Genomic DNA, 57,671 nt, shown 5'->3' on the forward strand with positions numbered 1-57,671 from the left:
AACGATTTGCCGTTACAGATAAATTGGAATGAGATAAATGACTTTTTGTCAGATTCCGGATATGGTGTAAATATGCCAATGGAGAATTGGTTTATGATGGATTGGGCGAGACAGCCCTGTGTGGAGAATGGTATAAAAGAAGGAAAGTTTTCTATGAAAGGGTTTCGAGTGTTACAAGCTTTAAGTAACGATATGAAACACATTTTTTATGATGTGAGGTTTAATTATGACCGTGGACCGGATATAGAAGATAAAAATAGGAAGTACGAAGCCGTAAAAAAGGTGTTGGATACAAAATACGCCGGTTTGTCAGAAAAAGTACGGAAGAATATATATGACCAATTTGTTAAGATATATGAAAGAAAAATCTAATTACAATACAAAGGAGGAAGCCGTTAAGTTTTTAATGAATGAAACTAATCTTACATATGAAGAATGTTCTAAAGCCAACGATTTCCATATTAGACTAAATAAGAAAAATTAATATACAATTCAAGTTTATAAAATTAAAAAATGGAATTTAAGGAGCTTCCTGTATAATAAAAAACGTGGATGTTGAAAATTGAAAATACCTCAGAGTACAATAAGACTACTGACTGGCAGGTTAGTAAAAATCTTATTGAACAGAGAGGTATCTACAATGAAGTCTAACATACAGAACGCAAAAATTGAAGCTATTACAGAAAAAACTTTGGTACTCGGAATTGATGTCGGAAGTGAGACGCACTACGCCAGAGCTTTTGATTACAGAGGAATTGAGTATTCAAAGAAACCTTTTAAATTTAGTAACACAGAGGCTGGATTTGTGACATTTAAGGAATGGATCTTGGATCTCAAAGAAAGACATGAGAAGGATAAGGTGGTTCCAGGTATGGAACCGACCGGGCATTACTGGTTCAACCTTGGAAAGTTTCTACAGGATAATGAAATGAAACCGGTTCTTGTAAATCCTCACCATGTGAAAAAATCAAAAGAACTCGACGACAATAATCCAACTAAAAATGACCGTAAGGATCCGAAAGTTATAGCAGGATTAGTTAGAGAGGGACGTTACATGATCCCATACCTGCCGGATGGTGTTTACGCTGATCTTAGAACAGCATCAAACATAAGATTCCAGTTACAGGCGGAACTTACAAGAATTCAAAACAGGATCAGTCGTTGGTTCAATATATATTTTCCTGAATATAAGACGGTATACGGAAATCCAGATGCCAAGAGCGGAATGCTAATCCTTAAATCAGCACCACTCCCTGAAGATATCCTGACGTTAGGTATCGATGGAGTGAATCAAATCTGGCGTGAAGCGTAGTTAAGAGCAGTTGGAAAAGCGAGGGCGAAGACCTGATAGAAGCTGCAGAGCACAGCGTCGGAAGTAAAGAAGGAGCAGTATCTGCAAGAATGGAAATCCGAATGCTTCTGGAGGATTATGAATCCAGAAACATACGTCTTCAGGAAGTTATGACTCTGATTGAAGGGTTGGTAAAGCAGATTCCGATGGCTGAGAAGCTGTTGAAAATCAAAGGTGTGGGAATCAAGACAGTGTCAGGATTCCTTGCTGAAGTAGGTGATATCAGCCGTTTTAACACGCCGAAAGAACTGCAGAAGCTTGCAGGGTTGGCATTGGTTGAAAGTAGCTCGGGAAAGCACAAGGGCGAGACAACAATAAGCAGACGAGGTCGAAAGAGACTCAGATACCTGCTCTTTGAGGTTGCAATGTCGCTTGTGGCGAAGAACCCGGAGTTCAGAGAACTCCATAATTATTATACAACAAGAAGGCTGAATCCGTTGAAGAAAATGCAGTCACTTATGGCGATTGCAGCCAAGCTGATACGAGTCTTTTATGCCATGCTGACAAAAGGTGTGGATTATGATCCGAAAAAGATGGTCAGTGACATCAAGAGACCGGCAGTTTATCTACAGGCTGCGTAAGAAAGACAAGTAACTATAATGGAGGCTGTCATGTGGACAGCCACTGGAACAAGCAGAATGTAACAGATAACGTCCGCTGATCACAGTGCTGGAACAGGAAGCGAGTCAGTAATCAATAATACAAAGAATGAGCCAGTAGTCGGCAGGAATATTTTCCATGGGGCGAGACCCCGTTAGGGAGCATAGCTGACACCCTGGTTATGGGCAGGCAGGACGAAGGAAGTTAGGACCTCTGGAGACAGAGATGATCCTGGTGGATATAGGAGGTTAGCTGCCATAGAGGGATGGGTATACACAAGGCCAGTAAAGCGGAAATCAATGACGTTTTATTTCGTATACCCTCAAACCACTATTTCAGTACCTGATACATCGAAATGCTCATAACTGCGGCTTATTCACTGAGATATGAAAGGTTGAAAACCTTGAATTTTCAATAAAAAACACTTGATTATATGAGGAGGAGTATGTAAATGAAATTAGCAGATTTAGCAACAGGCTCTGATTGGATAGTGTGGATTGTCTTTGCGATATTTGCTGTACTTTCTATTATTTTACTTTCTGGACATGGAAGCTGGTTCATTTCTGGATATAATACAGCTTCAAATGAAGAAAAGGAAAAATATGATGAAAAGAAGTTATGCAGAACAATGGGAATTGGAATGTCTATTATAGCAATTCTTGCATTAACTATGGGCTTGTTTGAAAATATTTTGCCTGCATTTTTTGTATATATTGCATTGGGGATTATTTTGGTTGATGTCGTGGTAATTATCATTTTAGGAAACACACTATGCAGAAAGTAATAACTTCAAGTTGGAGAATTGAGAAAATCGGAATTTAGAGGAGTAAAATACTATGAATCCTGAAATAGATATAAGTAATGTTATCCTAAAAACAGAGCGTTTGTTGATTCGCCCGTGGCGGCAATCCGACCTTGATGACTTTTATTCCTACGCTTCAGTAGATGGAGTCGGACAAATGGCGGGTTGGAAGCCTCATAAAAGCAAGGAAGAATCTAAGATTATTCTTGATATGTTCATTAGCCATAAGAAAACATTTGCACTCGAATATCAGGGCAAAGTAATAGGTTCTGTTGGGATCGAAAAATACAATGAAACTCACTTCCCGGAATTTGAAAATAAGAAATGCCGTGAGATAGGCTATGTTCTGAGCAAAGAATATTGGGGACAAGGTTTAATGCCGGAAGCGTTGAAAGAAGTAATTCGTTTTCTCTTTGAGAACGCTAATCTTGATGTAATTTTCTGTGGTCACTTCTTGTGGAATGAGCAATCTCATAGAGTTCAGGAAAAAAGTGGTTTCAAACACTATGCATTTGATACCTATGAGACAGCATTCGGTACAACGGAAGAAAATGAGGTAAACATTCTAAAAAGAGAAGATTGGGTATTGCAGTAAATTCCAGTTTGTAACGAAGGTATTTGCGATGAAAGAAATTAAGATTGAGTTATTGGGGATTGCAATAATACCTTTAGGAATTGCTGTGACAACAAATAATTTTTGGGGATATGTCCTAGGTGTTCTTGGATTTGGCGTCGCTGTAGTTGGCTGTTTTCTAAAAGATAATCACTGATAACTTCTTGTTTGAAAAATTGAGAAAACGTAATATTGAACAAAAAGAAATGCACAGTTCTTAGCTTATCGTGAACTGTGCATTTTTGTAAATAAATACTTTTAATTAGCCGATTACGGCATCCTCTGCTGTAAAATGTTCCAGAGAATTTTCTTTTACCTGAATGCAGATATAAGTAATTCCAGAAATATCGGATGCAAAAAACTGACGCTCTGCAGTAGGCACGATTTTTAGCCAGTCTCCAGTTGAAAGGCTAATTTCTTCTCCATCAATTATTGCTTTGCCGTTACCTGAAAGAATTCCATAGATTTCTTCATTTTCTTTATGAGAATGAACAAATGGGACATTTGCTCCTGCAGGTAGTTCGTTTAAACTGATTTCTGCACCTGTTAAAGACAACTTTTCATGCAGCTCAATTCGGTTTTCCTTTCCAATAGTTGTTTTTGTGTAATTTGCCATAATAACCTCCATAGTTAATTTGTAGTTTCTGGTTGCTTGGTATTAGTATAGTGTGAGACACATACAAAAACAAGTACGCACCTTTTTGTAACTGTACACTCAAAAATGAATGTGTTACAATAGACTCGGAGGTGAGAATTATGCGAGCAAAAGAAGAATTACCGGAATGCCCAGTTGCAACAGCAGTATCTCTTATCGGAGGGAAATGGAAACTGCTGATTTTGCGTAACTTGAAAGAGCGTCCATGGAGATTCAATGAGCTACAACGAAGTATAGATGGTATTTCACAAAAGGTTTTGACAGATAGTTTAAGACAAATGATGAGTGATGGGCTGGCATATCGCCACGATTACCATGAGCAGCCACCGAGAGTTGAATACGGCTTAACGGAACTCGGAACAAAAATGCTTCCAATTGTTAATTCACTTGCTGACTTTGGTAACTACTATAAATCAATTATTGAACAGAATTAAGGACGTTAGTATTTGAAAAGCTTGAACAATTCCAGTTTTGATTTGACTTAATTCATAACATTTATTAACTGTTATATCTTATCCTCGTGAAGTCCGCAACCCCTTGAAAATGCTAAATTTGTAGCGAGTGAGTTTGCCCTTATGCTTTCCCTTGTGTTATATCCTTTTCCCTCATGTTACGAATGCTCACAAGGGCAAAATTAAGGGAAAGAAAATCCAGTAACAAATTATAACATGAAATGAAAATGGCAGGAAGAACGGATTGAAATGCTTTCAAAACTTTTAGAAAATTAAGGAAAGGACAGATAAGATATGAGATTGATTTATGCAAGATATAATCCGCAATGTAATAGCATAGATGTAACCACGTTTGAAAATGTAGTGCTTAGAATTGATTGCAATAAGGCAGAGGAAGGATTGAGAACTACTCCCGGCTCCCAGTGTTCGTTGAATGCTTTGGCTATTGATAATCCATTAGAATATGCAAGATTATACTTGGATGGAGAAATGCAAGTATGGGTTGATGCAGAGGATCGTTTAGATACGTGGTGATTTTGCTAATATAATATCATGATAGAGGTCTAGTACTAAAAATTCCAGAAAAATATATAGAACGTACGGTTATTCCATAATAAGAGGCAGGAATCTTAAGTTTCTAGATGTTTGAATTTTGCCTTAAGGTAAATAGAGAGGACACATTGATTTTTCAGTGTATCCCCTCTATTTAAAATTATTTTTAAATAGTTCTTGCACAAAAACAAATAGCATGCTAAAATCTATTTAAAGAAAGTTTTAAATAGGTAAAAGATATGGGAGAAACTAACATTTTTAAAGTATTGGCAGATAGCCAGCGAAGAGACATTCTTATTATGTTGAGAAATGAACGATTAAATGCCGGAGAGATTGCTGAAAAATTACAGATTACACCGGCTGCTCTTTCTTATCATTTAAAATTACTTAAAAACGCAGACTTGATATCTGAATATAAAGAGAAAAACTTTGTTTATTATGAAATCAACACTACGGTTTTCGATGAATTAATTATATGGGTTAACCAGTTTGGAGGAAAAAAAGTATGAAAAAAATAATGTGGATAGTAGCAATGATACCAGTTGTAGTTACAAGTGTTGTACTACAGTTTATGCCTGATATTATACCTATGCATCATGACTTGGAGGGAAACACTGACAGATGGGGAAGTAAAACAGAAAGCTTTATTTTTCCGGTAATTATTTTGTTTATTACACTGTTTTGGCACTTGCTAATCTATGTGTTTGAGAAAAAATCAAAAAATGCAAATACAGAAAAGGAACAGATGGAAACAAAATCTTCTGCAAAGGTATTATGTGTTGTAGGAATTTCGCAAGCAATCATGTTCGGGATTATGCATTATTTTATTCTTTATTCTTCTTGGATACAGGCAAATGCAGGTGGTGAACATGCGGTTATTGACATTGCAAAAGTTTCATGTATTTTGTGTGGTATTATATTTATTGTATTAGGAAATTTTATGACAAAGGCAAAACGAAATGCAGTAGTGGGAGTTCGAACCGTTTGGAGTATGCACAATGATAATACATGGAGAAAGAGTAACCGCTTTGGTGCAATATGTATTATTATTACGGGGTTATTGACTATCATTACAACCGTATTTACAAGTGGGATGACTGGCACAATCTTTATGTTGATTTATTTATTATTAGCAACAATTGTAACTGTGGTATACTCAAAAAAGATATATGATAAGGAAATAAAAAAATAATTTGTATCTTTATGCGAGAGGGTGAAATTCCAGTCTTTTACGGAGAGATAACAAACGAAGGGAGGCAATTGCCTCCCTTCGTTTGTTATCTACTCCTTCCACGGTTTGGTGGAGAATATGGTCTTGTTAACTCTCGCTCCTTTATGTCCTGTTTCTTAGATATAAGCCTATCGTGTAGAGACTGCGGCTTTTCTCCATACCGTTGTTTCCAATTCTTAAGGCTGTCCTGATAATCCCCATAAGCTGTCTCTGACTTATGAAATGCTTTGTAGAAGGCTTCCGCATTCTGATACCCGTATTCCTTTACGATATGGGATAATCGGGCTTTCATTCGGGAAATACGTTCCTCCAATCCGGCTATCTCTGTTGAAAGTTCGGAACGCCTTTTTGCTTTGAAGATACCTTTGCTGTCGGACAGTTCAATTTCAAGGTCACTTCGCTGTTTCTCGAGTGCAAAAATTGCTTTATTCTGTTCTTGCAGCTTTTGATAAATTTCGCATAAGTGCTTGTAAGAAACTGCTTCCGGTGATGGCTGTGGTCTTGGCAGTATGGCAGGCTTTGGTGTATCTGTCTGCTTTCTGCTTTCTTCTGGTACAGCTTTCTGCTCTTTGAAATCTGTGTTCTCCGGTCTTGCTTCAAGCTCTTTGGAAATTACTTTATCTGCAAGCTCCAGAGTTTTGAGAAATACTTTGGAGATTAACAGTTCTAATACTGCAATGGCAGTACCGATAATGGAAGATAACAGATTCGGTCTGTTTCCGTAAAGCCATACGGATTCCACAATCTTGTCCGTTATCCGTTCCTTTTTTATCTGCATGATTTCTGACTTGGAAACACCCGTTACAATCGCTCTGTCAACAGTCTGATTCCACAAGGTGCGTTTACTGTTGTCTGCCTCAATCTCGGTGGCTTTCGGATTGTTCTTACCAATCTTTTTGGTGGCAAGATACATACCGCCACGCTCAAAAACTTCTAACCGCTGGCTTTTATCCCACACATACTGATTGATAAGATTGGTATAATCCTGCTTGACGGTATCAAGGAAATTTTCAGCCTTGAAGTGTTTATCCTTAATGGAGAAAATCTGTCTTTCGTATACCTCACCTTTGTGAATCACCTTACATCTTTTACGGATATTTCCTTCTTCATCAAGTATCTCTTTCTTGGTGCGTACATGATTTCCCTTTTCGTCATAGAACATATTGCGGGTGGCAACCTTTTCTATGGGCTGTTCCAAGAGTGTACGCTCCGAAAAAATGAGATGGATGTGATAGTTGGTTTTCCGCTTATTGTGATGCAGGGCTGCGATACAGTCCGTTCCGTAAGTCTGTCTGAAATGGTCTGTAAATATCTGCAACAGTCTGTCTGGAGGATACTCCGTAAAAGATTCCGGCAGGGCTATGATCAATTCCCTTGCCTCAATACATTTCCCCTCCGTACCGCTTTTTTTAAATTCTGCCTGATTATATTTTGCAAGGTCAGTCCAAAAATTACGGTCTGTGGTTTCATATACCGCATACAGATTTTCCTGCTTCTTTGGGCTTGAAATATAATAAATTCTTCCCCGGACATTGTGGAGCTTCGTCATCTGAATAAATGAATTTCTTGGCATGTGCTTCCTCCTTTCCGTATCTGCCAAGTACGAAGCTGCAAGAAATGAGGATGGGAAACTTTCTAATGTGAAAGTGAGTAGGCTACATAGGTAGCCTGTCTACGAACATATCCGCCTGTCGGCGAAAGCTCCCAGCAGGGCGAAATACACAGAGTACAAATCGTAAGATTTGTGCGAGGGGTGTATTTCGCTCTCAAACGCCGAGGGCTTGTATAAAAAAGTTTCTTCCCCACTTCTTAAATTTCCGGTTGTATCTTAGAGGAAGCACATGGTATAATCTATTTGCGTGTAGGTATATCATGGCTTCGGTCAGATACATACCTTAGGGATGGTCTTAGGACTGTCCCTATTTAATTTGTCACATTTCTTGTGACAGCTCTGACATTTCCTTTGTCCCTTAAGTCCCTGCCTTCATTGGCGGTCATGAACTTTTCAAGCATATCCGTTTTGATAAGGACTTTCCGTCCTACCTTCAATACCGGAAGCTTTTTCCATTCTACCAGTTTCCGCAGGGTATTTCTGCCGATACCCGTATAGTCGGCAGCTTCCTCAATGGACAGTGCAATCTTCACTTCTGTCATTAAAACACCTCCTCTTGAATTGCATAATGCAATTTTGTGACTATGCCTACTATATAACTTTTATATCTTCTTGTCAAGCGTTACGAAATTTTAAAAGCAATTATTAACTTGCATATTGCAATGCTACTTTTACTGTGTTATACTTTAGCCATACCGAAAAAGGAGGCGTATCAGAATGAAAGATAAAGAATTACGCAAGTTAATCGGTAGCAGGGCAAAACAACGCAGACTGGAATTAGGTGTCAACCAGCCTTATATAGCAGAAAAGATGGGAGTTACCGCTTCCACCATACAGCGGTATGAGGCAGGAACGATTGACAACACCAAGAAGCTTGTTCTGGATGGTCTGTCGGAAGCACTTCATGTATCAGTGGAGTGGCTGAAGGGCGAGACGGAAGAAATGACAAGTGATGTTACGGATAAAAGGGAATTACAGATTCGTGATACCATGACTTCCATTCTCTCCAAACTGCCTTATGATATGAAGGCAGACGAAGCGGATTTTTCCAAAGATTTACTGCTGCTGATGTTGAAGGAATACGAATTATTCGTTGATTCCTTTCAATATGCCTGTAAGAATTTTAAAGGGAATACGGAAGATGCCACAATTGCAAAAGTAATGGGGTTTGAATCCAATCAGGAATATAATGAGATTATGTTCCTTAGGGAAATCACCCATACGGTAAACGCACTGAACGACATGGGCGACATTGTAAGGCTCTATTCCAAGAATCCCGAAACGGCAGCCGTAAGGCTTGCAAATCTTCTTTCAGAGAAAGACTCCGAACCGGTATAGATTAGACAACCGGAGTTATGATATACTTACACGCAGAAAGCATTTCATCAGTTCCGATTGTCGATATCGAAAGGAGTAACGATTATGGCAAAAGGTTCTGTAAGAAAGAAAGGCAAGAAATGGTACTACCGCTTCTATGTGGAAGATGCAAGCGGTAATCTGGTGCAGAAGGAATTTGCAGGTACGGAAAACAAAAGCGAAACGGAAAAGCTGTTGAGGCAGGCAATGGAGGATTATGAAGCCAAGCGGTTTGTTGCAAAGGCTGAAAACATCACACTCGGAGAGTTGCTTGACCTGTGGGCTGAGGAAGAATTAAAGACAGGCACATTGAGTAATGGAACGGTTGGCAATTATCTTCAGACAATTGGGAGAATCAAACAACACCCTATCAGCAAAAGGAAACTGAAAACGGTGACTTCGGTACACCTGCAGGAGTTTATGGATTTGCTCTCATTTGGAGGCACTGTGGGAGATTTTATATCAAAAGGATATTCCATTGATTATGTAAGGTCATTTTCAGCAGTATTGCAACAGTCATTCCGGTTTGCGGTATTTCCGAAACAGTTTATTACCTTCAATCCAATGCAGTATGTGGTGATGAGGCATAAAAAGGAAGAAACGGATTTGTTTGCGGATGAAACAGCCACAGACAGAGACAAGGTTAAACCGCTTTCCTTTGAAATGTACCGGAAACTGATTGAACAGCTTGGAAAACGAAGTGGGGATGCGATTCTTCCGGTTCAGATAGCATACTTTACAGGTCTCAGACTTGGAGAGGTAGCAGGTCTGACATGGCAGGATATCAACCTTGAAGAACAGTATCTCACTGTACGCAGGAGCATCCGCTACAATGGTGCTACCCATAAGCACGAAATCGGTCCGACAAAGTGGAAAAAGATCAGGGTTGTTGACTTTGGCGATACCCTCGCAGATATTTTGAGGAATGCAAAAAAGGAACAGCACAAAAACCGTTTTCAGTATGGGGAACTCTACCAGCGGAATTTTTACAGAGAAGTAATGGAAAAGAATCGGGTGCATTACGAGTATTATCATTTGAGAATGACAGAGAATGTGCCGGAAGATTACACCGAAATCTTCTTTGTATGCTTAAGGGAGGATGGTTGTCTGGAACTTCCGGCAACCATAGAAACAGCCTGCCGGACAGCAGGAAGAAAAGTACCGGAGCTTGAAGGTTTCCATTTCCACACACTGAGGCATACCTACACGACAAACCTCTTATCCAACGGGGCTCAGCCTAAGGATGTGCAGGAACTGTTAGGACACTCAGACGTGAGTACCACCATGAATGTCTACGCCCATGCTACAAGGGAAGCAAAGCGGACTTCCGCAAGACTTCTTGATAAAGTGGCAGGCAACGATTAAACAACTGAATAATGAATTTTCCCTTGTAATTATCCCATAAGGGCAAAAACAAGGGAAAAGGATACATATATAGAATTTTCAATGGCGGGAAGCCTTGAAAATAGGGGAAAGTTAAGAGAGTTAATAGATAAATCCTAGTTTGGAGAATTGAAAAAACGGAATTTACCTATTAGGACATATAAACTGTTGACAATAAAGCTCCTATATAGTATGTTTTTGGTAAACTACTATATAGGAGCTTTTGTATGGAAATGAATGGAGGATTTCTTGTCACCAAAATAAAACAGCTTGGAGACCGGATTTTCGAGAAGATTCTCAGTGAAAAGAATATTGATGCGTTTAATGGAGCCCAGGGGCGTATTCTTTATGTACTGTGGCAGGAGGATGGTATCTCAATCAGGTCACTCTCGACTAAATGCGGATTAGCGATAACATCTCTTACTACGATGCTGGAAAGAATGGAAAATCAAGGGCTGATAAGCCGTGTTCAGTCTGAAACGGACAAAAGGAAAACACTCCTGTTTCTGACTGAGAAAGCACATGCCTTAAAGGGTGAGTACGATTCTGTATCTGATGAGATGGGCAGTATTTACTACAAAGATTTTTCAGGGGAAGAAATTACCTGGTTTGAGGAATGCCTCGACCGCATCAGAAAGAATCTTGAGGAGTGGCAGAAGTCATGAGTATTTGTATCAAAGATCAGATTCAGAACATGAATATCGTCATTGGCTGCACAGTGGGGTGTGCATATTGCTATGCCCGCAACAACGTGAAACGCTGGCATATGATTGATGACTTCGCTGACCCTGAATTCTTTCCGGGTAAGCTTAAGATGATGGAAAAGAAACGTCCGCAGAACTTTCTTCTTACCGGTATGAGCGATCTCTCCGGATGGAAGCCGGAATGGAGAGACGAGGTATTTGTAAAGATCCGTGAAAATCCGCAGCATCAGTTTCTGTTCCTTACCAAGCGACCTGATTCGCTGGATTTTGATACCGATCTGGAAAACGCATGGTTTGGCGTTACGGTGACGAGGAAAGCAGAACTGTGGCGTATCGACGCCCTTCGGAAAAACGTCAGAGCAAAACATTACCATGTTACCTTTGAGCCGTTATTCGATGATCCCGGCACAGTTGACCTTTCCGGAATCAATTGGATCGTTGTCGGCACCATGACCGGAGCTCAGAGCAGGAAGATTCATACGGAGCCGGAATGGGCATGGTCTCTGACGGACCAGGCACATAAGCTCGGCATTCCGGTGTTTATGAAGGAAGACCTTGTCCCTATCATAGGGGATGAAAATATGATTCAGGAAATGCCGGAAGAATTTAATAAAGTGTTAGAGGTACAGAAATCATGGAAGAAGTAATGAATGGAATCCTCATTCGTGAGGTGGAAACAAAGAACATCATGACTAAGTCTAGTCTGCCGGTAGGCGGTTACTCGGTCAATCCCTATGTGGGCTGTACACATGCCTGCAAGTATTGCTATGCTTCTTTTATGAAGCGCTTTACCGGGCACAAGGAGGAATGGGGCACTTTCCTTGATGTGAAGCATTGGCCGGAAATTAAAAATCCGAAGAAATATGCCGGACAGCGGGTGGTTATCGGTTCTGTGACAGATGGCTACAATCCACAGGAGGAGCAATTCGGGAATACCAGAAAACTTCTGGAGCAGCTGATCGGCAGTGACGCAGATATTCTGATCTGCACAAAGTCGGATCTTGTGGTACGGGATATTGATCTGTTGAAGAAGCTTGGACGTGTAACCGTTTCATGGTCGATCAACACACTAGATGAAAATTTCAAGAACGATATGGATTCTGCTTCGAGCATTGAGCACCGTATCGCTGCTATGAAGCAGGTATATGAGGCAGGTATCCGTACAGTCTGTTTCGTATCCCCGGTATTCCCCGGTATCACGGATTTTGAAGCAATCTTTGAGCGGGTAAAGAATCAGTGCGATCTGTTCTGGCTCGAAAATCTCAATCTTCGAGGCGGTTTCAAAAAGACAATTATGGATTATATCGCCGGAAAATATCCTGATCTTGTACCACTTTACGACGAGATCTATAACAAGCATAACCGCAGCTACTTTGAAGCACTTGAAGTGAAAGCTGAGAAAATGGCTAAGAAGTATGATTGTGCCTTTGTGGATAATGAAATGCCTTATGGCAGAGTCCCGCAGGGGCACCCGGTGATCGTAGATTATTTCTATCATGAGGAAATCCGTGGGACAGAGAATACCGGAAAAAGAAATCGCTAAATTCCAGTTTGATGGAGTGACAAATTCCAGTAAGCTGGTGTGTTTAACCGAGAGACGAATTTGATTTTTACTAATTGTTTATGTAAAGGAATGCCTTGTGATTATATCTGCGATAGTTGTGTAATTGGACAAAAGAGAGCAAAATATGTCGGGACAAAAATATGCTTTGGAGATAAGATGTGTTTTGTAGGAAGGAGTAAATAAGCATGAGCTGGTTGGAAGATATCACTTCATCAATCAAATATATTGAAGGACATCTTACAGATGAACTTACTCTGGAAAAAATTGCTGCAAAGATTAATCTTTCGCCATTTTATTTTCAAAAAGGGTTTTCGATTCTTTGTGGAATTACGGTATCCGAATATATAAGAAATAGAAGATTATCACTTGCCGGCAGAGATTTGCAAACAGATGGTGTTAAGGTTATAGATGTAGCAATGAAATATGGCTATGATTCTCCAGACAGCTTTACGAAAGCCTTCACCAGATTTCACGGTATTACGCCTGCACAGGCGAAGTCCGGAGACGGTGAACTCAAAAACTACCTTCCTCTAAAAATACATGTATCTATGAAAGGTGGATTTGAAATGGAATGTAAAATTGTTAAAAAACCGGCATTTACTGTTGTCGGAAGTGCCAAAATTATTAAAAATGAAGAAGGGTATAAAGAATGCCCACAATTTTGGACAGAGCATTATGAAAAGGGAAACGGTAAGTATATTTGTGGTATGTATGGAATCTGTTTAGATGATGGAGCACCGGAAGGATTCTTCAAGTACATGATTGCTGATGATTATATTCCTTCAAAAGACATACCGGAAGAATTTGAAACGGTAGTTATTCCTGAAAATACATGGGCAGTATTTCCATGTAAAGGATCTATGCCGGAAGCGTTACAAAAAGTGAATACAGAGATTTTTAAGGAATGGCTTCCTGGGAATAGTGATTATGAAATTGCAGGAATGTATAATATAGAATACTACACCGCACCTTGTGATTATCCGAAAGGAAATCAGGATGAGAATTATTATTGCGAAATTTGGATGCCGGTGAAATCAAAAGAACAGTAGATTTTAGAATAATTAGTTAAATTCTTGCGAGGATATGATATGAATAAGGCCAAAAGAATAGTAGATAATATGGATTCTGAAAATGCATTTGCGGTTTGTTCGGAGATTGGAATTATTGATGAAAATGCAACACCGCTTAAGCAGGCAAGATATATTAATGAGCTTTTAAATACTACTGAGAGTATGAAGATATATATGACTGATACTATGCGAAAATGTGGTGGGTGCTGCTTGTCAACCAATGCTATAAAAATAGCAAAAAAATTATACGCTAAATCTAACGATATAGCAGAATTTTTGAATCTTCTGAATGAAGCAGATATTGGCGGAAGGAACTTACATATTTTTGAAGGAAAGATTATTGCTGTATACAAAAAATGTTATTGTAATATACCTAAAAAAGTTGAGAATATGAATAAAAAGTATTGTGAATGTTCTGCTGGTTGGTATATGCGATTGTTCTCTGAGGTTTTTGAAAAGAGTGTAACAGTTACTATTGTTGATACAATTGTCAATGGAGCTTCTGAATGTGTATTTGAAATATCAGATTATGTATAGACAGACAAATTCCAGTTTTTGAAACTGAGAAATCGGAATTTAGCGACGAGGTGAATAATATGGAAAAATGGGGAATGTTTGAATTTAATTCGCCTTATTTTGGAGAAATTATAGAGAAAATAAATGACGTGGTATTGCCAAACGATTACATAGAATTGATGAAAAAACATAATGGTGGTGAAGGCGATATTGGTGAAACCTGGCTTATATTATATCCGTTGGAAGAATTGCAAGAAATAAATGATGATTATGAAATTGAAGAAATTTTGCCGGGTCACATTATTATTGGCTCAAATGGTGGTGGTGAACTTTATGGAATTGATAATAAGGGAAACTACTTTAATGTACCAGTGCCAATAGATGAAGATGATGTTGCTTTGCTTGGAACGGAGATAGAATTACTTCCAGATAAAATTAATGCACTATGGGAGTAGATTCTGTTGTTGGTTATATGACGAACAGATCATAAGCTTTGAAGTTGTAGAGAGGATTAAATTATGGGATTACTTGATAAATTTAAAAGAGTTGAAAAGAAAGCGGATAATAGAAAATTTCCGTTTGAAGATAGTCCTGACACTGCCTGCATTACCTGCTACCATGTGTTGGAGGGGTATAAGCCTATATTATACGTTTCTCACGATGAGGACGGGTATTGGCAGTTTTTATGCGGCGAAAACCATAAGGAAGAAGATGCGAGAGTGGTTTCCTTAGGTGAAATTTTAAGCATAGATGAATCGATGAGGGATTTAGCAGTGTTAGATTACGGTCAATATGCAACCTCAGAAAGTGTTGAAGGTAATTGGACGGTAAAATATAAAAATTAGTAAATACCTAAGTTCGTCCAAATAATTTTACCGGGCAAAATGTAACGGAGGGTTACTATTATCTGTTATAAGTGTTATTTTTGTGATAGTAGGAATTATAATAGTTGATAATAAAGATAATTGATATTGAAGACAGATTTCCAGTTGAAAGAGTAAATAAACTGTTGAATGACAGAGAATAAACTTTGAATTTGAAGGTGAGAACATGATGGAGTGGATAAACATTTTTGGGGCAGTATTTATAGCAGTAATCATGGTACCCAATATTATTTTTACATTAAAGTATAAAGATGGTTTTGAAAATAAGTGGAATAATAAAGGTGTTGAAGTTGTAGAACAGATAGGAAGATTTGGGTGTTTCGGATTTATGGTTGTCAATATTCCTGGAACCTGGTTCGGTTGGTGGTCTGATGAAGCTTTTGCGATATATTTAATAGCAAATGTCGTTTTAATTATACTTTATTGTGTGATATGGATTATTTGTTTTAGAAATAATACGATTTTTAAAGCATTGACATTATCTATTATTCCATCCGTAATTTTCATCTTCAGTGGAATTATGAGCAGGTCTGTATTATTGATTGTAGCATCGCTATTATTTGCACCTGCACATATATTGATTTCATATAAAAATGCAAAGTATTAGATGAATTTGAAGATGACGGAGGGAAAGAAAGTGAAAAAAGCATTGTTGGTAATTGATATGCAGAATGTATGTGTTGGAAAAAATCACGCTACATACTTTAAATATGATAATGAAATTCTGATTCAAACTGTAAACGAAGTTATTGACGCAAATGAAAGTAATGTGGTTGTTTATATCAAAAATATCATGAAGAAAAATTTAATAAATAAGCTTGCACCATTTAAGGCTTATGAAGGAACTGAAGAAGTGGAATTAGTTAGCAATCTTCATGTTATATCTGATTATGTTTTCATAAAATATGAGGGAAACGCATTTAGCAATCCTAAACTTAATGAGTTCTTAAAAGCACATAAGATTAAATGTGTGGAAATCGTAGGAGTTGATGGTGGTGGGTGCGTAGCATTGACTGCGTTAGGGGCCATAAAAGAAGGCTATAGTGTAATACTTAATGAATCAGCTATCGGAACAATGTTTAATAAGAATAAAGAAAAATATTTTAAAAAGCTTCGAGAAGCAGATGCAAAAATTATTTAGATAAATATAAGGCACTCAAAACTTTCAGTCATGCGGAGAGATTGAAAGCAACAGAAACTTTGAAGTTTCACATGGGTTATTAGGAGAAAAAATGGAAAATATTTTAAGTGTTGAAGAAACGAAAACAAGATTAATATGTGAGTTGTCAACAGTAACTGGCTTTAAGTATTTAAAAAGTGGTATTTTGAAGAAAACAGTAAAAGACATTGTGTTTGAAATAAACTTTTTCTCGTCAAAATGGAATGCATCTGGGCAGAGTATTGAAGTAAATGCCGATTTGAGGATTATTTATAAAAAATACGGAAAATTACCAGTTGACAATGTAATAGCATCTATGAGTTATAATCCCAAAGATGGGTATTGGTATGATATATCAACGGAAAGTAAATTGCTTGAAACGAAGAATATATTAGAAAAAAGATTTCGAGATACTGCAATGGATTTGGTAAAAAGATTTGATGAAGATTATAATGCAGCTATACGATATCTTTTCTTTGAAGGGTTTGAAAAATATAATGTGTATCTTGACTTTGTGGCAGATAATTTAGGTCAGGAAATAATTAAAGATAAAGCACAACAAATATATGAGGGTTTATCTGACGAATGTAAAGAACAGGTTATTCAATATCAAAATGGGGCAAGGAATAAATCATGGATGTTAAATAGATGTAATTTAAAATATATTGTGGATAATAACTTGTTCCACTAAGAAGAAAGTAAAATCGCAATTTTTATGTATAAAGGAGAAATGAATGAAACTACTTGTGATAGATATACAAAAAGGAATAACAGATAGTAGACTTTTTAATTTTGATGAATTTATTGAAAATATTACAAGAATTATACAAGCAGCTAGAGATAATCAAATAGAGGTTATCTATTTTCAACATGATGATGGACCAGGAACGGGGTTTTCAATCGGTGATGAAGACTTCGAAATTGCAGAACAAGTGATTCCCAAGGAAGGGGAAAAGATATTTATAAAAAATATCAATAGTTGTTTTGGAAATAAAGATTTTACAGATTATGTTAAAGATGATAATACATTAGTGATAGTGGGACTACAGACAAACTTCTGTATAGATGCAACTGTGAAATCTGCTTTTGAAAGAGGATATAAAGTAATTGTTCCACAAGGGGCAAATTCAACATTTGATAACGACTATATGTCTGGAGAAGAAACCTATAAATATTACAATGATATGATGTGGCCAAAGAGATTTGCTACATGTGTATCTGTTGATGACGCAATTAAATTGATGGAAAGTTAAATCGAGATTTGGAGAGGTATTGTTTATGAAGATTGAATATAGAAAAGCAGATATTACGGATGCAGAATTGCTAATAGATATTTATAATTTTGCATTTTATAGTGATTATATTAAATATGGTGAATGTCCGGCGTATGGAAAGACTAAAGAGATGATGGTCGGGGCGTGGTTAATTGGTTTTTGAGCAACTCCATTATATCACAAGCCGTGAAAACAATATGACAGCCAAAGGCATGGTTATGATACAGAACAAGGTAGTAAATACATTTAAAAGACCGGAGTATGCAGCATCTTTGTTATATACCTGAGCCATCTGGGTGATTGTTGAAGCGGATGGTGTGATGGAGGCAAGGAATACTATGAGGAGTAAAGTTCTTCCTTCTGGAATAAGGGCATATACATGACTTACATACATTATAAGCAGTAAAACAGCAGGCCAGATGACGAGCCTGATGGCAGAGAAAATGTATAGTTTTGCGTTTTTCAGGCTGTCGCGGATCGGCGAATCAGCCATCAGCATGCCAGTTACTATCATGCTGAGAGGTGCAAGCATATTTCCTATGTCTTTTACCGGTGTGAGTATGACAGATGGCAGTTTTATATGGCAGAAAAAGAGCAGGAGTCCGGCTATTATGGCTATTACATTTATATTGGTTATTATCTTTTTCCATTCCATATGTGGCTTTTCGGCGAGCATGGTGCTGCAGTGTGTCCAGAGAAATATCAGCTGTACAGACATAAATGCACATGAATACAGTACATAGTTGGTACCCAGCATAGCATTTACAAGTGGGATTATCATATTTCCCGAGTTGGAATACATGACAGTGGCACATTCAACTGTATTCCAATGCCAGAGTTTCCTTCCGATATTTATAAAAATCAATAGAAGAATATGTATAATGGTTGCAAGAACAGCGGAAAATAATAGTCCCTGCAGTTTTTCTTTTGTAAAGCCAATTTCAAATGAATTTATTATGGCGCAGGGCATCACCAGATATACCACAATGATAGACAGGATCCTGCATATTGATTACCTCTTTTCGCTCCTGTATTATAATCCCATTTTACAAAAAAAGGAATATACCACAATGGGTGGCTTGTCAAAAATAAAAGAATGCGATAGAATATGTGCAATTTACAGGAATTTGTTTAGTTGGATTTAGAACAAGGAGAGATGACAAGCTATGCATTCACAGAAAATCCATAACAAAAAACTCATATTGCCGGTTCTCATTTTCCTGGCAGGTTGTCTGGCCTTGGCAGCAGTTTTATATCATTCATACAGAACAAATTTAAAACATATGCGGGCTGTCACAGAACTTAATGCCACAACCTATGCAGAACGGTTGCAGAATGATATGAACCGTGGCGTTGCGATTACAGATACACTTGAGGAAATAGTACTCAGTGAAAATGGAAAAATTGATAATTTTCAAAAAGTTGCAGGAAATCTGATGACAGATTTTGTTCAGAGCATACAGATTGCACCTAATGGTGTTGTTACAGATATATATCCGGAGGCGGGAAATGAAGCGGGAAAGATAGATTTGATCCACGATGAAAGTCGTGGAGAGATATGCCGTTACGGGAGAGATAAAAATATAGTTACTATGCAGGGCCCGTTTGACTTAAAACAAGGAGGCCGGGGCATTGCAATCAGAAATCCCGTATATCTGGAGTGCCCGGATGGAACCTCTGCGTTCTGGGGATTCACTATTGTAATTATCCGTATTCCGGAGGTATTTGAGAAATCGGTTCAGTCACTTACCCAATTTGGTTATGATTACTGTCTGACAAAGACAGTTTCTCCTTTGTCGGATGATACAGAGGTGGTATCGGCATCAGGTAATATTTTGAAGGAGCCGATTACATTTGAGTTTGAATTTTGTGGCAGCACATTTGGCTTAGAGGTAATGCCAACTGATGGTTGGAACCACGGATGGAACATACTTCCGCAGCTCGTTTTTGGAATTTGTATTATTTTGCTTTTAACGGGATTAACGGTGATCGTTCTTGTGGTTGAGAGACATCGTGAGATATTAAAAAAAATGGCGATAACAGATCCGTTAACCGGTCTTTTGAACCGCAAAGGTTTTGATGAGCAGCTTGAAAAGGTGATACAGGACGGTCATTGTATTCATTGTGTGGGCGCACAGATGGATATTGATGATTTTAAATTTATAAATGACATGTATGGACACGTCGTTGGTGATACCGCACTGAAAAGTCTTGCACAGGACATGAAAGATAATTTTGGTGTAAATGCCATTCTATGCAGAAATGGCGGCGATGAGTTTTCTGTTATCTTGATCGGAACAACAGAGGAAGAGGCAAAGAGTATAATAGAGAGTTTTACCCTTAAGCCAAGGTATATAACATATAATGGTGAAGAGCATCCTTTTTATATTTCTCTTGGGTACGCAGAATATCCGAAGGACTGTGACGATGTTTTGGAGCTTATCAGATGCGCAGATATGGCACTTTATGCGGTAAAACTACATGGGAAGCATAGTTGCAGTCCTTATCGCAGTGATTATAAGATACAGCACAGAAGTCAGCTTGGGTTTGCACTTCAGGATGTGTCAAAAAATCTTCCGGGAGCTTTCCTGATATATATAGCTGATCCGGAGGATGATCGTATTTTATTTGCAAATCGTGAATTGATTGAGTTTGCAGGCTGCAAGGATTTCGATGATTTTCTGGATTATACCGGGCAGCGATTCAGGAATCTTATTCACCCGGATGAACGGGATTCTGTGGAGACCAGTATCTGGAAACAGATTGATGCAAAGACCAGTGGAAATAATGATTATGTAAGATTCCATTTTGCAAAAAAAGATGGATCCTACCGCCCTGTTCTTGATCATGGAAGAATTGTAGAAAGCCGTTACTATGGAAATGTGTTCTATGTTCTTATCATGGACTGTGCTTTGATTGAATCTTTTTATGATGGCTTTTCCAGATAGAGTAAGTCATCAGCAGAAACAGTTATTGGAGAACTGATTTTCTCATGAAGATACAGGTATATCCTATGTGATATATGAGATATAGAAAACAATACAATATAAAAATAATTATCAGGCAGGCAGTCTTATAACGAGACTGCCTGTTTTTTCGTGAATTTTACAAAAGAAATATACAACCCTTGCAATCTTTACGGAAGTGTGATAGCAGGCACAGGCAGGCATATTTATAATAAATACAGAAATGAAGTGAGACCACCTCAAGGAGCAGGTGAGTCCGCTTCATATGTATAAGGAGCAGGCAGCCGGAGATGAAAGAGACAGAGAGAAAAGACAAAACGACAGGGAAAACGGATGAAAAAGCAGGTGGGCATCTTGTTTTATTTGTGAGAAGAAATGCAGTATATATCGCGGTTTTCCTGATTGGAGCAGCCTTTCTTCTGGCGGCAGGTTCATTTGACTGGGATCGGATCAACAGCTATACAATGTACAATAACGACAGCAGGACATTCGTAAGAGGGCGGGTAGTATCTGTCGATAATGAACGGCTGGAGACAGATCCATATGATCATTCCAGATATCTTGGGGAACAGGAGCTTACAGTTCTGATTCTGGATGGGGAGCAGAAAGGCGACAAAGTATCGATTGATAATTATTTGTCACAGACACATAACATCTATGTAAACGCGAATCAGAAAATAATCGTATGTGCAGATATGCCGGAGGAAGCAGCTCCCTACTACACAGTATTCAATTATGACAGGTGCCTGCCACTTGGCATCCTTGTGGTGGTATTTGCCGCGGTAATGTTGTTTGTGGGAAAAGGAAAAGGCTTACGGGCATTAGCCGGTGTCGTTTTTACACTTCTTCTGGTAGTACTGTTTATGGTTCAGGCGATCTACCACGGATTTCCTCCTGTGATTGTCTCAATCCTGACTATATTAACAGGAACAGCAGTCAGCCTGTTGTTGTTAAATGGCTGCAGCAGACGGACGGCTGTATCCGCACTTTCTACTGTACTTGGAGTCGCAGTAACAGGAATTATTTTTTACATAAGTTCAAAAACCTTACATCTTACAGGATTTAACAGTGACAATGCGGAAGAACTGCTGGTCATTCAGGGAGCGACAGGACTTTCGGTTCGATCACTTCTGATCGCAGGCGTTCTGGTATCTTCCTTTGGAGCCGGCTGTGTATTTGCAAAGAGCAGAAAGAATAAACAGTAAGTGTCAGTTATACAGAAAAATATAAGAATCCCGTTTGGCGTATGCCAGGCGGGATTCTTGTGGTATAATAAACATAAAATTACTTGCTTGTATATTTTGAGAGGGAGGTATGTATGATGTGTTATACAATTGAAGAAATCAAAGATAAAACAATACCAATTGCAAAGAAACATGGCATGTATTGTAAGAATGGGTGAAATAAGATACAGAAAAAGACTGTTGTTTGAATAATTCAAATAACAGTTTTTTTCGATTTTAAAACAGTCGGGAAAATGATGAGAATGTCGTATTTTTTATATTGTAAAAATAGGATTCATACTATCATACATTCATAAATTGAAGAACGAAATCATAATTTCTGTCAAAAAGAATGAGACAGAAAATACATATGCAGAGAGCCGGAAAACAGCTGCATAAGGAAGATAAAACAAACGGATAAAATCAGGAAAAGGAGTATGATGGATATGAAGAATCAGGTAGTATTGGATTGGAATCAGTATGTAGCACTTGCAAGACAGACAGTAGCAGAAGGCTGTGTTCTGCTTGAGAATAAAGATCAGGCACTTCCGCTTGTAAAAGATGAGAAGGTGGCAGTATTTGGAAGAATCCAGAACCACTATTATAAGAGCGGAACCGGTTCAGGCGGAATGGTAAATGTATCAAAGGTCTATGGAATCGTAGATGGTCTGCGTGAGAGTGGTCAGGTCATTCTGGATGAGGAGCTGATCAAGATCTATCAGGACTGGGAAGAGACACATCCATTTAACGAAGGCGAAGGCTGGGGAAATGAACCATGGTGTCAGGAAGAAATGGAGCTGACCGATGAGGTTGTGGAAGCAGCCGGCAAGCGATCAGAGACAGCTATCGTGATCATCGGACGTACAGCAGGCGAGGATAAAGATGCAAGTGATACCAAGGGTTCTTATCAGCTTACAGATGTGGAAGAAGATCTGCTCACAAAAGTAAGAAAGAACTTTGATAAGATGATCGTTTTATTAAATGTCGGTGGTCTGCTCGATATGAGTTTTACAGACCGTTACCAGCCGGAAGCTGTTATGTATGTATGGCAGGGCGGCATGGTTGGCGGACTTGGAACAGCAGATGTATTAACAGGAGCAGTTTCACCATCCGGTCATCTGACAGACACGATCGCATATAAAGTTGCTGATTATCCTTCTACACCATATTTTGGTGATCCGGATAAGAATTATTACAGTGAAGATATCTATGTCGGATATCGTTATTTTGAGACTTTCGCAAAGGATAGCGTCAGATATCCGTTTGGATATGGCCTGTCCTATACAACATTTGAAAAGTCAGTCGTTGTATTTGCAAATGAGCCGGAGAAACAGCAGTTTACACTTCATGTAACTGTTTCAAATGTCGGTTTAAAGAAAGGAAAAGATGTTGTTCAGATCTATGCGGAGCTCCGCAGGGTAAGCTTGGAAAAGCAGATAAGGTTCTTGTCGGATTTGCAAAGACAAAGGAGCTTGCACCGGGTGAATCCGAAGAAGTAGAGATCACTGTTCCATACAGCCGCTTTGCATCCTATGACGACTCCGGTATTACAGGACATGCTTATGCATTTGTATTAGAAGCAGGCACATATCATGTATTTGCCGGCGAAAATGTCAGAAGTGCAGAATGTGCAGGCGCGTTTGAGCTTGCAGATGGTCTTGTGATCGAGCAGCTTTGCTCTGCACTTGCTCCGGTAGAAGCGTTTGACAGAATGAAGGCAGCAGAGACAGAGAACGGATATCAGGTCATGATGGAAGCAGCACCACATCATGCATCAAACGAGAAGCAGAGAAGACAGGATCATCTTCCGCAGGAGATCCGTCAGACGATGGGTATGCATACATTATCCGATGTGGCAGATGGTTCGATCGGAATGGATAAATTTATTTCAGAATTGACAGACGATGACCTTACTTGTATCATTCGAGGAGAAGGCATGGGAAGTTCACTTGTAACACCGGGAACGGCAGCAGCATTTGGAGGTGTATCCAAGTCGCTGATCAACCGTCATGGAATCCCTTCTGTATGCTGCAGTGATGGACCGTCCGGTATGCGGTTAGATTGTGGTGTGAAAGCATTCAGCCTGCCAAATGGAACGATCATCGGATGTACATTTAATACGGAGCTTGTAAAAGAGCTTTATACCTGTACCGGTTATGAGATGATCGCACAGAAGGTGGATTGTTTACTTGGACCTGGTATGAATATTCACCGTCATCCGTTAAATGGAAGAAACTTTGAATATTTCTCAGAAGATCCATATGTGACAGGATGCTTTGCCGGTGCGATGTTAGAAGGTCTGCATGCAGCAGGTGTAACAGGGGCAGCCAAGCATTTCTGTGCAAATAATCAGGAGATGAGACGACATTTTGCAGATCCTGTTGTATCAGAACGTGCACTTCGGGAGATCTATCTGAAAGGCTTTGAGATGATCGTAAGAAGCGGTGTCTGCGATGCGATCATGACGACATACGGACCGGTAAACGGAGTATGGACAGCCGGAAATTATGATCTCTGTACGACAATCCTCAGAGAAGAATGGGGATTTAAAGGTATTGTCATGACTGACTGGTGGGCATCCATCAATGAGCGTGGACAGGAGCCGGATAAGATTAATTTTGCGGCAATGGCACGTGCGCAGAATGATATCTATATGGTATGTCCGGATGGATCAACAAATGCCAGCGGAGATAATACAGCCGCAGCACTCGTAGATGGACGACTGAAGCGTGCGGAGCTTCAGAGAAATGCAGCGAACATCTGTGGCTTTGTACTCGATACAGAAGCAATGCGAAGAGCAATGGGCTGCCCGACAGAGGTATCGATCATCAATCGTCCGGCGGAACCGGATGATGTTGATCTGTCAGAGGTTGAATTTGTCAGATTAGATGGCGACTATGAATTACGACTTGATACCAAGGAGTCGAAAGCCGGTGTAAATTATGTTCTTCCGTTTGATGTACAGAAAAAAGGAATTTATGAGATTGAACTGATCGGAAGCTCCGATCTCTCAGAACTTGCCCAAATGCCATGTACGTTGTATTATACCAATATACCGATCCTCAGTTTCACATTCCATGGAACAAATGGGGAAGACATGGTTATCAAAAAAGAATTTGATCTGCATACCAGATTTTCAGTTATGCGTCTGAATGTCGGTAAAAATGGTCTTCATTTAAAACAGATCCGATTCAGATATTTAAGGGAGGGCAAAATTTGGAATTAAATATTTTACTGAAGATAGCAATTATCTTTCTGTTTTTTACAGCCGTTGATATATGCGGACATTTCATCTTTAAGACAAAGAGAAATGTCCCGGAATGGCTGCTCACGATAGGGGTAGTTCTGGCTTTTGCCGGGACTACCTTTCTTGGCGTACGCAGTTATTTCGATGATACAGATACAAATGAACAGGGTATCTATATGGCATATTGCTATATAATGGATGGCAATTCAGACCAGGCAGTCCGGATTCTGAATGATATATCAGGCAGTTCGGAGGAAAAAGAGGTGCTTGGTGCAGCCTGTGATACGATGAATGGCGATTATATCAATGGGTATTTCAAAACCCAGGAGCTATTAGAACGAAAAGGGATCAGCAAGGCTGGCAAAACCTGCCTGACGAAGCTTGATACTTATTGCTCCGAAAAGCTTGGTATGACAGATGGTGGAACAGAGGCATATACGGATTATGAAGCATATCTTTCGGATCTGGAAAAGCAAGGTGCGGTGGAGAAAGCTACATATAAAAGCGGATCCGATGATGTACAGGAAAAGAAGACGGCAGGACAGGAGTTTTTTTCTGCTTTAGAAGAGTATGTGGATGAACGGCATTTCACCAGAAAAGAAAAGCGCAAATATGAAAAGGCGTATGAGCTTGACAACAAGATCCATGGAGTGGCTGTTTCGGAGCTTACAGAGGATGATATCAAGGACCTGAAACATACCTATGGAGAAACAGAGGAGATCCTTCGCAGGGAGGTCAGCTTTTATGTTTATCAACAGGATTATGATAAGGCGAAGGAAAAAGCATCGGAATTGAACCGACAATTTAAAAGTCCGGAGAATACGGTTATTTATACGGATGTGATCGCCGAAGAGGTTTACCGTAACAACATGGATAAAAACTATACAGAGGCTTCCTTTGATATGAAGGATGAGGAGATCAGAAAGCTGGTGAAACAGGCAGAACGTACGAAGGAAAAAGCACAGAAGCTGATTGATGAAGAGGGCTATGAAGGAAAGCATGCGGATGAGATCAATGAATTATTAGAAGAGGCAGATGAAAGTTACAAGGAAGCATGTAATGTTCCGATCAAGCGTGCGGCAAATTATATTCTGGTACAGATACCACGACATGGCGATGATACCGGCTTTTATGAACTGCAGCTGTCGAAGCTGTACCTTGCAATGGATGACCGGGATACTGCAAATGAACATCTGCATCAGATAATTGATAATAGTGCAGCGATCAGCGATCAGTCCTCTTTGAAGGATTCGATCGATGAGGTTGTTACCCAGTATAATCAGATATCCAATGATGCATACAATCCGGAGCTGAATGCAGCTGTGACTGATCTGGTGGACAAACAGAGTGCACAGGTTGTTCCGGTGTCAGAGGATACCATTAATGGTTCATTTAATTCTTATGTATCAACGACTTTGAAATATGACAGGATCAGTATTCATATCAGCCGGATCGATACAACAGATTATCCTGCTATCCGTGCTTACATCAATATTAACGGAACAAAGGATTCCAAGGAAGAGCTGGCAGACCAGTTTACAAAGGAAGACTTTTCAGTGATCGATACACAGTATGAGATAACAGATTTTACCTTACATAGTGGTGCGGAGAGTGAAGGAGCAAGCATCGGTATTGTCATGGATAAGAGTGGAAGCATGGAGGGAGCAGCGCTTGAAAATGCAAAACAGGCAGCGGCAGAAGCAGTCGATCATATAACAGCAGAAAAGATGATGATCATTTCCTATGATAATGAAGCATATCTGGAACAGACCCTGACATCAAAAAGCGGAACCCTGAAGAATTCTATTAATAATATATCAAGTGGTGGTGGAACCAATATTTCGGCTGGTTTAAATCTTGCACTGGATAATCTGGAAAGCGCGAATGGAAGCCGGGCTGTGATCCTGATGTCCGATGGACAGGACGGCGGTTCGGAGGAGGATATGCAGGCGGCAGTTGATCGCGCGGTAGAGCTTGGCATCAGTGTATATACGGTTGGATTTGGTGAGTGTGATGATGCCTATATGCAGGCGATCGCAGAATACACAGGTGGAAAATTTGTAAAGGCAGAGGCATCCACGGAGCTGTCGGATATTTATCTGTATCTGCAGAAATATATTGTCAATAATTACAGCATTGAATATACTGTGACCAGAAATCCGGAAGCAGATCCAAGATTTCTGACGGTTGATATTGCAGAATATAATGCATCAGAGACCAAGGATTATTATATAAATGAAGAAAACAGACCGGAAGATCTTGGGCAGGATGATCTGATCCGTAAGGTAGACGAGAATACACTTGGCATATCATCCGTCACACCGGGGAATGCATCGGAAAAGGATGTAAAGGCAGGTATAACCGTTACCGTAAATGGAGGTGGATTTGCTGATATTGAAAGTGTATTTATCGGAAATACAGCTTTGACGGATATACAGGTAACAGATAGAACAAGTCTGACTGGCGTACTGACCGGAGAACTCACCGCAGGCATTTACGATGTAAAGGTAAGAACAACCGATGGAAGAGTTGTAACCGGAAGTGCTGCTTTCAAGGTATTTAAGGCAGGAACCTCAGAGTCTGTAAGAATAGGAGATATGACGATCACAGCAGATTCGATCGGACAGGTGGCAGATGACAGGCTGGTAGCCAGTGGTAATGTTATGATCAATGGTTTTATGCATTGCTCAGGTGATATGGAGATGATCGTGGCAGATATGGATCCGGAGCTGGAGCTTGTGTCCGGCAAGACGATAAAGGCAGGAGATTCCGGTACAATTCAGGGTGATGGCAAGCTTTATGTCAGTTATACAGAAATGCAGGAAAAAAGCAGCAGATTTGCGGATCTTGTCATGAATGGCAGGGATTATATTGTTGCAGAGTCAGGCTTTTATGCAACGATAGATGAGGAGAAGACATCCTTTGATCAGAACCTTTCAAACATGAATATATCGATCCCATTTATCATGGATATCAAGGCGGCGGAAGTAAAATTATACAGTAACCGCTTGCAGATCGACATTGATTCGATCCGGGTGGATAAAATGATAGAATCAGGAATTAAGTCACTAAAGCATGAAACCGGTGCAAACAAATACAAAAAGACAGAAAAACCACAGGAAAGAGCCAGCTTAAAGGAATTTGGCGTTTCCGATTTCTTTAAGGGCTTTGATATTTCGGCTTCAGTAGCAGTTACAGCAGATGGACTGGAGTTTGGTGGAGAACTGACTTTGTCTCCGGATGATAAGATCAGCTTTGGAATATTTGGAATAAATGAAATGTCGGTCAAGCTGAATTCGCTGGATCCGGAGCATGAATACTGGAAAATTGGCGGTAAGATTGATTTTTCAACATCAATAGGTGCATTTGGTAATACCGGAATTTCCGGCTTTGATGGATATCTGTCATCCTATTACTGGATTCCGGATACAGTTAAGCTTGATGCAAATCTGCGGCCGGGACCAAGAGTCTGCGAGATAATGGAGATCAATAAGGTAGGCGGAGAATTACAGGGTATGAGCACATTGCTGATCGGACTATATGATTCTCTCGTATCTGAAGAGACAAAGAAGATCCTAAATGCCGGAATCGATCAGACGTTATATGATAAGGATATTAAGCTGATCGGAACTGTTGAGGCAGAGGCGGATCTGTTCGGATGCTTTGGCGACGAGAATACCGGAAATCAGTGGATGAAAAAGTTCAGGCAATGGGGCGAGATCGGAAATGCAAAGGGACAGGTTGAGATCAATTTCAGCGAGCCGGAGTTTGCTGTTTCAGCAGAAATGTCATTGCTTGGTGCTGAAAAAGCAAAGGCAGGAGCCAAGATCAACAAGGATGGACTTGATATATCAGCGGCACTCGAGCTTGGAATTTCTGGTTTTGGCTGCGAGGTAAAAGGAAGTGCAGCAGCAAATCTTGGAGGAAACTTCACTGATCGATATATTAAGATTGGAGTAAATGGAAATGTAGATATGGCGCCGGTGGATGTCCATGCAAAGGGTGACTGCAAGCTCACGATTGATTGGGACAGAGAGTTCAGTAAAGCTAAGGTAACATTAAATTATAAGGCGAATAACGGAAAACAACAGGAAAAATCTATATGGTATGATGAAGATGGAGGTCTGTTCCTGTGGGATAAGATCAGCACATCATCTAATTAAGGGGGCAGTTTAACATGAAGAGAGTAAGGAAAACAATGTGGAAGCTGTGGACAGGCGTATTATTATTTATAGGGATGATCGTCTGGCTTCCGATACAGGTGTGGGCAGCACAGACAGAAGTCGAGATTGATATGCCGGAGGGTTACAGTAAGGCGGTCTTTTATGTAACCTGGGAAAATTATGAACAGCCTGGAACGATTGTGCTGACTTCACCATCCGGTAAAGTATATAGCAAGAAAAAAACGCCGGATCAGGTTTATGAGGCAAATGGCGAAGCAATCATACATGTCGGAAAAGGAGAAGAAGGTACATGGAAGGCTGCGGTAACCGGAGAAAATCTTGGTGTGGTGGACGTAACGATAGGTGAGGTTCCGGATTCGCTGGTCATCAGTAAATTTGAAATATCAGAAAAAGGAACCGGAAGTGTCAAGGTAAACTATAAGATCACAGACTGCCCGGATGAGCTTTATGTGGAGGTGTTTGCAGATACTGATTCAGAGGGCTTTGACGGAACCTGCGTATATAGTGACAATATGGAAAAATCCGGATCGTTTACATTTGATCTGGATCAGCTTCCGAGCGGAGAATATCATTTTTATATCCGTGTATCCGTAGACGGTGTGTATCAGCGTGCCTATAGTGATGCATTTATCAGCTATCAGAATCCGGAGGATGTAGAGAAGGTTTCCGGGGTAAAGGGTGGAACATATAATGATGGATATTATATTTCATGGAAAGCTTCTAATGAGGAAGCTTATACGGTACGGGTTTATGATGAGGCACATAATCTGATCAGAGAAGAGGAGCAGGGAACCACGGATTTCTATTATGATGATTTTACAGGTGATGCTTCTAAGGTTTATCTGGCAGTGATAAGAACAGATGAGAACTGCAGGTATGAGCTTGTGTCGGCAGATGCTGCAGTAAAGGCTGATGCTGATGTAGTCTTTGATGCAGATGCAGACAGAACAAAGAGTAGCTTCATTCAGGCAACGGTCACGATGCAGGATAAGAATACATTTGATGCATATCTGGGAGATGAGCGGATACTTACGGATGAAAAAGAAAATGGTATGTATCGGGTGAACTTAAAGGATGGAGATAATACGGTGACCTTTGTTATTACGGATCCGGCAGGCAATACTGTAGAATATTCCAAAGAGATCTATGTGGATACCGTACCACCGCAGTTGTCCATATCCGAGGATGTTGATGGAAAGGTAGTAACCGAAAATACCATTTATCTGAATGGTTATACGGAAGCAGGAGCTTCCCTGACCTTGAATGGCGAACCGGTCGAACTGACACAAAGCTATTTCCATAAAAAAGTGTCACTTGCAAATGGAGAAAATACACTGGAGCTGATCGCAGAGGATGCAGTAGGAAATCAGTCAGTATACAGAGCTGTGGTGACCTATGAAGCTGCAAAAACTGTAAAACGTGTATTTGAATATGTGATACTTGGTGGTCTGGTACTGGTATTATTGATCCTTTATATTATTGTATTTGTCAAGGGGCGAAAAAGGAGGAAGCAGTCATGATCGTATATACAATCATTCAGGTGGTCATTACGCTTGCTGCGGCTGGTGTGATCGGTTACAGTATATTTCTGACTGTACAGGTTTCCGGTGACCGGCTGCTGACCATGGACAGTACATTAGGTTATCGGTACGCGGTTGCTTATCGCCAGTGGCAGTTATATGCAGGCATTGCTATTGCGGTATTGCTGTTTTTGTGGGTGCTGTATATACTGGCTTGGCGTAGATACAGGATGAAACACAGAGAAGAGCGTCTGGCAAAAAAAACAGCGAAAAGAGGCAAAAAGGCAGGAAAAACAGAAGAAAAAGACAGATGCAAAGAAGCCTCAGACAGCTGCCGGTGACACAGTATCAGATAATTATGATGTAAGCATGCAAAGCTATTATCCAAATGGATATGATACAGATAACTGGGGCTATTATCCAAATGGATATGCTGCAGAGAATCAGGGCTATTATCCGAATGGATATGCTGCAGAGAATCAGGGCTATTATCCGAATGGATATAGTGCAGAGGATCAGACGTATTATCCGAATAGCTATAATGCAGATATACAGGGAGGTTATCCGGATGAATATGCTGCAAATGCACAGACATATATGCCGGATACATATGGACAATATATATCATCGAATGAAAAGAATGCTCCAGACACAAAAACAGGAATGAAATGAAAAAGAGTCATTTCAGCCGTTAACGAATCTTGTTATTAACAAAAGGGGATGTAAAAAAACTCCCCTAAAAAGAAAAATAGCTATGGGCTTGTGCCTATAGCTATTTTTGGTATAATAAATTATGCAACTAACTCAAAATACCAAGGGTAATTATACACCTCGTTTTCAGGTATTTATCCGATCTCGCCGTGCTTCTCATAGCTTGTGATGCGGGAAATGGAATTATCTTCATTTACAAATACAACAGTCGGACGATAATCTTTGGCCTCTTCCGGTGTCATGGAGGCATAACACATCAGAATGATATGGTCTCCGACCTGAACCTGTCTGGCTGCTGCACCATTTAGGCACATCACACCCGATCCCGGTTCTCCGGCGATGGTATAGGTCTCAAAACGATTTCCGTTTTCGATATCAACGATCTGCACCATTTCATATTCAAGGATCCCGGCTTTCTTCAAAAGCTCAGAGTCTACGGTGATACTGCCGACATAATTCAGTTCAGCCTGTGTAACAACGGCTCTGTGGATCTTACTTTTTAACATGGTAATATTCATTAGAATGACACCTCTTTATTCTTTCTCACCGCACATACTATAACATAAAAAGAAAAAATGCAATATAGAAATACAAGAAATTGTAGAAAAAGGATGCAAAAAGGATGCAACTATATTGCATAAAATATGTAGTGGTCATGTACATTTAATATGTCGGGAAAAATGAAAAGAAAGCTTAAGAAAGTTTAATAAAAAAATAGACACGTATTAATGAACAAAATCGATGGTTTGTGTTAATATTTTACAGCGCTGAAAAAATATACATATTAATTTTGTTTGTTAAAATGTAGGATCACAGCAGGAGGTAATTATTTTGAAGAAAATAAGAAAAGAAACAGTAGGTAATAAGACAACACAGGTAAGCAGAAAAATGCGCTATAAAAAGATGGCAGCACTTGCCATTGCAGGAGTTCTGGCAACAGGAACTGCACTTACAGGCTGTGGAAAGAAGAATATAGATTACAGTGTAGACGGTGAATCAGGAAACGGAGGCAGCTCGGACAGTGGAAGCCTTCAGGGTAAGTACGGAATACCGGAATCCTGTGATACTACACTGGACGCTGGAAGCAGCGGGATCAGCAAACTTGCAATAGAAGCAGATGAGGTAACAGTGCCGGATACGTAGATCTTCCGACTGTATATGTAAAAAGAAAAGAATCATCAAATGATACTAGAAAACAGATCGTAGAAGCTGTCCTTGAAAAAGACAAAGGTATTTATACATATGATTATAACAATATGACAAAAGCAGATATTCAGGACCAGATCGATGAGTATGAAAAGGAAAAGAAGGATTCTGCAGCAAATGGAGATAATTCCAGTGCATCCTGGTTTGATTCCATGATCTCCGACCTGAAAGATCAGCTTCAGAATGCACCGGATGAATATCCGGCGGCTGATGATTATTCCGGTAGTGCCTTTATCGGAGAGATCAACGGAAGAAAATATATTATGTATATGGACGACCAGGACAGCGGAAGTGGTTCCGTAGGTCTGAAAGATTCGCTGATTACCTACCGTCCAAAAGATGGAATGAACGGAGTATATTATTCAACTCCGGATAGCGGGGATGATCTGTCAGATGCAGATGTGTCAGCCTCAAATGTATGTACATTTACAAAGGAAGAAGCACAGTCCATTGCAGATGATTTTATCAGTAAGGTCGGTATTTCAGATGCTGCCCTGAATGATACACAGGATCTTTACTGGTATTACTATGGAACAGATGGGAATACCGAGGCTGTTGATGTCGATGGATATGTATTTACATACAGCAGAGCGATCAATAATCAGACTACCGATGTTCCGGAAGCCTGGAATGTTGATAATATTACGCAGGATGATGGATCGGTAAGCATTCCTGCTGAAACCTGTACGGTATATGTTGATTCTAATGGTATTATATCTGCAAGCTGGGTATCCTATCTGGAAACAACCGGAAAAACAGAGTCAAATGAACTCTTATCATTTAAGGAGCTGTTAGAAAAAGCAAATAAGAATATTGCAGAATACTATACCACATATCCAACCAGATATAAAAAAGTAGAGTTTAATTCTATGAAGCTTGGATATTATCTGGAGAAGACAGATGAAGAAGGAACATTCAAATATGTACCTGCATGGATATTGACACAGTATGAGGATATGACCGATTCCACAAATGAGACATATCCAACCCAGATGGTTGTCCTTGATGCTACAGATGGTACGGTGATCGATCTGATGGAACTGTCCAAGCACTTGGCACATATCAGAGTTATGAAACAGATACGATCGCAAGAGATGTATCTGATGACGGCAGTTCATCGATATCTACTATAGATGATGATACCAACACTTCCGGAGATTCCACAGGCAGTGAAGGAGATTCCACAGAGGGTGATGCAGATACAACCGGTGATACGACTGAAGAGTAATCGGTCGCGGAACATGGCGCAAAATAATATGTCATTTACTGGATTGGATCCAGAAGCTATAATAAATGAGAGAAGAAAAGAGGAGGTTCTTATATGCAGAACAAAACAAAGAGTAAAGAGGGATTTCGTACATATCGTAAGAAGATGGCAGCTATACTGTTGGTTGGTATGCTGGCAGTCAGCACAGCAGTTACCGGCTGTGGCAAGAAGGATATTGATTATGATGTAGAAGGAAATGGTGGTTCCGGAAGCAATGCGGACAGTGGCAGCCTGCAGGGTAAATATGGTATTCCGGAAAGCTGTGATACAGAGATCGCAACAGGAGATTCCGGTATTCAGAAGATTGCGATCGATGCAGAAGAAGTGATCGTTCCGGATACAGGAGATCTCTATGTTGCATCGTTTAAGAAGAAGGAAACAACAAATGATAGTAAAAAAGAAATAGTAGAAGCAGTTCTGGACAAAGATAAGGGTATCTATGAATATGATTACGATAAGCGTACCAAAGAAGATATTCAGACTGAGATCGATATGTATGAAGCCGAAAAGAAAAAAGGTGACAGTGACATGACATCTTATTATGATTCCTGGATCAATGATCTGAAGGATGAGCTTGCGACTGCACCGGATGAATATCCTGCAGCAGGCGATTATACAGGAGATACTTTTATTGGTTCGATCGGAGATACAAGGTTTACGGTATCCACTCCGAGCAAGGAAAATGGTACAACCGGATATTCCCTGTATCTTGCGGATGATTTCTTAAAATATCGTCCAAAGGATGGGGCAAGCGGATGTTATTCAACTTCCATGGACGATTACATGCAGTATAGTGCAGACGAGTCAGATTCTGTAGATGCAAATACAAATCAGTGTACATTTTCAGAAGATGAAGCAAGACAGATGGCAGATGATTTCCTTGCAAAAGTCGGATGTACGGATGTAACCTTAAAGAATACATCAGCACTTTGCTGGGTTTATTATGATGATAATGGTGACAACCAGTCAACAGATGTGGATGGATATACATTCACATATTCAAGAGCGATCAATAACCAGCCAACCGCAACAGTAAATGCATGGAATGTCGATAACATCCAGCAGGACAATGCATCCATTGATATTCCAAAGGAGGAATGTTCCATCAGCATTGATTCCAAGGGTATCAATAGTGCAAGCTGGAGCGAATATCTGGAAGCAGATGGAGAACCACAGGCAACACAGATTCTTTCCTATAAGGATCTGTTAGATAAAATGAATGAAACCGTTCCTGAATATTACAGCAAGTACACATCTCATTACAAGAAGATTGAATTTAACGGTATGGAGCTGACCTATTTCCTGAAAGCAGGAGACAAAGAAGGAACCTTTGAATATATTCCGGCATGGATATTATCCCAGTATGAGGAATATCAGGATTATACAGATAAGGACAGCCCGACACAGATGGTTGTAGTCGATGCAAGAGACGGATCAGTGATCGATCTTCTGGAACTGGCCAAGTCACTTGGCACATATTATACATATGATGACAAAGACGATTCCGATACAGAAGACGTAGACGATACGGATACAGACACAGATACATCTTCTGAAGATACATCCGCTGAGGACACTTCTGCCGAAGATACATCTTCTGAAGAATAAAAATATTAATATAAAAGATATGCTCATGTACTGTTTCATGTAATAAGCAGTACATGAGCATTTTTAATTATTCAGAAAATATACAGCTATGATGCGAAAATGATTTTTCCCTGTGTTTTAATTAGAAAGTCGTAAGATAATTTGGAGAAAAAATACAAAAATTGGAGAAGATACGGATACTTCAGATAGTGCAGAGAAGTGACCGGGATCGGGAAAGAAATAAAATATATTTACGATATGAGGAGGAAGGAAGATGAGAAAACAGATCAGGAGAAGAGGAACCGCCTGGCTGATGTTTGGAACAATGATGATGGCGGCGGTATTTACCGGATGCGGGAAAAAAGATATCGACTATGATATCGATGGATCCAGCGGAAAAAAGGACAGCGGGAGTATTCAGGATAAGTACGATATTCCAAAGTCATATGATGACAGTATAGCAGTAGGGGATTCGGGTTTGAGTGAGATCACATTGAAGGTGGATGAGATCTCGGTTCCTGATACATCAATCATGTATACTGAGAAGTTAACAAAGAATGATACCGCAGGAGAGGCACTTAAAAAAATAGCGGAAGCGATATTTGATAAGAGCAAAGGAATCTATGCTTATGATGAGAACAATCAGACAAAGGCAGATATAGAAGAACAGATCGCATCCTATGAACAACTGAAAAAAGAGCTGGGAACCGATGCGGAACGTATTAAGGAGATAAATGATACGCTTACAGAGCTTCAGGATGAGCTGGAAAAAGCACCGGAAGATTATCCGGCTGCCGGAGATTATTCTGCAACAAAGTACCTTGGAACATGTGGTCAATATGAATTTGTCCTGAGGACACCGGATGATACGATTTCAAGCTATGATTTATCATTGAAGGAGGATGCCATGGTATATAGACCTGCAGACGGAACAGAGGATGGAACGGAGATGATCGATCATGGCGGCTATGTGTCATTAAATGACAGTATAAAATATGGTTCCGAAGGTGCAGAGGAGGCACTGAACGATAAAAACCAGTGTAAATATTCAGAAGAGGAAGCATTGGAGATAGCAGAAGAATTTCTGAAGAAGATCGACTGTAATGATATGACACTTGGAGAGTCCTCCGCACTGGCATGGACCTATGATGATGCTTTATCAACGCTTATAGAGCGTGATATTGATGGGTATTATTTTACATTTAACCGGATGATAAAGGATCAGTCTCTTGGAGAGGGCTTACAGGCATTGAATGTTGACAATATGGTGCAGCAGGAAGCAGGTGTGGATATACCTACAGATTACTGTAAGATTGCGGTGGATGATAATGGAGTGATCGGAGCTGTCTGGACGAATAATCTGTCTGTCGAAGGTGAGGCAGGGGAAACAGAACTGCTTTCTTTTAAAGAACTGATGAAGCGGGCGGATTCATCTGTTTCTGAATATTATGCAAAGTATAATACACAGTACAAGTCGATCGAATTTAATCGTATGCAGCTTACCTATTGTCTGAAACCGGGAGCACAGGACGGTGAATTTGAATATGTGCCGGCATGGATCATATCGCAGGTTGAAGTATATGAATTTGATGAAGTTACATATGAAGATCCTCAACAGATGGTCGTGCTGGATGCAACCGACGGATCCTATATTGATATCCTTGAGGTATCGAAGACACTGGGAACATGCAGTGTAATACAGGATTAAACGGAGGCGGTATAAGGATAATAAAAGAAGTCATTTTTATCTGATATATGAGGGAAAACGGGAAAATCTTTAAGTAAGAAGGGATACAAATGATGAAAATGGACATTACAAAAAGAAGAAAAATGATGGCACTGTTTCTTGCAGGAACTCTTACAGTATCTGCGGCTGTTACAGGATGCGGAAGGAAAAATGTAGACTACAATGTAGATAATACCCAGCCGAAACAAACAGAGGCAGATCTGGGACAGACGGAGACATCTGCATCCGGAGAAGATCTGGATAGTGGAAGTCTGTGGAGTAAGTATAAGATTCCATTTACCTGTGATACGGAGATTGCGATTGGAGATACCGGCTTATCAAAGATCCATGTAACGGATGATGATATCAGTGTTCCGGATACCTCCAACCTTCAGATCGCACAGTATAAGAAGAAAGATCCGGAGAGTAATGAAGTGAAGAAGCAGGTGGCAGAGAATCTGTTTGATAAGGATGAGGGAATCTATGTATATGATTCCATGCATCGGATAAAAAAGGACATTCAGGCAGAGATCACACAGTATCAGACAGCAAAGGAGAATTATCCGGATCCTGTATTTGCGGATTCCTATGATTCATGGATCAGCGATCTGGAAACGGAACTGGCAGATGCCCCGGACAGTTATCCGGCTGCCGGAGATTATTCCGCGGATGATTATGTTGGTACTGTGGATGGGAAGGAATATGAATTGTATTACAAAACCGACAGCGTTTATCGTTCCTTTAATATGCGGGAAGATTTTATGATGTATCGTCCGAAAGAAAAGGCAACGTATGTCACGCCATATTCAAAGGCTGACTATGAAAGAGAGACAGGAACAGAAGCGGATCAGGAGAATACAGTTCAGAATGCCTGCAGCTATTCCAAAGAGGAAGCACAGATGAAGGCAGAAGAATTTCTGTCGAAGATCGGTGCGAAGGATGTAGCCTTACAGGACAGTTCTGATCTTTACTGGGTATATACAGATGCGACAAATTCGGTTGTTGCTACGGATGTGGATGGGTATTCGTTCACCTACGTAAGAGCTGTTGATAAGCAGCCGGTGTCAACGATGGCATTTAATCAGGTTGAAAATCTGCAGAAGCAGGTGGAATATTATGATGTGCCGGTTGAACGCTATGAGATCACAATGGATTCCAATGGAATCATCAATGCGAACTGGTGTGATTATCTGGAGTCCACCGGAGAAAGTGCAAAGACTGAGATCCTTTCATTTCCGGAGCTGCTTGAAAAGGCAAATGAAACCATACCGGAATATTACAAAACCTATCCATGTAAATATAACGCGATCAATTTTAATGATGTGACCTTGACCTATTACCTGACAGCAGGCGCAGCAGATGGACAATTTGAATATAAACCTGTCTGGATCTTTTCTTCCTGTGATGATAAATCGGATCCGGATTATCCAAGTGAGATGGTGGTATTAGATGCAGCCGATGGATCTGTGATCGATATGTTGAATGTAGCAATGAAGATATCAGCAGATTAAAATTAGACTTGATATTCAATCCCGGTTATGTGAAAATGGTAGCAGGTGAAAATGGTTACATATGTATATTAAGGGATACATTATATGAGTACACAAAACAGTCTTGTTATCATAAAAGAGAAAATTGCAGGTGTCATGCTGGATGATAAGCGCATGAAAGCGGATGATATTGCTAAAAAAGTCCTGAAGGGAAGAAAACGGGAATGCAGCACGCCTCCAAAGTGGATGCAGGATGCATTTCATATTACAAAGGCAGAGTCAGAGAATGGATTATGCTATTATGTGAAACCAAAGAAGAAAGAGGTAAAGAATTTCTTCTTTTATATCCATGGCGGCGGTCATTGTATGGAAATCAACAAAAACCAGTGGGAATTTGTTGCGACTGTGGTCGAGGAAAATGGATATGGTGCGGCTGTTCCGATCTATCCGCTGGCGCCAGAGCATAATGCACAGGATACTTTTGATATGCTGATCGGGACATACAGACATCTGACCAGGCAGGAGACAATCGACCGTCTGGTTGTTGTTGGAGATTCCACAGGCGGTGGACTGGCGTTATCACTGGCAGTTCTGGCATGGAAGGAAGGTGTTCGCAGACCGGATAAGCTGGTGTTGTTATCACCTTCATTAGATACAGAATTTATGGATGGAAATCTCGCCAATCATATGCTTGATCGCAAGAAAGAGGTACGGAAGTATTATTACCGGCTGGGCATTAAGGAATTTCTTAGCAGGTACTGGATTCAGGATCTGTATCATCAGAATGAATATACCTGCCCGATCTATGCGGATCTGACTGATATCTGTGATGAGATCGCCATATTCACAGTAGAAAATGATCTGCTGAACAGCTATGCAAGATTATTATATGATAAGCTTAAGAAAGAGCAGATCCGGATTCACTATTTTGAATATTTTGGAATGCCTCATGATTATATTGAGCATCAGCATGTGCCGGAATGCCGTATGATCATCAATCGTATCAGCGACAGTATCAAGGATGAAGCAAAGCTTGTAAATCCTGAGATCAAGCGTGCAGTATGGGCACGGTCAATGGTAGCGGAACGATATCCGAAGCTGTTTCAGGATGATGAGTCGATTAAGATTGCAGCCAAATTAAATGTGTCACATAAGGATTTCAATGCGATGTATCAGGAATATGATCGCCTTGTTAAGATTGGACGGATCGTAGAGATTGACAAACGGGTAAAACAGTTTATTATGAGGTATGCAGATGGCGTTATTGTAAATGTCGGAGCTGAGTTAGATACCATGTTTTCCCGCATGGATAATGGCAGGATCCGATGGTACAATGTAGATATGCCTGAGACCATGGAACTGCGGCGCAAGATGGTGGAGAGCAGGGACCGGGAGCAGAATATCGGCAAATCAATCCTTGATTTTTCATGGCTTGACAGTGTGAAGAAGAAACCGGGTGAAGCAATCTTATTTGTATGCTGTGATGTAACGAAGTATTTTACGGATAAGAAGCTGCAGGCGTTTCTGAATGCGATATGGGAGCGGTTTCCGGGTGCTGAGGTACTGTTTGATGTCAAGAATTCCGTTGGCAGAAAACGGGCAAATCTGAAAGTATTAACAGGAAAGAAGAAAGGTTCGTTTATAAAAGTAAGTATTGATAACTGTACCAGCCTGATGTATGACTGGAATATCAAGTACAGAGTGTTGTATGACAAGGCGATTCTGAATCAGGAAGATATCACGGAGATGTTTTCTTTGGATATAGCAAAAAAGTATCGTCATGCGATCAGACGAAAATATGATAAAATCATACAGCTTCGGTTAGGTACGGAACGAATTGCAATATAAACGGCTTGTGACTGACATGAGAGAAGCAGACAGAAGAAAACAATTAGCAAAAAGAATGAAATATGCAGCGTGCATCGGTACAGGAATTGTAATTGGAATCATAGCAGGAATTTGTATTGGTATTGATTATAATAAGACAACCAGATCGACACCTGCCTTGTACACGGAAATGGAACATGGTCTAGAACTGACACCGGGAGAACTGGCAAATCTGATCTATGATAATTACTGGAATTATATCAAGAAGAGTTACATCATTGTAGGAGATGATAAAGAAACTGCACAGCTTTATAAGATCAGTAGTAAGGTAGCCAGACATAATTATGATTTGGAACGGTTTCAACTGGATGATGATGGGTATATGAGTTATTCGGATGATAAAATCAAGCATGCAAAGCTTGGAATCGATGTATCCAGTCATCAGGGATCAATCGACTGGGATCAGGTAAAAGAAGCCGGTATCCAGTTTGCAATGATCCGTTTGGGATATCGTGGATATACACAGGGTGGTCTGGCACTGGATGACGGCTATGTGACGAATATAGAAACAGCTCTGGAAGCAGAAATGCCGGTTGGGGTATATTTCTATACACAGGCAGTAAGTTATGATGAAGGAGTAGAAGAAGCACAGTATGTACTTCAGAATATCGCAGGTTATAAGATCAGTTATCCGGTTGTAATTGATACGGAGAAGATGGAAGCAGAAGGTGCCCGCGCAAATGATATTTCAAATGAAGAGCGTACCGATGCCATTGTTGGTTTTTGTGAGACGATAAAAAATGCCGGATATACACCGATGATCTATGCAAATAGAAACTGGTATGCGCAGAATCTGGATATGGATCGATTGGGTGATTATCAGCTCTGGCTGGCACAATATTCCAATGTACCCGATTTCCCATATCTGTTTACCGGCTGGCAGTATACCAGTGAGGGAAGTGTGCCGGGAATCTCAGGATCCGTTGATATTGACGTCTGGATGAAATAGAAAACATTAAGAATATGATTATAGTACAGAATCCATCTGCTTTATAACAATACAGAGCAGATGGATTCTTGTCTATGATAAAAAGATAAAATTATAAAATTAAAACATCCATATTTTATAATACAGATAAATGCTGTAAATAAAGGTATGGATGTTTTTTATGTGATAAATCGTCTTATTTAATTGTAAAGGTTACGTTCTGAACCTTGCCGTTCTTTGACCAGATGGTTAGGGTATGTGTTCCCTTTTTCTTAACGACTGTGTTCTTCTTAACTACCTTGCCGTCCAGTTTCATCTTTACAAGGCTCTTGCTGTTGGATACTGTGATCTTCTTGCCGGCTTTGTAGGACTTGTTGTTCTTAACGGCTGTTGTCTTTGCTGTTTTTGTAACCTTACTGGTAGATGCGTAGAAGTTTTTCTTCTTGCTGGCATCCCTGATAGTCCATGAAACGGTCTTTGATTTGTTTGAAAGCTTACCGTTTGTGGTCTTAACCTTATTCTTAAATGAAACCTTTACATTCATGTAGAATGACAGGCTGTCAGTAAGATCGTTTTTCTGAAGCTGTGCAGCGTCGGCAAGTTTTGCAATTGTAAGATTACTGCCTGCTGTAGAAGGATCAAGTGTAGCATAGAAGAAATTCTTTGTCAGACATACATTTGTGTAACCTGCAGATGAAAGTAAATCTTCGATATCACTGAGTTTCTTGTTTTTTACGGTCATGGAGAACATATGGTAGGTAACACCATCGATCTTCTTTTTTGAATATTTGGCACCGGATCCCTTAAGTTCATTAATGAGTTCTTTTTTGGTCATTTCAGACATGCTGGCAAGTCCATCCAACATTTCATCATCATAACCCTGTTCAATCGTACAGGTTGCTTTGGTGGCAGAGGTGAGTTTTACGGTTGTGTTAATAGCAGAACCGCAGCCGGTCATCATCAGACCAAAGATGCAGACACACAATGCCAAAAGTACGTGTTTCATTTTTTTGTTCATAGATACCCTCCTATAATAAAATTTTGTCTACAGACTCAGTCTATCATCCGCGTTTCCTAAAGTAAAGGCAAATACCGGATTTTGTAGCTTAATAAATCTTATCTGTGGTATAATCCTTGAAATGGATAAATAATTTCATATATCAGAAACATGAAAAAGAGATTATTATGAATAAGCCTGCAAAGATACAGAAAATCATATAGTAGGAGGTTGTGAATTCCTTGAAGTTTTTACTGGCAGCATTAAATACAAAATATATTCATTCGAATCCAGGGATTTATTCCCTGTATTCTTATTCGGTAAAGAAACAGCCGTCTCTTGCAGAATATATTGAGATTGCAGAATATACGATCAACAATCAAAAAGGAGAGATTCTTGCGGATATCTATAAGAGAAGGCCGGATGCGATTGGATTTTCCTGTTATATATGGAATATCGAGATGATCCGTGAGCTCATTACAGAATTAAAGAAGCTCCTTCCGGATACAGATATCTGGGTTGGCGGACCGGAAGTAACCTACGATGCCGATCAGCTTCTTGCGGAGATGCCGGAGCTTACAGGAGTTATGGTTGGAGAAGGAGAGGCAACCTTTTATGATGTGCTGAGAAGATATCTTGATATTGGAAATATTCATAATACTGGGAAGTCCTATGATATCGGGAACGCCTGTAATACTGGGAATTCCTGTGGTATTGAAAATTTCCGTGATACCGGGGGTTTTCGGGATATTGACGGCCTGGTGCTTCGGGAAGGAAAAGATATTCTTTGTACGAAGCCAAGAGGACTTACCGATCTGTCGGAGCTTCCCTTTCTGTATTATGACTTGGACACTTTTAAAAATAAGATCATTTATTATGAGAGCAGCAGAGGCTGTCCGTTCCGGTGCAGTTATTGTCTGTCATCGATTGACAAACGGGTTCGGTTCCGCAATCTTGATCTGGTGAAGAAGGAGCTGCAGTTTTTCCTGGATCATCAAGTAAAACAGGTGAAGTTTGTAGACCGGACATTTAACTGTTCCCATGAACATGCGATGGCGATCTGGAGGTATATCAAAGAACATGACAATGGAATCACGAATTTTCATTTTGAGATTGCTGCAGATATTTTAAATGAGGAAGAATTGGAGTTGGTCAACAGTCTGCGGCCAGGTGCGATACAGATGGAGATCGGAGTGCAGTCGACAAATCTGCAGACGATAGAGGAGATCAATCGTGTAATGGATGTTGATAAGCTTGCAAAGATCGTTGCCCGGATCCATCAGGGACATAATGTGCATGTGCATCTGGATCTGATCGCGGGGCTTCCGTATGAGGATTATGAATCATTTGCACATTCTTTTAATGACGTATATGCGATGAAGCCGGAGCAGCTTCAGCTAGGTTTTTTAAAGGTGCTAAAGGGTTCGAAGATGCATGATAATGCAGAACGATATGGTTTACAGTATACAAGCTGTCCGCCGTATGAAGTATTATTTACAAAGTGGATATCTTATGATGAGATCCTGCGGTTAAAGCAGATCGAAGAATGGTAGAGATTTATTATAACAGCTGTCAGTTTGAGAACACGCTGCCATTCCTGGTGGAAGAATTTGATTCGCCGTTTGATTTTTATGCGAGCCTTGCTTCTTATTATGACAAAAAGGGATATTTTATCCAGACACCGGCGAGAATCTACCGGTATCATGTACTGCTTCATTTTGCAGAAGAACACTTCCCTAAGAAGACAGAATTGATTCGGCAAATGCTGGTATTTGATTTATATCTTCGTGAGAATATGAAGACCCGACCGGATTTCGCCCCGGAACAGGAGGGTGTGAGAGATTTGTTCCGGGACTTCTACATCCGTGAGGCCAACGACCACAGATACCTTCGGGAAGAAGACTATCATGGCTGTGACTGGAAATCTATGTCCAGAATGACACACATAGAAAAGATTTATTACAACAGAGAGACGGGAAATCGTCTGTCTGAAGTATGCTATATATTATTCGATTACAAACGCCGTGATCCGCTGACCGGGGATGCAAGGTATATGATAGTAACACCTGTCGCATCCATGTGATATAAAATTTGGCTGTCTCATGTTGCCCAGGATACTGCTATTTTACGGATGTGTATGTGTTCGGCCTCATGTTGTCCGGGATACTGCCGGTATACTTTGTATGTCTTGTTTTTTTCTATTCGTTGCAAATGTCTGATTCGCTCATGCTCCTGTGCCAACTCGCCTTTCAGGCTCAAACAGGCACCCGCATTCGCTGACAATTTGCATCTCATAACGAAAAAAAGCAAACGATAGTACAAAGTGTACCGGCAGTATCCCGGACAACATGAGGCAGGATACATATACACAACAGTAGTTCAGACAACATGAGGCAGGATACATATACACAACAGTAGTTCAGACAACACGAGACAGGTTACATATATACCCGCGGAACAGCGCTGTTGACGAAAATCGGGTTGATCGGAAATGTAACCATATCGCCTACCGAGATATTACATCCGGTTGTATCCACGATCACGGAGTTCATACTGATCTGACCTAACACCGGAAGCCGGCAGTCTTTAAAGCTGGCAGCCGGTGATTTTTTATGGAAAGTGCCTTTTAATTTATAATAAATACGGATCGGAGAGAAGAAATTTGTCCGGAAATCGGTGTGACGCTCTATGCCAAGCCCGTGGTAATATCCGGCGGAGATAACGGCTGTCTTTGCGTCATGTGACAGCTTGAAGCTGTGGCCGTAGCCGATGTTGTGACCGGCCGGCAGTTCATAGATATCGTCCACGCAGGCAGACAGATTGCAGACCTCATGAAAACCATAATCATTTGGAACCGCAAGTCTGCCAAGAAAGGCAGAGCCGATGCGGATGGCATCTAAATTCATGGATGGATATTTTATCATCGAGGTTGAAGATGAGATATGACGGATGCCTACCGGAATACCGTCTTTCTGGAGTGTGTCACAGAGGTGGGTGAAATCCTGAAACTGTTTCTTCACATAGTACTCATTTCTGCATGCAGCCGCATGGAAATGAGAGAAGATACCGGTAATCCGCACATGCCTTAGTGACTGTACGGTATCGGCAATCTGTTTTTCTTCGGAACATAAGAAACCGTATCTGCCAAATCCGGTGTCAATGCAGAGATGTGCATGGACTGTCGGATGGTTCATGTAGGCGGCTGTTTCATCGATCACATGTGCACAGTCGGTACTGGTGATGCTGAGTGTGATATCATGATCGATCGCAGTCGTGATATCTTCTGAGTTATATAAAGGCGTCATCAGCAGGATATTTCCCGTGATGCCGTTTCTGCGTAAGGTGACAGCATCTGACAGTTCGGTTACACCATAGTTATCAATACCCTTTGATTGTAAGAACGATGCAAATTTTGTAAGCCCAAGCCCATAAGCGTTCCCCTTTAATACTGCTATGACCTTTGCGCCATTTGCCAGACGTTTGATGATCCGTATATTGTTATCCAGTGCATTTGTTTTGATTGTAAGAGTTGTCATGTCCTCAAGTTCCTCCGGTTTCATGTAAGTATTTATCTCATTGTTTATCTACAGACATATGGTCTGTTGTCGAAACTCGCTGCCCGGGCATGAGCGGTTGTTCATTTATTTGATGAATCTAGCATATATTCGAAATGCATCATTTTTGTATAAAAACCGACACAGAAATGCAATATCTTTGAACTTTTTTTGCATCGTTTGTATGCAATCCGGAAAAGTGGATGTTGTATAAGAGTAAAATGTGATAAACTATTTGTAAATAAAAACAGGATGGAAACCGTTTATGCATACACTGATAACAGAGATTCGCGATAAACAGAATATTACAAAGGAACAGCTTCAGCTTCTGCTGGAAACAGACAATCGGGAAATGATCGAAGAATTGATGGCATGTGCCAGAACGGAAGCACAGAAGGTATACGGAAATAAAGTCTATATGCGTGGACTGATCGAGTTCACAAATTATTGTAAAAATAACTGCATTTATTGTGGGATAAGAAGAGATAACTGTCATGTTGATCGATACCGGCTGACCAAAGATCAGATCCTTGACTGTTGTCAGAGTGGATACCGGCTCGGGTTCCGGACATTTGTGTTACAGGGAGGCGAAGATCCGTTTTATACAGATGACCTAATCTGTGAGATCGTATCAGAGATTAAACATCAGCATCCGGACTGTGCGATCACATTGTCGATCGGAGAGAAAAGCAGGCAAGCCTATGAGCGGTATTTTGCTGCCGGGGCGGAACGTTATCTGCTTCGTCACGAGACTGCGGATAAGGCACATTATGAGAAGCTTCATCCGAAAGAAATGTCATTTGACAACCGGATCCGGTGCCTGCATGACCTGAAAGAGATCGGTTATCAGACTGGGTGTGGCTTTATGGTCGGTTCACCATATCAGACGGTCGATACGTTATATGAGGATCTCTGTCTGATCAAAGAACTGAAACCGGAAATGTGCGGAATCGGACCTTTTATTCCGCAGGCAGACACACCATTTGGAAAAGATGCTGCCGGGACACTTGAGATGACCTTACGGCTGCTGTCAATTATCCGTCTGATCCATCCTACTGTGCTGCTTCCTGCGACAACAGCACTTGGCACGATCCATCCGCTTGGCAGGGAGAAGGGGATTCTTGCCGGGGCAAATGTTGTGATGCCGAATCTGTCACCGGTCGGTGTCAGGAAAAAATATCTGTTATATGACAATAAGATCTGCACCGGGGAAGAAGCCTCGGAGTGTTGTGGTTGTATGATGCGGAGAATGCAGGGAATCGGGTACGAGGTTGTGGTTGACCGCGGCGACCATCCATTGTATGACAAGAAAAGATGAATGCATATATTGGAGAAATGCAAACATGGGAGAGGCTTTTTAGCTGAAGGTGAAAATATCTTTGTTATTGCAGATTTTATGAAAGAAAGATGTTGGAAAACATTCTGATTATATTAAGAACTGCATGTTTTACATCCTGCAATACGACAGCAAATAAAATGGGCGGTTTTCTGTCACTGACGAACTATATATTGACATTAGCAAAGATTTCGTCATGCGATGCACATTGCCAGTAAATACGGGTGCCTGTCTGAGCCGAAGGCGAGTTGGCACAGGAGTATTTACGAATCAGGCATGTGCATCAAATAGAAATCATAGCGAGTCAATTATAGATAGTCAGTGGCAGAGAACCGACCATTATATATGCATTCGTACTACAGAATGTCGATGTACTCATCGGCGAGAGCCTTGTTCATGCTGCGGACAGCACAGAACTTGCCGCACATACTACAGGTGTCGGAGTGGTCATCCTCTGGCATACGACTGTCGCGGATCGCTTTGGCTGTAGCAGGATCAAGTGCGCAGGCATATTGTGCATCCCAGTCCAGGACACGTCTGGCATCCGCCATCTTATCATCGATCTCTCTGGCACCCGGAATACCCTTTGCAATGTCGGCTGCATGAGCAGCGATCTTCGATGCGATAATACCCTGTTTTACATCATCTACATTTGGAAGTGCAAGATGCTCGGCTGGTGTAACGTAGCATAAGAAAGCAGCTCCGTTCATGGCAGCAACAGCACCACCGATCGCGCTGGTGATATGATCGTAACCGGGAGCGATATCTGTAACCAGAGGTCCGAGAACATAGAATGGTGCGCCCATACATAAGGTCTTCTGGACTTCCATATTTGCTGCGATCTGGTTAAGCGGTACATGACCGGGACCTTCCACCATAACCTGTACATTGTGTGCCCAGGCACGCTTTGTCAGCTCGCCCAGACGTACCAGTTCTTCAATCTGGCATACGTCAGTCGCATCTGCCAGACAGCCCGGACGACATGCATCTCCGAGGGAGATCGTAACATCATATTCTTCACAGATATCTAAGATCTCATCGAAATATTCATAGAACGGGTTTTCCTGACCGGTCATACTCATCCATGCAAATACAAGGCTTCCGCCCCGGCTTACGATGTTCATTTTACGTTTATGTTTTTTGATCTGATCAATCGTTTTTCTTGTGATTCCACAGTGTAAGGTTACAAAGTCAACACCATCTTCTGCATGAAGACGGACAACATCGATGAAATCCTTTGCTGTCAGCTCTGCAAGATCACGCTGATAGTGGATGACACTGTCATAGATCGGAACCGTACCGATCATGGCAGGACATTCGCTTGTCAGCTTCTGACGGAATGGCTGTGTATTTCCATGACTGGACAGATCCATGATCGCCTCAGCGCCCATATTAACTGCACTCATTACTTTTTCCATCTCAATGTTATAGTCCTTGCAGTCTCTGGATACTCCAAGGTTTACGTTAATTTTGGTACGCAGCATACTGCCGACACCTTCAGGATTCAGACAGGTGTGTTTCTTATTAGCACAGATGGCAACCTGTCCCTTTGCAACTAAATCCCTGAGCGCCTCGACAGCCATATGTTCTTTTTCCGCTACGATCTTCATCTGCGGAGTGATGATCCCTTTTCTGGCTGCGTCCATTTGTGTTGTGTAATTTTCCATATTATCCTCCTACTACAACCAATGTTATTTTACGTGGTAGAAAGTGGTGCTCCCGATCTGCCACAGAGCAATAAAAAAGATGCCGCAGGGCACCTCTAATACACATCCCTACGTTAGCATTACCTAAATCAGGTTCACAGGTCGAGAACTTCATTCTCCTCTCAGCCGGCTAATTTGTCAGCTCCCTGAATATATAAATATCTGGAAATATTATATGCCAGAATACGACATAATTCAATGATAATTTTTCAACATAAAAGATAAATAAGGACTTGCGCCCGATACATGAATCAGGAGCAGTACCGGAAAGTACGATCTGTCAGGATCCTTGCAAATATCAGACCGAGGGGCAGGGTAACAATGATCATGATCGCAGATGAAAACCATAAAACAGCCTCTGTTAGGGACATGATACCAAGATTATAGAAAGCACGATAAAGGTAAAGTCCCGGAACCATGATAACGATGGACGGAACGGTCAGAGAGATTCTTGGATATCCGTTATTCCTTTTTATAATGGAGGCAAGAATACCTGCGGTTAATGCGCCTGCGAATGCGGCAGCAGCCGGAGGCGTGCTTGTGTAATCGACAAGCTCCAGCCGGAGAGTATTTGCAACTGCTCCGATACAGGCAGCAGTTGCAGCCATCGGAATCGAGCTGTTAAACATAATGGAGAAACCGAAGACTCCGCAGAAGCTTGTAATGATCCGCAGGATAAGCTTTGTACCTACAGCCAGATTCAAAGCGGAGAAATCCTGAGGATGAAAATGTAACAGCAATGCCATGATCCAGGCGAACATAGTGGCTACTAAAACTATGATGACAGAGTAGCTCAGACGTTCAAGCCCGGACCGAAGATCCAGTTTAGCCAGGTCAATGCCGCTTGTTATGAATGGAAATCCGGGAATGATAAACAGCATTGAGCAGATATAGCCAGCTTCATGGAGTGCAGATACGTGGAAGAAGATTTCTGCAAGGTGAAAGCAGATGGCATATGTCATGCATGCGGCTGATATGGATACTGCTATGTTAAAGAAAAGGGTAAAATGGTGCTTGATCATTTTGGTACGGATGACATTTCCAACACCGGCTGCAATAAAAGCAAGGATCATTTCAACAGGACCGCCGCCTAATAGGAAGGTAAATGCACAGCAGGCGAGGGCTGAAGCCAGACCCAGTTTTGCAGGTGAATAAAGTGTATGGATCTTCTCAATCTGATCAAGACGCCGGTGAATCTCTTCGCCCGTCAGATGGGCTTCTTCTTTTGGGAAATTGTCAACGAATTGTTCCATCCGATAGAGCTTCGAGGTGTTTACACCGGTATTCGCAATGCTCAGAGACTGTGAAACGCAGTCGGTTCCATCAAAACAGTTGAATTCAATGGACATCAATCCGACATCAACGGTGCAGGTTACGCCCAGTTCTTTGGACAGACGGTTCATGGAAGTACGAACACGCCAGGCACCTGTTCCACAGGAGAGCATAATTAACCCGACCCTTCCAATAACAGAGGCTTTTTCTATCAGCCCCGCCTTGGCGATCAGGACATTGCTATCGTTTTTTACATAATCATGCCATGGAATTTCCATATGGTTTTTTCCATGATATCTGTATAATTACTGTTCTTTGGCATAGATGATCTCCTCCGCTTTTTCAATATGATGTTCCAGATTCGTCAGGAATAATGAATTTGGAAGGAATATGCCGATTTCATCATATCGGGAATTATTTTTCACCAGAGAATCCTGCCCGTAGAAAATGTAGGACATAGGAAGCTCCTTTTCCAGTGCGATCATAAGATTCCATACAGCAGAATATGCTTCTGCCTCTGTCTCCTTTTGCTTTACAGTATCGGGAAGCTCGCGGATCAACAGTACACCGTCACTTTTTTCCAGAATCTTCTGTTCCGGTTTCATGTCATTTGCGGCATAATCGTGACTGTATCTGTATGCGCGGGCGAGATAGATATTTTTGTTGTTTCCAAGTGTCTGATAGATCTTATGAAAATGACGATATTCTTTTTCCCAGATTGAAGTTTCGTATTCAGGAAGCAACTGACCATTATCATCTGTCATAATGACAGGATTTGTTTTGCCATCTGCGTTGAATCGATATGGGATCAGAAAGGAATTACGCAGAAGATCAAACAGGGTATTGTTGCAGATCGCCATAAGAAATGCAGACAGATCCCGGTTATGATAGGAATTGAATAGTGCTTGTGCAAATTCTTCTGCCGGAAGTGGTGCATCGTAAGCATCCTCGTTATAACACAGGTAATTTGCAAATGTTTCCTGTAATTTCTCACATGCCCATGGATCATTCAGGATTTTTTCAAATAAGAAATCTGCTCTTTTTTCTCGTGGGAAAATTGTAGTTTCGTTCATGCTTAACCGACTTCCTTTCTTTTTCTGTTCTGCATAATTATACTATTGGCAGGATGATAAGTAAAAGATATAATTGATATGATAGACATAATCATTTGATATGATAAAAGAAACGGAGAAGACAGATGAATATTAACTTTGAATATTATAAAATATTCTATTATGTGGCCAAATATCATAATTTTACAAAGGCTGCGAAGGTTCTGGAAAACAGCCAGCCAAATGTTACAAGAGCGATGAACTGTCTGGAACAGCAGATGCACAGTACCTTATTTGTAAGAACCAACCGGGGCGTTCAGCTTACACCTGAGGGAGAAAAACTATATATGTATGTGTCGGCAGCTATGCATCAGTTATTAACGGCAGAGGAAGAACTGGCGGACTATTCGGGCATGGTACATGGAAGTATATCGATCGGAGCCAGCGAGACAGCGTTAAATATATATTTGTTTGATAAATTAAGGTCATTTCATACTGCATATCCGGGAATTCGACTGAGAATCTATAATCATTCCACGCCGGAGGCAGTAGATGCAGTAAAGAGCGGTAAGATTGATTTTGCTGTTGTGTCGACACCGGTGGAAGCAGACTCGCCCCTTGAAACCAGAATGTTGAGATCGTTTCGGGAGATCCTGATCGGTGGACAATCCTTTAAAGAGCTGCAGGGAAAGACGTTGTCTTTAAAAGAATTAAAGAATTATCCGTTGATCAGTCTTGGAAGAGAAACGATGACATTTCGGTTTTATGAGCGGCTGTTTTTATCGTACGGGATAGAATTTGCACCGGATACGGAGGCTGCGACAACAGATCAGATCCTGCCGCTTGTCCGTTGTGAGCTGGGACTGGCATTTATACCGGAATCCATGGCAGGTGAGGCGCTCGAACGCGGAGAGGTAATACAGGCAGTCCTAAAGGAGAAAATTCCTGACCGGCATATCTGCATGATATATGACAGCCAGCATCCGCTGAATACAGCCACAAGATCATTTCGCAGATTATTGGAAGAAGACTGCGAAAAGGTAAACACCCTCAATCGGGGCATCGATTGAGAACAGAAAACGTCTGGTATGCAGTTATCAAGTTCAACATTCATACATTAAATATCCCCCAGGCATATTTGCAGAAAATGTATGACTGTTTTGTGAGGAGGACAGTTTGACTGTAGTCATTTTATAAGAACATATAAAAGATGGCGTGGAATCACACCAAAACAGGATAGAATGTTAAACAAAGAATCAATATAGTGGAAAAGAGAAATAAGAAATATGAAGATCAAAAGAATTGCATTGATCGGACTTGGCGCGATGGGTGTGTTTTTTGCGCCAAGATTATATGAAGCATTTGGAGAGAATTTTTATATTATTGCAGGTGGTGAACGTAAAAAACGCCTGGAAAGTAGAGGAGTTACGATCAATGGCGTCAACTATAGATTCCCGATCGTGACACCCGAAGAACAGGGTGAGCCGGCGGATCTGATACTGATCGGTGTAAAGGGCTATGGATTTGCACAGGCAATAGAAGATATTCGCCATCAGGTAGGCGAACATACATTGATCCTGTCTTTGCTAAATGGTGTAGACAGTGAGGAACAGTTGATTCAGGCATTTGGCGAAAAACATGTATTGTATGCATATATGAGAATGTCCATTGTTATGAAAGACGGAAAAGCAGACTTTGATCCGTATTGGGGCAAGATCCACTTCGGAGAGAATAAAAATGATGTTCTGTCAGATCGTGTACTTGCTGTAAAAGAAGTATTTGACTATGCTGATATTCCATATGAGATTGATCCGGATATGTTAAAGGGACTCTGGTTTAAATACATGTGCAATATTGGGGAAAATATGACCTGTGCGTTGCTCGGTATCCCATTTGGATTTTTCCGTATCAGCGACAGTGCGAATTGGATCCGTGACAATGCCATGCGGGAAGTGGCTGCGATTGCGCAGAAGAAGGGAATCGATATAGGGGAAAAAGAAATAGCGGAGCAGGATATTACAGTAAAGACGATTCCACCCGAGAACAAACCATCAACCCTGCAGGATCTGGAAGTAGAGAAGCTGACCGAGGTAGAGATGTTTGCCGGTAATGTCATAAAGATGGGAAAGGAGCTTGGCGTGCCAACTCCGATTAATGAGATGTTCTATCATGGTATCCGGGTACTGGAGGAGAAGTTTACAAAAAGATAATATTTGAATTAGCACTCAACTGTTTACAGTGCTAACAAAACGTGCTATAAATAATGGTATGAAGTAACTGCATATAATAGAGAAAGTTGTGTGAGTCTAATAAAATGCAGGAAAATGACAGTAATATATGACTGATGAAAGAGAATCAGAAATATAGATAGAAATGGGGTAATTAGGATGGATAGACCAAGTATTTTTTCAGATAATTTTGAGATGATGAATGGCTTCTTTGATGATTCCTTCTGGGGCAGCCATTCCGGACTTCGTACCATGACTACAATGGCAACTGATATATTCGAAACAAAGGACGGATATGAGATAGAGATGGATCTGCCGGGATTTCCAAAGGAAAGCATCAAGGCAGAATTAAAAGGTGGTTACCTGACAATTCTTGCCAGCTATACTGGACAGGATCGTGAAGACAGGGAAGGAAGCTATATCAAAAAGGAACGGTATTCCGGTCATTATAAGAGAAGCTTCTATGTCGGCGACAAAGTCAGTGAACAGGATATTAAAGCAAGATTTGCAAATGGTGTTCTGTATGTCTATGTACCAAAATTCGACGACCAACCGGAAGTAGAAGAAAAGAAGATTATCTCGATAGAAGGATAACGGACAAATTTCAGGGGCTGTTTATTATAATGTAGCAAGCCTGTCCGAGCGCCGGTACTTAGGTTGCGTATTTTGCAACCTTATGTACCGTTGCGTCGATAACTGAGAACTTAGCGAGGTATTGTCGAGGTTAGTTCGAAGTTATACAGAGTAGGATAGAACGAAAGTGTCTTGCGCAATAATAATAAACAGCCCCTGAAATTTGTCTGTTTTCTAAAATCCCAGATCTTCATTTACAAGGATGACCTTGATACGTCCTTTGTGCTTGGAATAGCGGGTGGTTAAGAACTGGCAGCAGACTGTTTCCGGTGACAGACAGTTTGCGCATTCGCCGGTTGTACTGCAAGGGGTTGAAAGTCCGAAGCGTTGTGCATTGATCGGAGCTGCTTCATTTCTTGCACGGCTTAAAGCATCTTCTTCTGTCCGTACTACCTTGTTCATTCCTGTGATCACGATAACATGGGAAGGACCATAGACGATGGCAGCCACACGATTTCCATTGCCATCGATATTTACCATAATGCCGTCTTCGGTGATCGCATTACAGCTTGTTAAGAAGTAGTCAGCGAAGAAACATTCTTTGGAGATCCGGTCTTTTTCCTCCGGTGTTTTTGCTGCATCACGGTTCAGCTCTTTGTAGTTTCCCTCGGTAAGAGCATCTAAAAGTCCGGTTGCTTTTACGGTCATGGAACCGCCCCAGCCGACAGAGCTTCCTTCCGGGATTAGACTCAGTGCAAGCTCCTTAGCTTCTTCCTTTGTCTGGACATAGAAGCCTTCCATATTTCTGGCAGCCAGCTTGTTTATCATGGCTTTCGCCAGTTTGTCGTTTCTCATGTTTCTAAAAGTGTCCATTTGATATACCTCCGTTTATTCAGGGAAATCCAGATTATTTTCCGCAAAGAAATTCATCACTTCAAATGCAGAAGTACAGTTCTGATTGATACATACGATCAGGGCAGCATCCTGTGGAAATTTGGGATACAACACGGCATTTCCGGAGATTGTAAGTGCACGTTGGATCTCTTTCAAATTCATTCCGGCGCATAATGCCAGAAGAACCAGCTTGTATTTTCCGGGATGTGGTTTCCTGCCGTTTAAGATCTGATAAGCATAGCCGCGGTCCAGATTGCTTCGTTTTATGACATCGGCGGTCAGAAACTCCGGGTGATCTTTAAAGTAAAGATTAAAATAATCCTGCAGATTGTCACAGGACATATCATCTGCATGAGATGTTATATATGATTTAAAATGTATATTTGAATCATCGGTTGATAATTCATTCAGCAGATCTGTTGTTCTGGTCGTTTTCATGATTAATCCTGCATTCTTTCCCTTGATAATTTTTATCAGTACCATATAATATTTATTATACTTGTCGATAAAGCAATTTCAAGATAAACAATAGGAAAATGATATGAATTTAGAAATACAAAGTCGTCTGTCCTTTTATCGCAGACTGGAAGAAGTAGAGCATAAAAAGGGAATTTCTCTGGTGCGGCATATAGAGACCGGACAGATTTATGTAGAAAAAGTGCTGACGCAATATGATAAATCTATATATGATTGGCTGCAACAATCAAAACTCCCTTACGTTCCGCAGATTTATGAATGTATGGAAGAGAATGGTACGTTATATCTGATCGAAGAATACATACAGGGGATCACACTGGAAACATATATTGAACAGTTTGGATGTCTGGATTTGGATGCTGCCGGAAGAGTAATCGAATATCTTTGCCGGACATTGGAAAAACTGCACAGACATATACCGCCGATCGTACACCGGGATATCAAGCCGACAAATATAATGCTTCAGGGAGATTTCAAAAAGGGACAGGGGATTGTATCTGTATATCTGATCGATTTCAATACTGCAAGAGTTTTTGACGCAGAAAGGAATCGGGATACCGAGTTGATCGGTACAAGAGGATTTGCAGCTCCGGAGCAATACGGTTTTTCGCAGTCAGATGCGCGGACGGATATCTACGGACTTGGTGTGTTATTAAATTATATGTTGTGTGGCAAATTGATCCGGGATGGAATCTACGCAGATCATCAGGAAGTGTCACAGATCATCCGAAAAGCAACCCAGATCGATCCGGAGAAACGATATCAGACAGCAGAGGAAATGCTCGATGCGATGCAACAGAGCATGATTTTAGATGAAGCTACAGATAAAGTATCCTTGAATGATAAATCCCGCCCGGCATGGACTCGTTTCCTGCCACCGGGATTTCGGGAAGGAAAAATCCTGAATATGGTTGTTGCAGCCATTTATTATATATTTTGGATGTATTTCTGTCTGACAGTAGAAGTAAAAGATCATGGAGAACCGCTCTCCGGAACTTGGTTATATGTAAATCGCTTTGTATATTTTATGATGTTTATTATTACTCCGTTTTTTTGGAATAATTATCTGGACGTTTGGAATTATTTCCCGCTTGTGCGCTCACCGAAGAAGATATGGAAGCTGGTTGGATTGTTTTTATATACGCTGGCATGGTTTTTTTTAGTGATGTTTGTATTCGTTATAGTAAAGGATATATTCCGATAGTGTGCTGTCAGCACACCAGCTCTTTCTGAAAATTTTATAAGATAGAATATGCAGTGGTTGTAATTATATCAAAATACCCTGAATGATGACTGATACAGGGGGATTTTAATATAATAGCAAGAACACTTATAACAGCAGAAAGAGGAGAGAATTTATTATGGAAAAGACAAAGCAACCTTTATCAACATTCAGACTCGTAGCAGGGATCATAACGATCGTGTTATCAGTCTTAGTAACATTTCAGTCCTGTGCGGCAGGATTATCAAATGCACTGGAAGAAAACGGGGAATCCGGAGGCTCTGCAGGTGTATTACTTGCAGTTTGTTTCCTTGTTGCAGGAATTGTTGGAATTGTAACCAGAAAGTCAACCGGAGCAGGCGGTGCATTCACAAGTGCAGGCTTCTACATAGTCGGTGGTCTGATCGGCCTTATATGTGCAGGTTCCTATGCTGATTTAGTAATCTGGGGCGTTATCTCCGTAGCATTCGGCGTTATATTCATAATCGCAGGCGTATTAACAAAGAAGAGAAATTCTTAATTTATATAAAACGTCTATAAAAAATAAGTCCATCCGGTTGTGTGTGTGGGAATATAGTCATCCCCCCCCACACAACCGGATGGACTTATTTTTGATTATAGGAAGAAAAACCACGCATAC

54 protein-coding genes, 4 pseudogenes and 1 riboswitch are annotated in these 57,671 nt (G+C 40.7%); of the genes and pseudogenes, 46 read left to right on the forward strand and 12 right to left on the reverse strand.

Annotated features, from left to right (window positions below; translation table 11 throughout):
- The 5 genes and pseudogenes from DW959_RS11790 to DW959_RS14230 all read left to right on the forward strand — a co-directional run.
- Positions 1–372 (forward strand): annotated as a pseudogene (locus DW959_RS11790) (hypothetical protein); the annotation flags it as partial.
- Positions 373–640: 268 nt separating this feature from the next.
- A pseudogene (locus DW959_RS11795) lies at positions 641–1,932 on the forward strand (IS110 family transposase).
- 470 nt (positions 1,933–2,402) lie between these two features.
- Complete coding sequence (locus tag DW959_RS11800) at positions 2,403–2,735, forward strand: DUF3784 domain-containing protein (protein WP_004074378.1); 333 nt, start codon at positions 2,403–2,405, stop codon at positions 2,733–2,735.
- A 52-nt stretch (positions 2,736–2,787) separates the two neighbouring features.
- Complete coding sequence (locus tag DW959_RS11805; protein ID WP_055942783.1) at positions 2,788–3,348, forward strand: GNAT family protein; 561 nt, start codon at positions 2,788–2,790, stop codon at positions 3,346–3,348.
- Between the two features lie 28 nt (positions 3,349–3,376).
- Entirely contained in the window at positions 3,377–3,523 is a 147-nt protein-coding gene (locus DW959_RS14230; protein WP_173784189.1) for a hypothetical protein, read from the forward strand.
- A gap of 105 nt (positions 3,524–3,628) precedes the next feature.
- Here the strand turns inward: DW959_RS14230 and DW959_RS11810 are convergent, their stop codons facing one another.
- Complete coding sequence (locus tag DW959_RS11810) at positions 3,629–3,982, reverse strand: cupin domain-containing protein (RefSeq protein WP_117822037.1); 354 nt, start codon at positions 3,980–3,982, stop codon at positions 3,629–3,631.
- A gap of 140 nt (positions 3,983–4,122) precedes the next feature.
- On the opposite strand from DW959_RS11810, the gene DW959_RS11815 reads away from it, so the two are divergent.
- The 4 genes from DW959_RS11815 (at position 4,123) to DW959_RS11835 (ending at position 6,217) form a co-directional block, all read left to right on the forward strand.
- The gene (locus tag DW959_RS11815) at positions 4,123–4,455 is read left to right on the forward strand and encodes a helix-turn-helix domain-containing protein (RefSeq protein ID WP_008373705.1); all 333 of its coding nucleotides are present in this window, start codon (positions 4,123–4,125) and stop codon (positions 4,453–4,455) included.
- Between the two features lie 312 nt (positions 4,456–4,767).
- Positions 4,768–5,007, forward strand: a complete 240-nt coding sequence (locus DW959_RS11825; protein WP_005604353.1) for a DUF6061 family protein — start codon at positions 4,768–4,770, stop codon at positions 5,005–5,007.
- 257 nt (positions 5,008–5,264) lie between these two features.
- On the forward strand, positions 5,265–5,534 hold the full coding sequence (locus DW959_RS11830; protein WP_005604351.1) for an autorepressor SdpR family transcription factor: 270 nt from the start codon (positions 5,265–5,267) through the stop codon (positions 5,532–5,534).
- Positions 5,531–6,217 carry an SdpI family protein gene (locus DW959_RS11835; protein WP_105309369.1) on the forward strand — a complete coding sequence of 229 codons (687 nt, stop codon included), beginning with the start codon at positions 5,531–5,533 and terminating at the stop codon, positions 6,215–6,217. Before DW959_RS11830 ends, DW959_RS11835 begins: the two co-directional genes overlap by 4 nt.
- Positions 6,218–6,302: 85 nt before the next feature.
- Here DW959_RS11835 and DW959_RS11840 read toward each other — a convergent pair whose 3' ends face one another.
- Together DW959_RS11840 and DW959_RS11845 are read right to left on the reverse strand one after the other, a co-directional pair.
- Complete coding sequence (locus tag DW959_RS11840) at positions 6,303–7,829, reverse strand: MobA/MobL family protein (protein WP_118616241.1); 1,527 nt, start codon at positions 7,827–7,829, stop codon at positions 6,303–6,305.
- A gap of 350 nt (positions 7,830–8,179) precedes the next feature.
- Positions 8,180–8,410, reverse strand: a complete 231-nt coding sequence (locus DW959_RS11845; protein WP_005604346.1) for a helix-turn-helix domain-containing protein — start codon at positions 8,408–8,410, stop codon at positions 8,180–8,182.
- A 175-nt stretch (positions 8,411–8,585) separates the two neighbouring features.
- On the opposite strand from DW959_RS11845, the gene DW959_RS11850 reads away from it, so the two are divergent.
- From DW959_RS11850 to DW959_RS11920, 14 genes are all read left to right on the forward strand, one after another.
- Positions 8,586–9,206 carry a helix-turn-helix transcriptional regulator gene (locus tag DW959_RS11850; RefSeq protein ID WP_005604344.1) on the forward strand — a complete coding sequence of 207 codons (621 nt, stop codon included), beginning with the start codon at positions 8,586–8,588 and terminating at the stop codon, positions 9,204–9,206.
- Positions 9,207–9,290: 84 nt separating this feature from the next.
- Positions 9,291–10,589, forward strand: coding sequence for a tyrosine-type recombinase/integrase (locus DW959_RS11855; protein ID WP_118616243.1), 1,299 nt, complete (start codon positions 9,291–9,293; stop codon positions 10,587–10,589).
- Between the two features lie 245 nt (positions 10,590–10,834).
- On the forward strand, positions 10,835–11,272 hold the full coding sequence (locus tag DW959_RS11860; RefSeq protein WP_118616245.1) for a radical SAM mobile pair system MarR family transcriptional regulator: 438 nt from the start codon (positions 10,835–10,837) through the stop codon (positions 11,270–11,272).
- Positions 11,269–11,958 (forward strand): radical SAM mobile pair protein A, encoded by a 690-nt coding sequence (locus tag DW959_RS11865; protein WP_117525228.1) that lies wholly within the window; start codon positions 11,269–11,271, stop codon positions 11,956–11,958. Before DW959_RS11860 ends, DW959_RS11865 begins: the two co-directional genes overlap by 4 nt.
- The gene (locus DW959_RS11870; protein ID WP_015567824.1) at positions 11,946–12,854 is read left to right on the forward strand and encodes a radical SAM mobile pair protein B; all 909 of its coding nucleotides are present in this window, start codon (positions 11,946–11,948) and stop codon (positions 12,852–12,854) included. Before DW959_RS11865 ends, DW959_RS11870 begins: the two co-directional genes overlap by 13 nt.
- A 206-nt stretch (positions 12,855–13,060) precedes the next feature.
- Entirely contained in the window at positions 13,061–13,924 is an 864-nt protein-coding gene (locus DW959_RS11875; protein WP_117551434.1) for an AraC family transcriptional regulator, read from the forward strand.
- A gap of 39 nt (positions 13,925–13,963) precedes the next feature.
- Positions 13,964–14,482 carry a DUF6144 family protein gene (locus tag DW959_RS11880; protein ID WP_117822034.1) on the forward strand — a complete coding sequence of 173 codons (519 nt, stop codon included), beginning with the start codon at positions 13,964–13,966 and terminating at the stop codon, positions 14,480–14,482.
- 59 nt (positions 14,483–14,541) lie between these two features.
- Positions 14,542–14,916 (forward strand): SMI1/KNR4 family protein, encoded by a 375-nt coding sequence (locus DW959_RS11885; RefSeq protein WP_015534763.1) that lies wholly within the window; start codon positions 14,542–14,544, stop codon positions 14,914–14,916.
- Positions 14,917–14,979: 63 nt separating this feature from the next.
- On the forward strand, positions 14,980–15,306 hold the full coding sequence (locus DW959_RS11890; RefSeq protein ID WP_117807256.1) for a hypothetical protein: 327 nt from the start codon (positions 14,980–14,982) through the stop codon (positions 15,304–15,306).
- Between the two features lie 205 nt (positions 15,307–15,511).
- Positions 15,512–15,952: a hypothetical protein gene (locus tag DW959_RS11900; RefSeq protein WP_022004536.1), complete on the forward strand. Its 441-nt coding sequence runs from the start codon at positions 15,512–15,514 to the stop codon at positions 15,950–15,952.
- Positions 15,953–15,982: 30 nt separating this feature from the next.
- Positions 15,983–16,486, forward strand: a complete 504-nt coding sequence (locus tag DW959_RS11905; RefSeq protein ID WP_226800971.1) for an isochorismatase family protein — start codon at positions 15,983–15,985, stop codon at positions 16,484–16,486.
- A 91-nt stretch (positions 16,487–16,577) separates the two neighbouring features.
- Positions 16,578–17,195 carry a hypothetical protein gene (locus DW959_RS11910; protein WP_117822033.1) on the forward strand — a complete coding sequence of 206 codons (618 nt, stop codon included), beginning with the start codon at positions 16,578–16,580 and terminating at the stop codon, positions 17,193–17,195.
- 43 nt (positions 17,196–17,238) lie between these two features.
- Positions 17,239–17,757, forward strand: a complete 519-nt coding sequence (locus DW959_RS11915; protein WP_117822032.1) for a cysteine hydrolase family protein — start codon at positions 17,239–17,241, stop codon at positions 17,755–17,757.
- 25 nt (positions 17,758–17,782) lie between these two features.
- Positions 17,783–17,941 carry a hypothetical protein gene (locus DW959_RS11920; protein WP_309295067.1) on the forward strand — a complete coding sequence of 53 codons (159 nt, stop codon included), beginning with the start codon at positions 17,783–17,785 and terminating at the stop codon, positions 17,939–17,941.
- 9 nt (positions 17,942–17,950) lie between these two features.
- Here DW959_RS11920 and DW959_RS11925 read toward each other — a convergent pair whose 3' ends face one another.
- Positions 17,951–18,787, reverse strand: coding sequence for an AEC family transporter (locus DW959_RS11925; RefSeq protein WP_226800998.1), 837 nt, complete (start codon positions 18,785–18,787; stop codon positions 17,951–17,953).
- Between the two features lie 229 nt (positions 18,788–19,016).
- Here DW959_RS11925 and DW959_RS11930 point away from each other — a divergent pair, with 229 nt between their 5' ends.
- From DW959_RS11930 to DW959_RS11960, 9 genes and pseudogenes are all read left to right on the forward strand, one after another.
- On the forward strand, positions 19,017–20,726 hold the full coding sequence (locus DW959_RS11930; RefSeq protein WP_226800972.1) for a diguanylate cyclase: 1,710 nt from the start codon (positions 19,017–19,019) through the stop codon (positions 20,724–20,726).
- Positions 20,727–21,034: 308 nt separating this feature from the next.
- Positions 21,035–21,949: a YibE/F family protein gene (locus DW959_RS11935; RefSeq protein WP_117822030.1), complete on the forward strand. Its 915-nt coding sequence runs from the start codon at positions 21,035–21,037 to the stop codon at positions 21,947–21,949.
- 464 nt (positions 21,950–22,413) lie between these two features.
- Positions 22,414–23,466, forward strand: coding sequence for a glycoside hydrolase family 3 C-terminal domain-containing protein (locus DW959_RS14690; RefSeq protein ID WP_243013892.1), 1,053 nt, complete (start codon positions 22,414–22,416; stop codon positions 23,464–23,466).
- Positions 23,436–23,519 (forward strand): annotated as a pseudogene (locus tag DW959_RS14695) (hypothetical protein); the annotation flags it as partial. The gene DW959_RS14690 and the pseudogene DW959_RS14695, both read left to right, overlap by 31 nt.
- Positions 23,520–23,627: 108 nt before the next feature.
- Complete coding sequence (locus tag DW959_RS14700; RefSeq protein WP_243023393.1) at positions 23,628–25,193, forward strand: glycoside hydrolase family 3 N-terminal domain-containing protein; 1,566 nt, start codon at positions 23,628–23,630, stop codon at positions 25,191–25,193.
- Entirely contained in the window at positions 25,184–29,377 is a 4,194-nt protein-coding gene (locus tag DW959_RS11945) for a VWA domain-containing protein (protein WP_118616247.1), read from the forward strand. Before DW959_RS14700 ends, DW959_RS11945 begins: the two co-directional genes overlap by 10 nt.
- Positions 29,378–29,391: 14 nt before the next feature.
- Positions 29,392–30,918 (forward strand): hypothetical protein, encoded by a 1,527-nt coding sequence (locus tag DW959_RS11950; protein ID WP_118616249.1) that lies wholly within the window; start codon positions 29,392–29,394, stop codon positions 30,916–30,918.
- Entirely contained in the window at positions 30,915–31,259 is a 345-nt protein-coding gene (locus DW959_RS11955) for a hypothetical protein (RefSeq protein WP_118616251.1), read from the forward strand. Before DW959_RS11950 ends, DW959_RS11955 begins: the two co-directional genes overlap by 4 nt.
- A gap of 28 nt (positions 31,260–31,287) precedes the next feature.
- Entirely contained in the window at positions 31,288–31,590 is a 303-nt protein-coding gene (locus tag DW959_RS11960) for a hypothetical protein (RefSeq protein WP_118616253.1), read from the forward strand.
- Positions 31,591–31,763: 173 nt separating this feature from the next.
- On the opposite strand, the gene panD is transcribed toward DW959_RS11960, so the two are convergent.
- Positions 31,764–32,147 (reverse strand): aspartate 1-decarboxylase, encoded by a 384-nt coding sequence (panD, locus tag DW959_RS11965; RefSeq protein WP_117822025.1) that lies wholly within the window; start codon positions 32,145–32,147, stop codon positions 31,764–31,766.
- Between the two features lie 313 nt (positions 32,148–32,460).
- Between panD and DW959_RS11970 the strand changes: the two genes are divergently transcribed.
- The 7 genes from DW959_RS11970 (at position 32,461) to DW959_RS12000 (ending at position 41,741) form a co-directional block, all read left to right on the forward strand.
- Positions 32,461–32,772, forward strand: a complete 312-nt coding sequence (locus DW959_RS11970) for a hypothetical protein (RefSeq protein ID WP_118616255.1) — start codon at positions 32,461–32,463, stop codon at positions 32,770–32,772.
- Between the two features lie 56 nt (positions 32,773–32,828).
- Positions 32,829–33,968 carry a DUF6034 family protein gene (locus DW959_RS11975; protein WP_243023395.1) on the forward strand — a complete coding sequence of 380 codons (1,140 nt, stop codon included), beginning with the start codon at positions 32,829–32,831 and terminating at the stop codon, positions 33,966–33,968.
- Between the two features lie 188 nt (positions 33,969–34,156).
- Positions 34,157–35,710: a DUF6034 family protein gene (locus DW959_RS11980; protein ID WP_118616259.1), complete on the forward strand. Its 1,554-nt coding sequence runs from the start codon at positions 34,157–34,159 to the stop codon at positions 35,708–35,710.
- 253 nt (positions 35,711–35,963) lie between these two features.
- A complete protein-coding gene (locus DW959_RS11985) occupies positions 35,964–37,397 on the forward strand; it encodes a hypothetical protein (protein WP_118616261.1) in 1,434 nt (477 codons plus the stop codon).
- An 89-nt stretch (positions 37,398–37,486) separates the two neighbouring features.
- Entirely contained in the window at positions 37,487–38,926 is a 1,440-nt protein-coding gene (locus DW959_RS11990) for a DUF6034 family protein (protein ID WP_118616263.1), read from the forward strand.
- An 84-nt stretch (positions 38,927–39,010) separates the two neighbouring features.
- Positions 39,011–40,753 carry an alpha/beta hydrolase fold domain-containing protein gene (locus tag DW959_RS11995; protein ID WP_118616265.1) on the forward strand — a complete coding sequence of 581 codons (1,743 nt, stop codon included), beginning with the start codon at positions 39,011–39,013 and terminating at the stop codon, positions 40,751–40,753.
- 55 nt (positions 40,754–40,808) lie between these two features.
- Complete coding sequence (locus tag DW959_RS12000) at positions 40,809–41,741, forward strand: glycoside hydrolase family 25 protein (RefSeq protein ID WP_243023394.1); 933 nt, start codon at positions 40,809–40,811, stop codon at positions 41,739–41,741.
- Positions 41,742–41,916: 175 nt separating this feature from the next.
- On the opposite strand, the gene DW959_RS12005 is transcribed toward DW959_RS12000, so the two are convergent.
- Positions 41,917–42,738: a hypothetical protein gene (locus tag DW959_RS12005; RefSeq protein WP_117807273.1), complete on the reverse strand. Its 822-nt coding sequence runs from the start codon at positions 42,736–42,738 to the stop codon at positions 41,917–41,919.
- Between the two features lie 212 nt (positions 42,739–42,950).
- Here DW959_RS12005 and DW959_RS12010 point away from each other — a divergent pair.
- A pseudogene (locus DW959_RS12010) lies at positions 42,951–44,800 on the forward strand (B12-binding domain-containing radical SAM protein).
- Between the two features lie 355 nt (positions 44,801–45,155).
- Here the strand turns inward: DW959_RS12010 and alr are convergent.
- Positions 45,156–46,277, reverse strand: coding sequence for an alanine racemase (alr, locus tag DW959_RS12015; protein ID WP_118616269.1), 1,122 nt, complete (start codon positions 46,275–46,277; stop codon positions 45,156–45,158).
- A 259-nt stretch (positions 46,278–46,536) separates the two neighbouring features.
- On the opposite strand from alr, the gene hydE reads away from it, so the two are divergent.
- Complete coding sequence (hydE, locus tag DW959_RS12020; protein ID WP_118616271.1) at positions 46,537–47,589, forward strand: [FeFe] hydrogenase H-cluster radical SAM maturase HydE; 1,053 nt, start codon at positions 46,537–46,539, stop codon at positions 47,587–47,589.
- A 374-nt stretch (positions 47,590–47,963) separates the two neighbouring features.
- Here hydE and thiC read toward each other — a convergent pair whose 3' ends face one another.
- The 3 genes from thiC to DW959_RS12035 all read right to left on the reverse strand — a co-directional run bounded on the left by thiC (position 47,964) and on the right by DW959_RS12035 (position 51,658).
- Positions 47,964–49,274, reverse strand: coding sequence for a phosphomethylpyrimidine synthase ThiC (gene thiC / locus DW959_RS12025; protein ID WP_117807277.1), 1,311 nt, complete (start codon positions 49,272–49,274; stop codon positions 47,964–47,966).
- 88 nt (positions 49,275–49,362) lie between these two features.
- Positions 49,363–49,472, reverse strand: a riboswitch (TPP riboswitch).
- 92 nt (positions 49,473–49,564) lie between these two features.
- The gene (locus DW959_RS12030) at positions 49,565–50,863 is read right to left on the reverse strand and encodes a threonine/serine exporter family protein (protein ID WP_118616273.1); all 1,299 of its coding nucleotides are present in this window, start codon (positions 50,861–50,863) and stop codon (positions 49,565–49,567) included.
- A gap of 27 nt (positions 50,864–50,890) precedes the next feature.
- A complete protein-coding gene (locus DW959_RS12035; protein WP_117807279.1) occupies positions 50,891–51,658 on the reverse strand; it encodes a DUF4866 domain-containing protein in 768 nt (255 codons plus the stop codon).
- A 125-nt stretch (positions 51,659–51,783) separates the two neighbouring features.
- Between DW959_RS12035 and DW959_RS12040 the strand changes: the two genes are divergently transcribed.
- From DW959_RS12040 to DW959_RS12050, 3 genes are all read left to right on the forward strand, one after another.
- Entirely contained in the window at positions 51,784–52,707 is a 924-nt protein-coding gene (locus tag DW959_RS12040) for a LysR family transcriptional regulator (protein WP_118616275.1), read from the forward strand.
- Between the two features lie 216 nt (positions 52,708–52,923).
- Positions 52,924–53,847, forward strand: a complete 924-nt coding sequence (locus tag DW959_RS12045; RefSeq protein WP_118616277.1) for a ketopantoate reductase family protein — start codon at positions 52,924–52,926, stop codon at positions 53,845–53,847.
- Positions 53,848–54,024: 177 nt separating this feature from the next.
- Entirely contained in the window at positions 54,025–54,459 is a 435-nt protein-coding gene (locus DW959_RS12050) for an Hsp20/alpha crystallin family protein (RefSeq protein ID WP_117822011.1), read from the forward strand.
- Positions 54,460–54,672: 213 nt separating this feature from the next.
- On the opposite strand, the gene DW959_RS12055 is transcribed toward DW959_RS12050, so the two are convergent.
- On the reverse strand, positions 54,673–55,311 hold the full coding sequence (locus DW959_RS12055; RefSeq protein WP_118616279.1) for a lactate utilization protein: 639 nt from the start codon (positions 55,309–55,311) through the stop codon (positions 54,673–54,675).
- A gap of 15 nt (positions 55,312–55,326) precedes the next feature.
- Positions 55,327–55,770, reverse strand: a complete 444-nt coding sequence (locus tag DW959_RS12060; RefSeq protein ID WP_147353084.1) for a hypothetical protein — start codon at positions 55,768–55,770, stop codon at positions 55,327–55,329.
- Positions 55,771–55,873: 103 nt separating this feature from the next.
- On the opposite strand from DW959_RS12060, the gene DW959_RS12065 reads away from it, so the two are divergent.
- Both DW959_RS12065 and DW959_RS12070 read left to right on the forward strand, forming a co-directional pair.
- Positions 55,874–57,013, forward strand: a complete 1,140-nt coding sequence (locus tag DW959_RS12065; RefSeq protein WP_118616283.1) for a serine/threonine-protein kinase — start codon at positions 55,874–55,876, stop codon at positions 57,011–57,013.
- Between the two features lie 157 nt (positions 57,014–57,170).
- The gene (locus DW959_RS12070) at positions 57,171–57,551 is read left to right on the forward strand and encodes a hypothetical protein (protein ID WP_008401935.1); all 381 of its coding nucleotides are present in this window, start codon (positions 57,171–57,173) and stop codon (positions 57,549–57,551) included.
- Positions 57,552–57,671 lie beyond the last annotated feature (120 nt).

The organism is Clostridium sp. AM46-21, from assembly GCF_003480025.1.
In the GTDB taxonomy this organism is placed as follows: Bacteria; Bacillota; Clostridia; order Lachnospirales; family Lachnospiraceae; genus Coprococcus; species Coprococcus ammoniilyticus.

Coding starts and splice junctions, on each gene's coding strand:
- DW959_RS11800 (WP_004074378.1), top strand. CDS start 2,403: ATGAAATTAGCAGATTTAGCAACAGGCTCTGATTGGATAGTGTGGATT.
- DW959_RS11805 (WP_055942783.1), top strand. CDS start 2,788: ATGAATCCTGAAATAGATATAAGTAATGTTATCCTAAAAACAGAGCGT.
- DW959_RS14230 (WP_173784189.1), top strand. CDS start 3,377: ATGAAAGAAATTAAGATTGAGTTATTGGGGATTGCAATAATACCTTTA.
- DW959_RS11810 (WP_117822037.1), bottom strand. CDS start 3,982: ATGGCAAATTACACAAAAACAACTATTGGAAAGGAAAACCGAATTGAG.
- DW959_RS11815 (WP_008373705.1), top strand. CDS start 4,123: ATGCGAGCAAAAGAAGAATTACCGGAATGCCCAGTTGCAACAGCAGTA.
- DW959_RS11825 (WP_005604353.1), top strand. CDS start 4,768: ATGAGATTGATTTATGCAAGATATAATCCGCAATGTAATAGCATAGAT.
- DW959_RS11830 (WP_005604351.1), top strand. CDS start 5,265: ATGGGAGAAACTAACATTTTTAAAGTATTGGCAGATAGCCAGCGAAGA.
- DW959_RS11835 (WP_105309369.1), top strand. CDS start 5,531: ATGAAAAAAATAATGTGGATAGTAGCAATGATACCAGTTGTAGTTACA.
- DW959_RS11840 (WP_118616241.1), bottom strand. CDS start 7,829: ATGCCAAGAAATTCATTTATTCAGATGACGAAGCTCCACAATGTCCGG.
- DW959_RS11845 (WP_005604346.1), bottom strand. CDS start 8,410: ATGACAGAAGTGAAGATTGCACTGTCCATTGAGGAAGCTGCCGACTAT.
- DW959_RS11850 (WP_005604344.1), top strand. CDS start 8,586: ATGAAAGATAAAGAATTACGCAAGTTAATCGGTAGCAGGGCAAAACAA.
- DW959_RS11855 (WP_118616243.1), top strand. CDS start 9,291: ATGGCAAAAGGTTCTGTAAGAAAGAAAGGCAAGAAATGGTACTACCGC.
- DW959_RS11860 (WP_118616245.1), top strand. CDS start 10,835: ATGGAAATGAATGGAGGATTTCTTGTCACCAAAATAAAACAGCTTGGA.
- DW959_RS11865 (WP_117525228.1), top strand. CDS start 11,269: ATGAGTATTTGTATCAAAGATCAGATTCAGAACATGAATATCGTCATT.
- DW959_RS11870 (WP_015567824.1), top strand. CDS start 11,946: ATGGAAGAAGTAATGAATGGAATCCTCATTCGTGAGGTGGAAACAAAG.
- DW959_RS11875 (WP_117551434.1), top strand. CDS start 13,061: ATGAGCTGGTTGGAAGATATCACTTCATCAATCAAATATATTGAAGGA.
- DW959_RS11880 (WP_117822034.1), top strand. CDS start 13,964: ATGAATAAGGCCAAAAGAATAGTAGATAATATGGATTCTGAAAATGCA.
- DW959_RS11885 (WP_015534763.1), top strand. CDS start 14,542: ATGGAAAAATGGGGAATGTTTGAATTTAATTCGCCTTATTTTGGAGAA.
- DW959_RS11890 (WP_117807256.1), top strand. CDS start 14,980: ATGGGATTACTTGATAAATTTAAAAGAGTTGAAAAGAAAGCGGATAAT.
- DW959_RS11900 (WP_022004536.1), top strand. CDS start 15,512: ATGATGGAGTGGATAAACATTTTTGGGGCAGTATTTATAGCAGTAATC.
- DW959_RS11910 (WP_117822033.1), top strand. CDS start 16,578: ATGGAAAATATTTTAAGTGTTGAAGAAACGAAAACAAGATTAATATGT.
- DW959_RS11915 (WP_117822032.1), top strand. CDS start 17,239: ATGAAACTACTTGTGATAGATATACAAAAAGGAATAACAGATAGTAGA.
- DW959_RS11920 (WP_309295067.1), top strand. CDS start 17,783: ATGAAGATTGAATATAGAAAAGCAGATATTACGGATGCAGAATTGCTA.
- DW959_RS11935 (WP_117822030.1), top strand. CDS start 21,035: ATGAAAGAGACAGAGAGAAAAGACAAAACGACAGGGAAAACGGATGAA.
- DW959_RS14690 (WP_243013892.1), top strand. CDS start 22,414: ATGAAGAATCAGGTAGTATTGGATTGGAATCAGTATGTAGCACTTGCA.
- DW959_RS11950 (WP_118616249.1), top strand. CDS start 29,392: ATGAAGAGAGTAAGGAAAACAATGTGGAAGCTGTGGACAGGCGTATTA.
- DW959_RS11955 (WP_118616251.1), top strand. CDS start 30,915: ATGATCGTATATACAATCATTCAGGTGGTCATTACGCTTGCTGCGGCT.
- DW959_RS11960 (WP_118616253.1), top strand. CDS start 31,288: ATGCAAAGCTATTATCCAAATGGATATGATACAGATAACTGGGGCTAT.
- panD (WP_117822025.1), bottom strand. CDS start 32,147: ATGAATATTACCATGTTAAAAAGTAAGATCCACAGAGCCGTTGTTACA.
- DW959_RS11980 (WP_118616259.1), top strand. CDS start 34,157: ATGCAGAACAAAACAAAGAGTAAAGAGGGATTTCGTACATATCGTAAG.
- DW959_RS11985 (WP_118616261.1), top strand. CDS start 35,964: ATGAGAAAACAGATCAGGAGAAGAGGAACCGCCTGGCTGATGTTTGGA.
- DW959_RS11990 (WP_118616263.1), top strand. CDS start 37,487: ATGATGAAAATGGACATTACAAAAAGAAGAAAAATGATGGCACTGTTT.
- DW959_RS11995 (WP_118616265.1), top strand. CDS start 39,011: ATGAGTACACAAAACAGTCTTGTTATCATAAAAGAGAAAATTGCAGGT.
- DW959_RS12000 (WP_243023394.1), top strand. CDS start 40,809: ATGAAATATGCAGCGTGCATCGGTACAGGAATTGTAATTGGAATCATA.
- DW959_RS12005 (WP_117807273.1), bottom strand. CDS start 42,738: ATGAACAAAAAAATGAAACACGTACTTTTGGCATTGTGTGTCTGCATC.
- alr (WP_118616269.1), bottom strand. CDS start 46,277: ATGAAACCGGAGGAACTTGAGGACATGACAACTCTTACAATCAAAACA.
- hydE (WP_118616271.1), top strand. CDS start 46,537: ATGCATACACTGATAACAGAGATTCGCGATAAACAGAATATTACAAAG.
- thiC (WP_117807277.1), bottom strand. CDS start 49,274: ATGGAAAATTACACAACACAAATGGACGCAGCCAGAAAAGGGATCATC.
- DW959_RS12030 (WP_118616273.1), bottom strand. CDS start 50,863: ATGGAAATTCCATGGCATGATTATGTAAAAAACGATAGCAATGTCCTG.
- DW959_RS12035 (WP_117807279.1), bottom strand. CDS start 51,658: ATGAACGAAACTACAATTTTCCCACGAGAAAAAAGAGCAGATTTCTTA.
- DW959_RS12040 (WP_118616275.1), top strand. CDS start 51,784: ATGAATATTAACTTTGAATATTATAAAATATTCTATTATGTGGCCAAA.
- DW959_RS12045 (WP_118616277.1), top strand. CDS start 52,924: ATGAAGATCAAAAGAATTGCATTGATCGGACTTGGCGCGATGGGTGTG.
- DW959_RS12050 (WP_117822011.1), top strand. CDS start 54,025: ATGGATAGACCAAGTATTTTTTCAGATAATTTTGAGATGATGAATGGC.
- DW959_RS12055 (WP_118616279.1), bottom strand. CDS start 55,311: ATGGACACTTTTAGAAACATGAGAAACGACAAACTGGCGAAAGCCATG.
- DW959_RS12060 (WP_147353084.1), bottom strand. CDS start 55,770: ATGAAAACGACCAGAACAACAGATCTGCTGAATGAATTATCAACCGAT.
- DW959_RS12065 (WP_118616283.1), top strand. CDS start 55,874: ATGAATTTAGAAATACAAAGTCGTCTGTCCTTTTATCGCAGACTGGAA.
- DW959_RS12070 (WP_008401935.1), top strand. CDS start 57,171: ATGGAAAAGACAAAGCAACCTTTATCAACATTCAGACTCGTAGCAGGG.